The 57,671-nt window shown below is 37.7% G+C and carries 56 protein-coding genes, 2 pseudogenes, 1 riboswitch and 1 other annotated feature (1 of these 60 running past the window's edge); of the genes and pseudogenes, 16 read left to right on the forward strand and 42 right to left on the reverse strand.

Annotation, left to right across the window (positions count from 1 at the left end):
• Positions 1–261: 261 nt before the first annotated feature.
• From nrdH to nrdF, 3 genes are all read left to right on the forward strand, one after another.
• Positions 262–486 carry a glutaredoxin-like protein NrdH gene (nrdH, locus tag AC1F25_RS08225; protein WP_002287795.1) on the forward strand — a complete coding sequence of 75 codons (225 nt, stop codon included), beginning with the start codon at positions 262–264 and terminating at the stop codon, positions 484–486.
• Between the two features lie 158 nt (positions 487–644).
• Entirely contained in the window at positions 645–2,804 is a 2,160-nt protein-coding gene (gene nrdE / locus AC1F25_RS08230) for a class 1b ribonucleoside-diphosphate reductase subunit alpha (protein ID WP_002310024.1), read from the forward strand.
• A gap of 49 nt (positions 2,805–2,853) precedes the next feature.
• Positions 2,854–3,819, forward strand: a complete 966-nt coding sequence (gene nrdF, locus AC1F25_RS08235; protein ID WP_002287792.1) for a class 1b ribonucleoside-diphosphate reductase subunit beta — start codon at positions 2,854–2,856, stop codon at positions 3,817–3,819.
• A gap of 46 nt (positions 3,820–3,865) precedes the next feature.
• Here the strand turns inward: nrdF and AC1F25_RS08240 are convergent, their stop codons facing one another.
• Positions 3,866–4,903 (reverse strand): polysaccharide lyase family 8 super-sandwich domain-containing protein, encoded by a 1,038-nt coding sequence (locus AC1F25_RS08240; protein ID WP_479994347.1) that lies wholly within the window; start codon positions 4,901–4,903, stop codon positions 3,866–3,868.
• 60 nt (positions 4,904–4,963) lie between these two features.
• On the opposite strand from AC1F25_RS08240, the gene AC1F25_RS08245 reads away from it, so the two are divergent.
• A protein-coding gene (locus AC1F25_RS08245) for an IS3 family transposase (RefSeq protein ID WP_143350020.1) occupies positions 4,964–6,063 on the forward strand; the annotation gives its coding sequence in 2 pieces (ribosomal slippage) (positions 4,964–5,240 and positions 5,240–6,063; 1,101 coding nt in all).
• 125 nt (positions 6,064–6,188) lie between these two features.
• Here the strand turns inward: AC1F25_RS08245 and AC1F25_RS08250 are convergent.
• The 11 genes and pseudogenes from AC1F25_RS08250 to AC1F25_RS08300 all read right to left on the reverse strand — a co-directional run.
• Positions 6,189–7,658: pseudogene (locus AC1F25_RS08250) on the reverse strand (polysaccharide lyase family 8 super-sandwich domain-containing protein); the annotation flags it as partial.
• A 135-nt stretch (positions 7,659–7,793) separates the two neighbouring features.
• A complete protein-coding gene (locus AC1F25_RS08255; RefSeq protein WP_479994348.1) occupies positions 7,794–8,600 on the reverse strand; it encodes a PTS system mannose/fructose/sorbose family transporter subunit IID in 807 nt (268 codons plus the stop codon).
• Positions 8,587–9,384, reverse strand: a complete 798-nt coding sequence (locus tag AC1F25_RS08260; RefSeq protein ID WP_002348299.1) for a PTS mannose/fructose/sorbose/N-acetylgalactosamine transporter subunit IIC — start codon at positions 9,382–9,384, stop codon at positions 8,587–8,589. Before AC1F25_RS08260 ends, AC1F25_RS08255 begins: the two co-directional genes overlap by 14 nt.
• Positions 9,385–9,407: 23 nt before the next feature.
• Complete coding sequence (locus AC1F25_RS08265; protein ID WP_479994036.1) at positions 9,408–10,334, reverse strand: PTS sugar transporter subunit IIAB; 927 nt, start codon at positions 10,332–10,334, stop codon at positions 9,408–9,410.
• A gap of 211 nt (positions 10,335–10,545) precedes the next feature.
• Positions 10,546–11,235 carry a D-allulose 6-phosphate 3-epimerase gene (gene alsE / locus AC1F25_RS08270; protein WP_002314126.1) on the reverse strand — a complete coding sequence of 230 codons (690 nt, stop codon included), beginning with the start codon at positions 11,233–11,235 and terminating at the stop codon, positions 10,546–10,548.
• A 56-nt stretch (positions 11,236–11,291) separates the two neighbouring features.
• Positions 11,292–12,389 (reverse strand): PTS fructose transporter subunit IIC, encoded by a 1,098-nt coding sequence (locus AC1F25_RS08275; protein WP_479994037.1) that lies wholly within the window; start codon positions 12,387–12,389, stop codon positions 11,292–11,294.
• Between the two features lie 19 nt (positions 12,390–12,408).
• Positions 12,409–12,729 carry a PTS fructose transporter subunit IIB gene (locus tag AC1F25_RS08280; RefSeq protein ID WP_002310016.1) on the reverse strand — a complete coding sequence of 107 codons (321 nt, stop codon included), beginning with the start codon at positions 12,727–12,729 and terminating at the stop codon, positions 12,409–12,411.
• 16 nt (positions 12,730–12,745) lie between these two features.
• Positions 12,746–13,198 carry a PTS sugar transporter subunit IIA gene (locus tag AC1F25_RS08285; protein WP_002310015.1) on the reverse strand — a complete coding sequence of 151 codons (453 nt, stop codon included), beginning with the start codon at positions 13,196–13,198 and terminating at the stop codon, positions 12,746–12,748.
• Between the two features lie 15 nt (positions 13,199–13,213).
• The gene (locus tag AC1F25_RS08290) at positions 13,214–13,528 is read right to left on the reverse strand and encodes a PTS fructose transporter subunit IIB (RefSeq protein WP_002316825.1); all 315 of its coding nucleotides are present in this window, start codon (positions 13,526–13,528) and stop codon (positions 13,214–13,216) included.
• 13 nt (positions 13,529–13,541) lie between these two features.
• Positions 13,542–13,937 carry a PTS sugar transporter subunit IIA gene (locus AC1F25_RS08295; RefSeq protein ID WP_002316826.1) on the reverse strand — a complete coding sequence of 132 codons (396 nt, stop codon included), beginning with the start codon at positions 13,935–13,937 and terminating at the stop codon, positions 13,542–13,544.
• A pseudogene (locus AC1F25_RS08300) lies at positions 13,927–15,410 on the reverse strand (BglG family transcription antiterminator). Before AC1F25_RS08300 ends, AC1F25_RS08295 begins: the two are co-directional and overlap by 11 nt.
• Positions 15,411–15,687: 277 nt before the next feature.
• On the opposite strand from AC1F25_RS08300, the gene AC1F25_RS08305 reads away from it, so the two are divergent.
• The 3 genes from AC1F25_RS08305 to AC1F25_RS08315 all read left to right on the forward strand — a co-directional run bounded on the left by AC1F25_RS08305 (position 15,688) and on the right by AC1F25_RS08315 (position 19,488).
• Entirely contained in the window at positions 15,688–16,395 is a 708-nt protein-coding gene (locus AC1F25_RS08305; protein ID WP_002290565.1) for a GntR family transcriptional regulator, read from the forward strand.
• Positions 16,396–16,521: 126 nt separating this feature from the next.
• A complete protein-coding gene (locus AC1F25_RS08310; protein WP_002310009.1) occupies positions 16,522–17,685 on the forward strand; it encodes a glycoside hydrolase family 88 protein in 1,164 nt (387 codons plus the stop codon).
• Positions 17,686–17,700: 15 nt separating this feature from the next.
• Positions 17,701–19,488 (forward strand): glycoside hydrolase family 35 protein, encoded by a 1,788-nt coding sequence (locus AC1F25_RS08315; RefSeq protein ID WP_479994038.1) that lies wholly within the window; start codon positions 17,701–17,703, stop codon positions 19,486–19,488.
• Positions 19,489–19,614: 126 nt separating this feature from the next.
• Here the strand turns inward: AC1F25_RS08315 and AC1F25_RS08320 are convergent, their stop codons facing one another.
• The 5 genes from AC1F25_RS08320 to nagB all read right to left on the reverse strand — a co-directional run bounded on the left by AC1F25_RS08320 (position 19,615) and on the right by nagB (position 25,489).
• On the reverse strand, positions 19,615–20,448 hold the full coding sequence (locus AC1F25_RS08320; protein ID WP_002290562.1) for a hypothetical protein: 834 nt from the start codon (positions 20,446–20,448) through the stop codon (positions 19,615–19,617).
• The gene (locus AC1F25_RS08325; RefSeq protein ID WP_479994039.1) at positions 20,435–22,171 is read right to left on the reverse strand and encodes a DUF2264 domain-containing protein; all 1,737 of its coding nucleotides are present in this window, start codon (positions 22,169–22,171) and stop codon (positions 20,435–20,437) included. Before AC1F25_RS08325 ends, AC1F25_RS08320 begins: the two co-directional genes overlap by 14 nt.
• Positions 22,172–22,551: 380 nt before the next feature.
• Positions 22,552–23,691 carry an AI-2E family transporter gene (locus tag AC1F25_RS08330; RefSeq protein WP_002310004.1) on the reverse strand — a complete coding sequence of 380 codons (1,140 nt, stop codon included), beginning with the start codon at positions 23,689–23,691 and terminating at the stop codon, positions 22,552–22,554.
• A gap of 178 nt (positions 23,692–23,869) precedes the next feature.
• Positions 23,870–24,583, reverse strand: a complete 714-nt coding sequence (locus tag AC1F25_RS08335) for an MgtC/SapB family protein (protein WP_002290559.1) — start codon at positions 24,581–24,583, stop codon at positions 23,870–23,872.
• Positions 24,584–24,787: 204 nt separating this feature from the next.
• Positions 24,788–25,489 (reverse strand): glucosamine-6-phosphate deaminase, encoded by a 702-nt coding sequence (gene nagB, locus AC1F25_RS08340; RefSeq protein WP_151668636.1) that lies wholly within the window; start codon positions 25,487–25,489, stop codon positions 24,788–24,790.
• 233 nt (positions 25,490–25,722) lie between these two features.
• Between nagB and AC1F25_RS08345 the strand changes: the two genes are divergently transcribed.
• Positions 25,723–27,255 (forward strand): ABC-F family ATP-binding cassette domain-containing protein, encoded by a 1,533-nt coding sequence (locus AC1F25_RS08345; RefSeq protein ID WP_002320501.1) that lies wholly within the window; start codon positions 25,723–25,725, stop codon positions 27,253–27,255.
• 55 nt (positions 27,256–27,310) lie between these two features.
• Here AC1F25_RS08345 and AC1F25_RS08350 read toward each other — a convergent pair whose 3' ends face one another.
• The 6 genes from AC1F25_RS08350 to rplK form a co-directional block, all read right to left on the reverse strand.
• On the reverse strand, positions 27,311–28,501 hold the full coding sequence (locus AC1F25_RS08350) for an MFS transporter (protein WP_479994040.1): 1,191 nt from the start codon (positions 28,499–28,501) through the stop codon (positions 27,311–27,313).
• 81 nt (positions 28,502–28,582) lie between these two features.
• On the reverse strand, positions 28,583–29,272 hold the full coding sequence (locus AC1F25_RS08355; protein WP_002345548.1) for a TVP38/TMEM64 family protein: 690 nt from the start codon (positions 29,270–29,272) through the stop codon (positions 28,583–28,585).
• Between the two features lie 106 nt (positions 29,273–29,378).
• Positions 29,379–29,747, reverse strand: a complete 369-nt coding sequence (rplL, locus tag AC1F25_RS08360) for a 50S ribosomal protein L7/L12 (RefSeq protein WP_002291633.1) — start codon at positions 29,745–29,747, stop codon at positions 29,379–29,381.
• A gap of 52 nt (positions 29,748–29,799) precedes the next feature.
• A complete protein-coding gene (gene rplJ, locus AC1F25_RS08365) occupies positions 29,800–30,303 on the reverse strand; it encodes a 50S ribosomal protein L10 (protein ID WP_002291634.1) in 504 nt (167 codons plus the stop codon).
• A gap of 119 nt (positions 30,304–30,422) precedes the next feature.
• Positions 30,423–30,550: a sequence feature (ribosomal protein L10 leader region), on the reverse strand.
• A gap of 78 nt (positions 30,551–30,628) precedes the next feature.
• Positions 30,629–31,318: a 50S ribosomal protein L1 gene (gene rplA / locus AC1F25_RS08370; RefSeq protein ID WP_002291636.1), complete on the reverse strand. Its 690-nt coding sequence runs from the start codon at positions 31,316–31,318 to the stop codon at positions 30,629–30,631.
• Between the two features lie 103 nt (positions 31,319–31,421).
• Positions 31,422–31,844 carry a 50S ribosomal protein L11 gene (rplK, locus tag AC1F25_RS08375; protein ID WP_002291638.1) on the reverse strand — a complete coding sequence of 141 codons (423 nt, stop codon included), beginning with the start codon at positions 31,842–31,844 and terminating at the stop codon, positions 31,422–31,424.
• Between the two features lie 342 nt (positions 31,845–32,186).
• On the opposite strand from rplK, the gene sdaAB reads away from it, so the two are divergent.
• A complete protein-coding gene (gene sdaAB, locus AC1F25_RS08380; protein WP_002309998.1) occupies positions 32,187–32,855 on the forward strand; it encodes an L-serine ammonia-lyase, iron-sulfur-dependent subunit beta in 669 nt (222 codons plus the stop codon).
• A 12-nt stretch (positions 32,856–32,867) separates the two neighbouring features.
• Positions 32,868–33,740, forward strand: coding sequence for an L-serine ammonia-lyase, iron-sulfur-dependent, subunit alpha (gene sdaAA / locus AC1F25_RS08385; RefSeq protein ID WP_002309997.1), 873 nt, complete (start codon positions 32,868–32,870; stop codon positions 33,738–33,740).
• Between the two features lie 93 nt (positions 33,741–33,833).
• Here the strand turns inward: sdaAA and AC1F25_RS08390 are convergent, their stop codons facing one another.
• The 5 genes from AC1F25_RS08390 to rpmG all read right to left on the reverse strand — a co-directional run bounded on the left by AC1F25_RS08390 (position 33,834) and on the right by rpmG (position 36,973).
• Positions 33,834–34,934, reverse strand: coding sequence for a lactate oxidase (locus AC1F25_RS08390; protein WP_479994041.1), 1,101 nt, complete (start codon positions 34,932–34,934; stop codon positions 33,834–33,836).
• Positions 34,935–35,025: 91 nt separating this feature from the next.
• Positions 35,026–35,925 carry an alpha/beta fold hydrolase gene (locus tag AC1F25_RS08395; protein WP_479994042.1) on the reverse strand — a complete coding sequence of 300 codons (900 nt, stop codon included), beginning with the start codon at positions 35,923–35,925 and terminating at the stop codon, positions 35,026–35,028.
• 58 nt (positions 35,926–35,983) lie between these two features.
• Positions 35,984–36,529, reverse strand: coding sequence for a transcription termination/antitermination protein NusG (nusG, locus tag AC1F25_RS08400; protein WP_002294580.1), 546 nt, complete (start codon positions 36,527–36,529; stop codon positions 35,984–35,986).
• Between the two features lie 100 nt (positions 36,530–36,629).
• Positions 36,630–36,800 (reverse strand): preprotein translocase subunit SecE, encoded by a 171-nt coding sequence (gene secE / locus AC1F25_RS08405; RefSeq protein ID WP_002309994.1) that lies wholly within the window; start codon positions 36,798–36,800, stop codon positions 36,630–36,632.
• Positions 36,801–36,820: 20 nt separating this feature from the next.
• Complete coding sequence (gene rpmG, locus AC1F25_RS08410) at positions 36,821–36,973, reverse strand: 50S ribosomal protein L33 (protein WP_002294578.1); 153 nt, start codon at positions 36,971–36,973, stop codon at positions 36,821–36,823.
• A 161-nt stretch (positions 36,974–37,134) separates the two neighbouring features.
• Here rpmG and cbpA point away from each other — a divergent pair, with 161 nt between their 5' ends.
• Positions 37,135–37,779: a cyclic di-AMP binding protein CbpA gene (cbpA, locus tag AC1F25_RS08415; RefSeq protein ID WP_479994043.1), complete on the forward strand. Its 645-nt coding sequence runs from the start codon at positions 37,135–37,137 to the stop codon at positions 37,777–37,779.
• A 55-nt stretch (positions 37,780–37,834) separates the two neighbouring features.
• On the opposite strand, the gene AC1F25_RS08420 is transcribed toward cbpA, so the two are convergent.
• The gene (locus tag AC1F25_RS08420) at positions 37,835–38,338 is read right to left on the reverse strand and encodes a QueT transporter family protein (protein ID WP_002309992.1); all 504 of its coding nucleotides are present in this window, start codon (positions 38,336–38,338) and stop codon (positions 37,835–37,837) included.
• A gap of 12 nt (positions 38,339–38,350) precedes the next feature.
• Positions 38,351–38,397: riboswitch (PreQ1 riboswitch) on the reverse strand.
• A gap of 539 nt (positions 38,398–38,936) precedes the next feature.
• Between AC1F25_RS08420 and AC1F25_RS08425 the strand changes: the two genes are divergently transcribed.
• Positions 38,937–39,899: a diacylglycerol/lipid kinase family protein gene (locus AC1F25_RS08425; protein WP_002314139.1), complete on the forward strand. Its 963-nt coding sequence runs from the start codon at positions 38,937–38,939 to the stop codon at positions 39,897–39,899.
• A gap of 236 nt (positions 39,900–40,135) precedes the next feature.
• Here the strand turns inward: AC1F25_RS08425 and recD2 are convergent, their stop codons facing one another.
• The 4 genes from recD2 to AC1F25_RS08445 all read right to left on the reverse strand — a co-directional run bounded on the left by recD2 (position 40,136) and on the right by AC1F25_RS08445 (position 45,024).
• Positions 40,136–42,706 (reverse strand): SF1B family DNA helicase RecD2, encoded by a 2,571-nt coding sequence (gene recD2, locus AC1F25_RS08430; protein ID WP_479994044.1) that lies wholly within the window; start codon positions 42,704–42,706, stop codon positions 40,136–40,138.
• A gap of 19 nt (positions 42,707–42,725) precedes the next feature.
• Positions 42,726–43,385, reverse strand: a complete 660-nt coding sequence (locus AC1F25_RS08435; RefSeq protein ID WP_002309989.1) for a histidine phosphatase family protein — start codon at positions 43,383–43,385, stop codon at positions 42,726–42,728.
• A 48-nt stretch (positions 43,386–43,433) separates the two neighbouring features.
• The gene (gene trmL / locus AC1F25_RS08440) at positions 43,434–43,937 is read right to left on the reverse strand and encodes a tRNA (uridine(34)/cytosine(34)/5-carboxymethylaminomethyluridine(34)-2'-O)-methyltransferase TrmL (RefSeq protein WP_002320545.1); all 504 of its coding nucleotides are present in this window, start codon (positions 43,935–43,937) and stop codon (positions 43,434–43,436) included.
• Between the two features lie 220 nt (positions 43,938–44,157).
• Positions 44,158–45,024 carry a methyltransferase domain-containing protein gene (locus tag AC1F25_RS08445; RefSeq protein WP_002309987.1) on the reverse strand — a complete coding sequence of 289 codons (867 nt, stop codon included), beginning with the start codon at positions 45,022–45,024 and terminating at the stop codon, positions 44,158–44,160.
• A gap of 108 nt (positions 45,025–45,132) precedes the next feature.
• Here AC1F25_RS08445 and AC1F25_RS08450 point away from each other — a divergent pair, with 108 nt between their 5' ends.
• Positions 45,133–45,774 carry a copper homeostasis protein CutC gene (locus tag AC1F25_RS08450; protein ID WP_002309986.1) on the forward strand — a complete coding sequence of 214 codons (642 nt, stop codon included), beginning with the start codon at positions 45,133–45,135 and terminating at the stop codon, positions 45,772–45,774.
• Between the two features lie 59 nt (positions 45,775–45,833).
• On the opposite strand, the gene mgtE is transcribed toward AC1F25_RS08450, so the two are convergent.
• From mgtE to yjbM, 4 genes are read right to left on the reverse strand one after another with little or no spacing between them, the layout of a single operon-like run.
• Positions 45,834–47,195, reverse strand: coding sequence for a magnesium transporter (mgtE, locus tag AC1F25_RS08455; RefSeq protein ID WP_002309985.1), 1,362 nt, complete (start codon positions 47,193–47,195; stop codon positions 45,834–45,836).
• 17 nt (positions 47,196–47,212) lie between these two features.
• A complete protein-coding gene (locus AC1F25_RS08460) occupies positions 47,213–48,112 on the reverse strand; it encodes an RluA family pseudouridine synthase (RefSeq protein ID WP_002335218.1) in 900 nt (299 codons plus the stop codon).
• A 1-nt stretch (position 48,113) separates the two neighbouring features.
• Positions 48,114–48,911 carry an NAD kinase gene (locus AC1F25_RS08465; protein ID WP_002315658.1) on the reverse strand — a complete coding sequence of 266 codons (798 nt, stop codon included), beginning with the start codon at positions 48,909–48,911 and terminating at the stop codon, positions 48,114–48,116.
• Entirely contained in the window at positions 48,886–49,593 is a 708-nt protein-coding gene (yjbM, locus tag AC1F25_RS08470; RefSeq protein ID WP_002309982.1) for a GTP diphosphokinase, read from the reverse strand. The genes AC1F25_RS08465 and yjbM overlap by 26 nt, the downstream gene beginning before the upstream one ends.
• 130 nt (positions 49,594–49,723) lie before the next feature.
• Between yjbM and AC1F25_RS08475 the strand changes: the two genes are divergently transcribed.
• Together AC1F25_RS08475 and AC1F25_RS08480 are read left to right on the forward strand one after the other, a co-directional pair.
• The gene (locus tag AC1F25_RS08475; RefSeq protein WP_002314142.1) at positions 49,724–50,299 is read left to right on the forward strand and encodes a CYTH domain-containing protein; all 576 of its coding nucleotides are present in this window, start codon (positions 49,724–49,726) and stop codon (positions 50,297–50,299) included.
• 117 nt (positions 50,300–50,416) lie between these two features.
• Positions 50,417–51,094, forward strand: a complete 678-nt coding sequence (locus tag AC1F25_RS08480) for a ClpXP adapter SpxH family protein (protein ID WP_002309978.1) — start codon at positions 50,417–50,419, stop codon at positions 51,092–51,094.
• Between the two features lie 71 nt (positions 51,095–51,165).
• On the opposite strand, the gene pepF is transcribed toward AC1F25_RS08480, so the two are convergent.
• The 4 genes from pepF to spxA all read right to left on the reverse strand — a co-directional run bounded on the left by pepF (position 51,166) and on the right by spxA (position 55,631).
• On the reverse strand, positions 51,166–52,974 hold the full coding sequence (gene pepF / locus AC1F25_RS08485) for an oligoendopeptidase F (protein WP_002309974.1): 1,809 nt from the start codon (positions 52,972–52,974) through the stop codon (positions 51,166–51,168).
• Between the two features lie 178 nt (positions 52,975–53,152).
• Positions 53,153–54,151, reverse strand: a complete 999-nt coding sequence (locus tag AC1F25_RS08490; protein WP_479994045.1) for a competence protein CoiA — start codon at positions 54,149–54,151, stop codon at positions 53,153–53,155.
• A gap of 97 nt (positions 54,152–54,248) precedes the next feature.
• The gene (locus AC1F25_RS08495) at positions 54,249–54,902 is read right to left on the reverse strand and encodes an adaptor protein MecA (RefSeq protein ID WP_002335220.1); all 654 of its coding nucleotides are present in this window, start codon (positions 54,900–54,902) and stop codon (positions 54,249–54,251) included.
• Positions 54,903–55,232: 330 nt separating this feature from the next.
• A complete protein-coding gene (gene spxA, locus AC1F25_RS08500) occupies positions 55,233–55,631 on the reverse strand; it encodes a transcriptional regulator SpxA (RefSeq protein WP_002296384.1) in 399 nt (132 codons plus the stop codon).
• Positions 55,632–56,395: 764 nt separating this feature from the next.
• On the opposite strand from spxA, the gene AC1F25_RS08505 reads away from it, so the two are divergent.
• Entirely contained in the window at positions 56,396–57,103 is a 708-nt protein-coding gene (locus AC1F25_RS08505; RefSeq protein ID WP_002309968.1) for an HAD family hydrolase, read from the forward strand.
• Between the two features lie 145 nt (positions 57,104–57,248).
• Here the strand turns inward: AC1F25_RS08505 and AC1F25_RS08510 are convergent, their stop codons facing one another.
• Positions 57,249–57,671: the end of a DEAD/DEAH box helicase gene (locus tag AC1F25_RS08510; protein WP_002335221.1), read on the reverse strand. The gene runs 2,772 nt beyond the window's last position; the window shows 423 of its 3,195 coding nt (coding positions 2,773–3,195); its start codon lies off the right edge, out of view; its stop codon occupies positions 57,249–57,251.

The following is a 57,671-nucleotide window of genomic DNA, read 5'->3' on the forward strand; positions in this document are numbered from 1 at the left end:
ATATTATGAGCGATTCTTTATTATTGATAGATAAAAATGAGAAAAAAATATTTCTTCATAGTTTTCCACAATTTTTTCTCTATTAGATTTGCTATTTTCCCACACGATACTTGTTTTCAGCTCTTTTTTTCAAAAACACAAAACTTAGTATTCCACAGTTTCCACAACACAATATGTAGTGTTTGTTGTTTGACTTTTTTACTAAGAGTTTTATACTATCTATTATAGATAATAAGAATGTGTTTAGAGGAGGCACTCATCATGAACGTAAAAATCTTTTCTAAAAATAATTGCATGCAATGCAAGATGGTCAAACGTTTTTTAACAGAAAATCAAATTGCTTTTGAAGAAGTCAATATCGATGAACAACCGGAAGCAGTAGACTGGTTGAAAGCACAAGGATTCCAAAGTGTTCCTGTCATTACTTCCGATGCAGAAACAGTTATCGGATTCCGTCCTGATCAGTTGCGTAAACTTGCCAGCTAACATGACTAAAAGAATCAAAACAAGATACATGGATTTGAAGGGCTTGAGACAGCACCAGTTTTTGTCGCAAACTTCCAAATCCTTTTTTAAAGCTTGAAAACAATGCAATGATTTGCAATCAAGCATCATCAAATACGAAATGAAGGTTGGGCGTACGTATGAGTCTTAAAAATTTACAAGATGTCAGTTATTTCAAGCTGAATAATGAAATCAATCGACCAGTCAATGGTCAAATCCCTTTGAATAAGGATAAAGAAGCTTTGGCTGCCTTTTTTGAAGAAAATGTCAAACCAAATACGATGACTTTTCCATCTATTATGGAAAAAATCAATTACTTGATCGAACAAGAATATATAGAAGCAGAATTCATCCAATTATATTCACCATCATTTATTGAAAAGCTATATCAATTTTTGGACGAACAACATTTTTCTTTCAAATCTTTTATGGCTGCTTACAAATTTTATTCTCAATATGCGTTGAAAACCAACGACGGTTCCGCTTATCTGGAAACTTATGAAGATCGAGTAGCCTTCAATGCACTTTACTTTGCGAACGGGGATGAAGAATTAGCACTTGCTCTTGCAGATGAAATGATCCATCAACGTTATCAGCCAGCTACGCCTTCTTTCTTGAATGCTGGACGTAAACGTCGGGGCGAATTGGTGTCTTGTTTCTTGACTCAAGTCACTGACGATATGAACTCTATCGGGCGCTCAATCAACTCTGCTTTGCAATTGTCCCGTATTGGTGGCGGCGTAGGGATTACTTTATCAAATCTTCGTGAAGCCGGCGCTCCTATCAAAGGATACGAGGGTGCTGCGAGTGGTGTCGTTCCAGTCATGAAATTATTCGAAGATAGTTTCAGCTATTCTAATCAATTAGGTCAGCGTCAAGGAGCTGGTGTGGTTTATTTGAATGTGTTCCATCCAGACATTATTGCTTTCCTTTCAGCAAAAAAAGAAAATGCAGATGAAAAGATTCGCGTAAAAACTCTTTCTCTTGGTGTGATCGTACCTGATAAATTTTATGAATTGACACGTAAAAACGAAGATATGTATTTATTTAGTCCATATAGTGTCGAAAAAGAATATGGTGTTCCATTCTCTTATGTAGATATTACAGCTGAGTATGATCGTCTAGTTGCAAATCCAAACATTCGCAAACAAAAAATCAAAGCGCGTGATCTTGAAAATGAAATCTCAAAATTACAACAAGAATCTGGCTATCCTTACGTAATCAATATTGATACAGCGAACCGCGAGAATCCAATCGACGGCAAGATTATCATGAGTAATTTATGTTCAGAGATTTTACAAGTTCAAACGCCTTCTGTGATCAACGGCAAACAGGAGTATGAAGTATTAGGAACAGATATCTCATGTAACTTAGGTTCGACAAATATCGTGAATTTGATGCAAAGCCCTAACTTTGGTCAATCTGTGCGTACGATGACTCGTGCATTGACATTTATTACAGATGCATCTGATATCGATGTCGTACCACCGATCCAAAACGGAAATAAGCTGAATCATACGATTGGATTAGGTGCCATGGGCTTACACACTTATCTTGCAAAAGAACAAATGGAATATGGCTCAGAGGATTCATTAGACTTTACAAATATTTATTTCATGCTGTTGAATTATTGGACACTTGTTGAAAGCAACAATATCGCTCGTGAAAGAAAACAAGTTTTCCATAATTTTGAAAAATCAGCTTATGCTGATGGCACTTATTTCGAAAAATACGTAACTGGAGAATTCCAGCCAAAATCAGAAAAAGTCAAAGCATTGTTTGAAGGGATTTTTATTCCAACTGCTGAAGATTGGAATACCTTGAAACAAGCAGTAATGAAAGATGGGCTATATCACCAAAATCGCTTGGCAGTAGCACCAAATGGCTCAATTTCATATATCAATGATACGAGTGCAAGCATTCATCCTATCACTCGCATGATCGAAGAACGCCAAGAGAAGAAAATCGGTAAAATTTATTACCCAGCGCCTTATTTATCCAATGAGACGATTCCATATTACACTTCTGCTTATGATATGGACATGCGTAAAGTAATCGATGTTTATGCAACGGCACAACAACACGTCGATCAAGGCATGAGTTTGACTTTATTCATGCGTTCTGAAATCCCAGAAGGTATTTATGAATGGAAGACAACAACGAAGCAAACGACACGTGATTTGAATATTTTAAGACATTACGCTTTCCATAAAGGAATCAAATCCATTTATTATGTACGTACCTTTACTGATGATGCAGAAGAAATCGGAAGCAATCAATGTGAAAGCTGCGTGATCTAATATCATAGATAGATTCGCTTATTCATATTTTAATTAAAGGAGCATTCTCATGTCAGAAACATATTATGAAGCAATAAACTGGAATGAAATTGAAGATATCATTGATAAATCCACTTGGGAGAAGCTGACAGAGCAATTTTGGCTAGATACACGTATCCCACTTTCAAATGACCTAGATGATTGGCGCACATTGTCTCAATTGGAAAAAGATACAGTAGGACATGTATTCGGCGGTTTGACATTGTTGGATACTGTCCAATCTGAAAGCGGTATGGATCAGTTGCGTAAAGATGTCCGTACTCCCCATGAAGAAGCCGTTTTGAACAATATCCAATTCATGGAATCCGTCCATGCCAAAAGTTATTCTTCTATTTTTAGTACACTGAACACGAAAAAAGAAATCGAAGAAATTTTTGACTGGACGAATACGAATCCTTATCTGCAAAAAAAAGCTGAGCGTATTAATGAAATCTACAAACACGGTACACCGCTAGAAAAGAAAATTGCCAGCGTCTTTTTAGAAACATTCTTGTTCTATTCAGGTTTTTATACTCCTCTTTATTATTTAGGAAACAACAAATTGGCAAACGTAGCAGAGATCATCAAACTGATCATCCGAGATGAATCGGTACATGGAACCTATATCGGTTACAAATTCCAATTAGGTTTCAACGAATTACCTGAAGCAGAACAAGAAACGTTGAAAGACTGGATGTACAATCTTCTTTATGAGCTTTATGAAAACGAAGAACGTTATACAGAAGAATTATACGATCCAATCGGTTGGACAGAAGAAGTCAAAACATTCCTACGCTATAATGCCAACAAAGCATTGATGAACCTAGGGATGGACCCACTCTTCCCAGATACTGCCAATGATGTCAACCCAATCGTAATGAACGGGATTTCAACAGGCACAAGCAACCATGACTTCTTCTCACAAGTCGGAAACGGCTATTTGTTAGGTCATGTAGAAGCGATGAAAGATGACGATTATTTGATTGGATTGGAATAAGGATAAAAAATTACGCACAAGAATATTCTATTCTTGTGCGCTTTTTTTATTCCACGACAATTTGTTTTTGTGTATCCGATGTTTGCGAAAAATCAATAGTAAAGCGACCCATCTGCTCATCATAGGTAATTCCTTCACTCATGCTTTGAATAGCTTCAAAATCATTTGGTAATTCAATCGTTATTTTCGTCTTTGTATGAGCAAGATCAGCAAACGTATAACTTTTTTCTTGTTCGTTTATTTTCTTTAATACAGAAAGTGGTTTATCTGTTTTTAATCCATCTAATTCTCCACCAGTATTATCCCAAAAATTGATACCCAAATAACCGGATTCTTTTACTTTTACTGCTTGAATTTTTGGAGTATTTTGAAGAATAGTAACTGGTTCTTTTTCTGCATATTCTTTTAAACCTTTTTCGTTCACTCCGGGTAATATCACATATGCATAAGCTTCATTGATTGGATGTTTTCCATGATTGATCAAAAACTTCCGATAACTTCCATGATAAACTTCATCACTAGGAAATGATTCGTTGATTTCCCTATAATTACCTTGCCGTGCTTCACTTATCACTTTTACTGTTTCTTTCTCAGGAAAATAATAACCGATCGATGTTTCTGGTTGACTTGATTGTAACAATAACCATTCTTTTTCACTTTGTTCGGTTGGCTGGGTAATTTCTCCTGTTTCTGTTACAACTTTATAAGTAAACTGATCGTTTAATAAACGATTATCTATAATCGTTTCAATAGACGCATTTGTGTTACCGGTAATTCCCGAACCAAGCGCAATCAATTGATCGTCAAGCACAAACCACGATTTTTTCCCTTTGACATCCATTGGCAAAACTGTCCCATTATTCTTTGTTCCAGTTTTATTTAGAGCCATACTTACCACTGCCTGACCTTCATTTGATACACCGCCAATGGCTTTCTCATTTGATCGCACAGTCGTAAAAGAAGAGATTTCATCTTTTAAAGGGACTGTATCGACCGTTGTTCCTGGCAATCGATAAGGATCGACAGTCGGCCAATAGCTCTTACCGAATTGTACATCATCCTCATTATATGGATAGGCTACAATTAACTAGACAGAAAAATTAAGGTGTGTAGACTAGAAGAAAACATACCAGGAGGAATTTTTATGTCTAAGAGAACACGAAGAACTTTTTCACAAGAATTCAAGCAACAAATCGTCAATCTTTACTTAGCTGGAAAGCCACGTGTAGAAATCATTCGAGAATATGAACTAACGGCTTCAGCATTTGACAAATGGGTAAAGCAATCTAAAACGAGTGGTTCATTCAAAGAAAAAGATAATCTTACGCCTGAACAAAAAGAATTGTTAGAACTACGTAAAAGAAACCAGCAATTAGAAATGGAAAATGATATTTTAAAGCAAGCAGCGCTGATATTCGGACGAAGAGACAAGTAATCGATGCGAATAAGCATCTTTACCCTATATCAGCGATGTGCAGAATATTAGGTCTATCACGTCAGTCCTATTATTATCAATCAAAACCAAAGAAAGACGAATCAGAACTTGAAGAAGTAGTAGCTGAAGAATTTATCCGCAGCCGAAAGGCCTATGGCTCAAGAAAAATAAAAAAAGCCTTATCAAAACGAGGCATTCAGATCAGCCGACGAAAAATTAGTAGAATCATGAAAAATAGAGGATTAAAATCGAGCTATACTGTTGCTTATTTTAAAGTACATCATTCTACTTGCAATGAAGCCAAAACGACAAACGTATTGAATCGTAAATTCTTAAGAGACAACCCATTAGAAGCGATCGTAACAGACTTGACTTATGTACGAGTCGGGAAAAAATGGAATTATGTCTGTTTCATTTTGGATCTGTTCAATCGAGAAATTCTCGGCTATTCTTGTGGAGAACATAAAGATGCCGTTCTAGTAAAAAAAGCATTTAGCCGTATCAAACAACCTCTGACAGAGGTTGAGATTTTTCATACTGATCGTGGAAAAGAGTTTGATAACCAAGCTATTGATGAATTATTAACAACTTTTGACATCAATCGATCATTAAGTCATAAAGGCTGTCCTTTTGATAATGCCGTAGCTGAATCAACTTATAAGTCGTTGAAAGTAGAATTTGTCTATCAATACACATTTGAAACCTTACAACAATTGGATTTGGAGTTATTTGACTATGTCAATTGGTGGAACCACCTTCGGTTGCACGGTACACTTGGCTACGAGACACCGGTTGGTTACCGTAACTAGAGATTGGCGCAGCGAATCCTTGATAATGAGCTCGGATGTGCTAACGCTAGCGAGGCAGTCTAACTTTAATTGTTAGCTCCTGCCGAAGATCGTCACATCCGAGGAGGCTCATTGTCAAGGACAATCGGAATAGCATACGGAAAGAAGTTCTGCACCTTATAAAATTTGTCAAAAAAACTGTTGCCATTCCAATATAAGTAGACCATCCCATCCGATGTATGCCAACCACGTTTGTTTTCTTTATTTCCTGCTTCAAAAGAAGAGATACGGTTCGAATACATACTGATTCCTACCATATACTTACTGGTACGCTGAACAAAACGATCCATTTTATGATACATTTTTGTCCCTATGAATGGTAAATCCTTCCCTAAAATCGTCTGGTCTTCTAATAAGGATAGTGTCATGACCAGATCATTATAATCTCTTACATTCGTTATATAATACGAAGGGTTCAATTGCATCCAATATTTAACTGCTTCTTTTAGTTCCTTTTGCTTATCTTCTGGTGCAAATTTTGAAACAATCAATAAATTATACATCGTTGAAGACCCGTATCCTACCTTCGTCTTTGAAGGCGCACGCGAAATAGCGCGTCCATTCACCATGGGAAGCATTTCACCTTGGTAAATCAAAGGAATAAAGGCCTTCTCTACATTTTCTACGAAAGCGTGAATGTCATCAGAAGCTGCTGCATAAGAAGTCCCATCCACAATCGTAAAAATCTGTCCGACTCCTTTGATTAGTACATTCCCGTAAGAACCTGTATAAGGAATATCATTATGCTGGATAAAGGAACCATCTGCGTAAAACCCATCTCCACTTGTCACGAGTTGAAAAACATCTTTGATCCCATTCACTGCTTGATGGATTTTTGTGGCATCTTTTTGTAAAATACCTACTCCTAAAACAGTCAATGATAAGTCTGTTCGATTGGCACCAGTCGTTGAAAAGTTAGGGATAAATGCAAGGTCTACAAATGAATCTTGTGGTTTAGTATATAATTGCTGGAATGGATCAGGTACATATTGATTTAAAATAGCTGTATATTGTTGGATTTTTTCACTGGATAGCTCTTAGTGCAACAGTAGAAGGATATTCACAAATTTTTGTGGGATACCAATTTGCCAATCCCACCAATTTCCATAGTACTTTTTCCCATCATATCCTTTTTTGGTAATCATAAAATCGATTCCCTCTTTAATTGCTGCAGCAACCTCTGGCTGTTGATAAAGTGTTGTCCCTTTTGTCTTATAGGCATAAGTAAGTTTCTGGAGTTTCGTAAATTGTGTCGTCAAATCTGCTGAAGAAGTATTTCCCGATTCAAGTGGCCATAGATAGGTCCGGTCAGGTGATTGATCCAATGTTTGATATAAATTTTCCGCTTCTTTTGATAACGCTTCTATATATGCTCTTAATGACTCATTTTCCGGACTTTCTTTTTCAAAGACAAGTTGACTTTTCCATCGTTCTTCCATCTTTTGAAATTCATCTTCCTCGGCAAAGGTTGATATACTCATTCCAAATAAACTAATTAAACTAAGCATACTCATCAAAAGAATCCTTCTACCCAAACCTTTTTTCTCCTTCTCCATCTTTGCTCCCTCTTTCTCATCAGATTGTATGAATATACAGAGGCTAAAATCACATTTATCTTAGTGAATGAGAAAACCGCTTAACCTCTACTTTTTGGACAAATATGTGAACGGACGTATCTCACTTTTCCTTTTTTAAGCTAAAATACCAAACGCACTTAATGCAATGGAAAGAATCAAAATGATCCAGATTACTCGTGTGGAATTCAATTTCTTTTGTCCCAACATCCAATAAGTTAATAAAACAAGTAACACCGGAACAAGAGAGGGTAAAATAGCGTCTAATGTATCTTGAATAACTAATTCCACACCATCTTTTTTATAAACAAATGGGACCTTTGCCTTTACCACGGAAGGAATCAAAGCACCAATTACCGTGACACCTAAAACTGTTGCGGCATTAGTGAATGCAGATAATTTGTTTTTCAAAGTTGTGACAAGTTTGACTCCTTGTTTGTATCCTAATGGTAATAACGCAGCCCGTCCAAATAACAAAACGATATTCGCGATGACCCAAATCACACATCCAACAATTGAGCCACTTTGAGCTAATGTTCCTGCAATCGATCCAAAAATCGTTCCCCAAATCACATGGAACAATGAATCACCTACGCCAGCAAGAGAACCCATTAAAGCTGTTTTTAAGGCAATGATTGTGTCTTTTGCTTTGTAACCATCTTCTTCTTCGATTGCCACATCAATCCCCATGATCAAATTTCCGAAAATCGCGTTGGTATTGAAGAATTGATTATGTGTACGCATCATATCTTGTAAGTGTGATTCGTCATTACCATAGAATTTTTTCAATACTGGTAATATCCCATATAAATAGCCAGAACTCATCATTCGTTCATAGTTCCAGTTCAGCTGACTTCCTAAAATATAGCGCCAACGAATCGCATTCAGCTCTTGTTTTGTTAATTTCTGGTTATTCATCCCCATCATATCCTCCTTCAAATGTTCCATTATTTGTGGCTGTCACTGTCGGATGTTCTGCTTTTTCACTATCTTTTTTAAATACAATAATTGCAGCAATCACACCGACGATTGAGACACCAAGCATTGGCACTTGTAAATAAGCGGCTAAAAAGAAACCCAATAGTAAATAAGGAATATATTGTTTTGTTGGAAGGTAATGCAACAAGATTCCCACACCCACGACTGGTAACACCCCACCAGCAGTTTTTAGTCCATTCATCAACCATTCTGGTGTATTTTCTGTGATCGTTGAAACAGCAGCATCACCGACTAAAAGCATCAATAAAATCGGAATGGCTCGTGATAATCCCCAAAGAAAAGAGCCAGATAAGACTAATCGCGGTATACGATTGATTTTCATATCATCAATTGCTCTATCTACACGATGCAAGAGATAAACATTACAAAAGCGAGCGACTACATCAAGTTGCAACATCAATAAAGATACTGGAACAGCCAATCCTATACCATACTCTGCACCTTTCCCAGAGATAACCGCAAATACTGTTCCCAAGACGGCTCCTGTGAAATAATCAGGAACTGATGCCCCACCGAAAGCCGCAATCCCTAGTCTCATTAGTTGCAATGTACCTCCAACCATCAATCCTGTTTTTAAGTCTCCCATAATCATTCCTGAAATCATACCTGCGATGGCTGGTTGTGTTAATGTATTTGAAATAAGCGAATCATTGATTGCAATAAAAGCATAAACCGTAATAAGAATAATTTGATACGCTGCTAAGTGCATACTTTCTTCCTCCTCATTTTTATTTAATTTCTCAGTTTATCCATGAAGTCAACAACTGGATCATTTGGTACCAATTGAGCGGTTACATTTATATCCATTGCTGCAATTGATTCGAACACATCAGTTTCTTCTTCTAATACTTTGATACTTTTTGTTATGTCTTTTGATCCCTCTTTATAACTCATATTTCCAACATTTACGTGTGTTAGCTTTCCTCCGGCTTTCAAATAACGTAAGACATCTGTTGGATTTTTGAATACTAGGAATAGACGCTGTTTTCCATACTTTCCTGAACGTATATTTTTCGCAGCAGATTCAACCGGCAAAACTGAAAGTCCCATCGATGTAGGCGCTGCCATTCTTAAGGAAGATTTTTGTAACGAATCTGCTGCTGCTTCATCGTTGATTACAATGATACGCTGTGTGTGCAAACTGGGCGCCCAGATGCCCGCAACTTGTCCATGGATCAAACGCTCGTCTATCCTGACATTCACGATATTTTCTTTTCCTTTATATGCCTCATACAATTGGCTATTATCCTTTGGTAGGCTTGGTTCTTTTTCGATTTCTGTTTGTTTCATTTTTTGCTTCACATCAACAATGCCAGTTGTTGCTGCTTGGATCAATTCTTTTACCGTAGCAGTTGAATTCAACGTTGCTTCTATGACTAATGGTAAAGACATCCCTGCAATAATTTCCACATTTTCTGATTCTAGATAGTTACTTAATGCTACATTACATGGCGTACCACCTAAAAGATCTGCAATAATCAAGGATGAGCCGTTAAGGGCTTTCATTTTTTTTAATAATTCTTCTTCGAATTGCCGATTGTCCCCATCAGGCGTCAACGCAACGACATGAACATGATCTTGCTTTCCGACGATCATTTCTAAACTTGCCTTGACGCCTTCAGCCATACTGCCATGACTAATCAATATAATATTCTGCATCACTTTTCCTCCCCAAAAATAAAATCCTACTTAACATATTATCTTTTGTACAAGCACACTATAACATAGTTTATCTCATTCGTAAACCTAACATCTTAACATATTATGTTTTTTTATTTCTGTACAATTATCTAAAAAGTATCAGCATACAAAAAGGTGAGAGGCAAAAGTAACTCTTAAACTTTTGCCTCTCACCTTTTTAACTATTTCCTTATTCTATACTTTTTCCAGTTGTTTCCTCATAGTCTCTTTTCATGATGGCCCATGATTTCTCAATGTCTTCGTCTAAACCAAATAATCCACTACGGCCGATGATATAGATATCTGGTCCGGCATGATCAATTCGCTTAAATGATTTTCGATTCGAAGATCCGTCCATTTCAATCAAATAATGATATCCCTTTTCTTGACGAAGTTTTCTTAAATCAACGATTTTATCTAATGTGCTTTCGATGAAGCGCTGTCCAGCAAAACCGGGATCGACTGTCATGATAGTGATTTTATCCACTAAATCAATATAAGGGAAAATAGTTTCAATAGGTGTTTCAGGATTTAATACGACTCCTGCTTTTAGTCCTGCAGCATGGATCTGATCAATCAATCGAAAGGCTAGCCCATCTAAACATTCGACATGCATACAAATCCATTCGCATTTTTGTGAAATCAATTGATTCACCCAAAAACTTTGGTCTGTGACCATTAAATGGGCAGACATTGGTAAATGACTGATTTTTCGCACTTCCTCAATGAACCATGGAGACAATGTCAGATTAGGTACATAATGGCCATCCATGATATCGATATGATAAGAATCGACATGCTGATTCAAAAACTCAATTTGTTCCTTAAATTTATCCAGATCCATCGTCATTAAAGATGGTGAGAACAAAACTTTACTCATATATAAGACTCCTTTATTTAAAAATCAATGATTGAATCCCCGACTAAATGAAGGACTTAGAAAATCTGAATGTCTCCCAAGTCAATATCTTCTTCTTCCTTTTCCACTACGGATTCGACTTCTTTTCCCACATCTTTTTTAATAATTGCCAAAACAACGGCTGTCACAAGAACATTCACTAAGATTGCTATCACGCCTGCCCAAGGTCTGGACATCGTCGGAATCATCAATACACCGCCAAAGGGTACTGTTGCATCGGCGCCTAGGATCATTGTCGTTGCACCACCAGCAAATCCGCCAATAGCCGTAGCAACCACACCTCGGACGATATCATTCATCACTAGTGGGATCACACCTTCGACAATATTGATCACACCCATTGGAACAGCTGATTTCAATGTTTCGACTTCCACTTTTGTATAGATGTTTTTCCGAAATATTTTTGCGACAAAGTAAGCTAATCCAAACCCGATAGGCGTCGCCGTATTCACCAATTGGAGGGCTGTAATTGGCCCATTGATTCCTTCTGCTTGCATTGTGAGAACAAAAGCAAAAACCGTTTTGTTAATTGGTCCACCATAATCAACGCCACTTAGTAAGCCGATCACACCGCCAAAAATCAACAAGGACGAATTACCTAATCCTTCTAAGAAATTCGTAAGAATAGACGTAAACAAGGCAACAGGAGTTCCAATGATATAGACCATGATTAACCCACCTAGGATAGAAGCAACAAAGGGAATAATCAATGTTGGCATCAGTCCTTTTGCCCAATTTGGGACTTTCACATGGTTTAAAATAGCTAACACGAGAAATCCAGAAAAATAGCCACCTAATATCCCTCCAATAAAACCAGCCCCAATAGCATTCGCTGTCAATCCGATGATGAACCCTGGAGCAATCCCTGGTTTTGCTGCAATAGAATAAGAAATCCCCGTTGCAATGACTACAGGAAGTAACCCTAAACCAGCGCCTCCCATTGTTGCTAAAGCATCAAAAAAAGAAAATTCACCTTGTACCAGTGTTCCTTGACTTGTCCCACCGAACGCCATCCCGATAGCAATCAAGAATCCTGCTCCACAAACGATTGGAATCAAATAAGAAATCGCTGTCAATAAATGTCCCTTTAAATTTAACTTTTTTATCTTTTCCATCTTTTTTCCCTCCTTATGATCAAGCAAGTTGTTTTTCAATTATTTCTTGTGCTTTTTCGATCAGTTTATTGGGTGACTTTACGGCGATTTCAGTGGGGACTTGAATGATACGTTTTCCTTCAAATCGTTCTCTGCCGCTTATTTTCACATCAATTGCCAGAATCACGAGATCTGCTTCTTTTATTTGCTCTGGGGTTAATTCATTCTCGATTCCAATCGTTCCTTGCGTTTCGATGTGCATCTCGTGTCCTGCTTTTTTGGCTGCATTTTCTAATTTTTCTTGTGCAATATACGTATGGGCAATCCCAACTGTACATGCGGCTACTCCTATGATCTTCATGTTTTCTTCCTCCTTTTTATGATGCAAATGCTGCGATGACCTCTTTTGTCTCTTTTGCTTTAATCAATTGTTCAACAACTTCATCGTTTCCTAATTTCCTTGCAAATAAAGATAACAACTTCAAGTGAGTTTTAGCCCCATCATTATCATTACCCACAGCAAACAAAATAATTCCTTTTACCCCTTTACCATCTAATGTTTCCCAAGGGATTTCTCGAGCTGTCACTCCAATTGCTACCCCGATCTTTTTGACAGATGCACTTTTTCCATGAGGAATTGCAATGTAGTTCCCAATACCTGTCTGCCCTTCTTTCTCACGAGCATATATATCTTTCATAAATTCTTTTATATCGGTGATATACGCATTTTCCAACAATATAGTTGCTAATTCTTCAAGTACTTCTTCTTTTGTCGTTCCTGCTAAGTTTGTTTTGATCGTATTCGGATCGATGATGTTTGTTACTTCCATGGCATTTCCACTCCTTCACGCTTGTTTTACGACTTCAACGCCTTTTTCGATTAGTTTATTGGGTGATTTGATGGCGATTTCCGTCGGTACTTGAATGATACGTTTTCCTTCAAATCGTTCTCTGCCACTTATTTTCACATCAATTGCCAGAATCACGAGATCTGCTTCTTTTATTTGCTCTGGGGTTAATTCATTCTCGATTCCAATCGTTCCTTGCGTTTCGATGTGCATCTCGTGTCCTGCTTTTTTGGCTGCATTTTCTAATTTTTCTTGTGCAATATACGTATGGGCAATCCCAACTGTACATGCGGCTACTCCTACGATTTTCATCTTTTGTCTCTCCTTATTTTCTTTTCTTTAATGTTTGAATAAATCTTTCGTCAGCTAAACATCTCATGAAATTCGCTATTTTCTTCTTTTTTTCCGTAGTTTCGTTTGGCGAAAGCAATACAAAAAGAATCAAATCGACTTGTTCGATTGCTTCGTTCCATTGAATAATGGTTTTTTGGGGATACAAAATGATGATTTTTGATTCAGTGATCAACTCATGTTCAATATGAGGAAGAATGATCCCCTCTTCGATTTGAATATTTCCATTTTGTTCACGCATAAGAAAAGCTTCCATCAATATGCTTATTTTCTCTTCTTCTCCAGGGTAAAGTGAACTTGCTAACCAATGATATGCCTCTCGTTGAGAAGTAACGGATACTTCGATTCTTTCGATGAACTCATCTTTCATTATAGATTTCCCCAATCTTTTTTGGATTCGTGATTGATCATCTGCTGTTAGCATCGCACTAACAAGTAATGTATGGACTCCTAATCGTGAGCGGATTCCAACTGTTGTCAAAATCAATTCGATGTTCGGATTTTTTTCTAAAGCCGTACGATAGTTTTTTGTCGCAATGACATCTACTATATTTAAGTCTGGAAATTTTTTGATGATTTTTGCTTTCAACAATTCAGAAGTTCCAATACCTGTCGTACACATAATCAATGTCTGAATCGGTAATTGTTGTGTTTCTAACATCCGTGCGAAATACAACGTTATGAAGCCAATCTCATCTGCATTGATTAGAGGTAATTTGAAGTGCTGACTGACTTCTTTAGATACTTCAGACACACTGTTATAGATTTTTTCATAGGTCAGCTGAATTTGGTCCAACAAGCCATTTTTTACGTGGATACGGTTTTTTAAGCGATTGATCATTGGTTTGATATGATTGGCTAGATCAATAAAAATACTTTCATTTGTCACTTTCATATTGATTCGTTTGCCTACTTCTTCTAAATAGTAAGTAGTGATTTTTTCTACCTCTTCTGGAAATTTTTTTATTTCTTTTGTTGTTTTTTCCATTCTTGAGGAAACTAGATACTGATAGAGATAGTAAGATTCATTCACAGATAACGAAGTTGCCAGATATTTTTCAACATTTTGTATAACGATTTCGGCTGTTTTTTTAATTTGGTTATCTTTTTCAAAGAATTCAATTTGTTCCGTGGTTAGTTCCTCTTCTCTGGCGGGAGCACTCCTTTTCCTTGAGCGACTGATCAAGATATACAGATGTGAAAAAATATTGACATTGTAAGGATAAGGAAGTCCACCTTCTAATATTTTTTCGATTAGCTTTAATTGATCTGAAACGAACAAGACATCGTAACGATTGAAATTGAACGTTTTCGAAGCATTTATTTCATCTATATCAAGGATATTCATGCGCCAAATAACTTCTGCAAGCCCTCTACGTATATCTTCTTCTAAACCTTTGATGGCTAATGTCCGATTTTTTCGAATCAATTGAAGATCAAACTTCCTCAACTTTTGGGCGATACTTTTCTCATCATTGGAAATTGCCGAATCACCCACCTCGTAGGCATTAAAAAGCTCAGATATCCTGATTGCTCTTGGTGAAGACAGTAAAAGTTCCTCCATTACACGATTCTGACGTTCATTTGGCGATAGACTAATTGATAGATTATTTGTTTCTTTGTTTCGTTCAATAAATTTTTCGTAGTCTAATTTATACCCTTTCCCCTTTTCTGATAAAATCAAGTGACCATTTTGAAATTCTGTATTTATTTTTTTTACTAAGCGGTAGACCGTTTTAGTCGAGGTATCTAATAAATCAGCTAATTCTTCTGAAGTCATGTAATGATTTTGTTTTGACAATAGTAGCACTAATTTATTTTCTCGATTCATTTGACTAGTCATGATCCTTCCCCCTTTGTATCTTTATCATAACCATTTTTACCCCATCTGTTTCACTGAAATTTGTCCATTGCATCAGACATTTTTGTATCCGCTTTCTAAAATGTGATGTTTTATCCCAATTTACTTCTATTATTTTTATAAAGTTCCACTAAATTCATCTACCGTCATAATTTTATTTACTTCTGCAATAGCAGACTTTATGGGTTTTAATTGATTTGGATATGTTAACATGTTATCCTATTAGATAATGATGATGAAAGAAAGGAAGACTTCTAGTATGATTCCTAAATACGAGCAAATCAAGCAAGACTTACTTGAAGAAATCAAAAACCACCACTTTATTCCTGGTGATAAATTTTACTCAGAAGCAGATATCAAACGGAAATATTCTGTTAGTTCAATTACTGCAGTCAAGGCTCTCAATGAACTAACTGCTGCAGGCTATCTCTATCGTATCCAAGGAAAAGGAACATTCGTTTCAAAATCAAAAGTTTCTCAAAGTGTGAAATTCTCTGATATCGAACTACATTCTTTAGATAAAGAAAAAGTTAAAGTACTCTCGATTGAGGAAGAAAATGAAATGGATATTTTAAAGGAATTAGGCTTACCAGCAAATGCTTCTTACTATAAAATTAAACGTGTTCGTTTCTTTGAAGACACACCCTTTTTGGTCCACATCACTCACTTACCAAAAAAATTAGTGAAAGAACCAATAGCAAAAGATATTTCTGTCTATTCAAGTATATACGAAAAAGTTCGTAAAGATTTTGGGATTGATCTTTTTTCCCTTGCTTCTGTGGAAACAAATGAAATTGTTTTCCCAGAGCATGCAGAACTACTTAATCTATTGAATCTAAGTTTCCGAGAACCTGTTGTACAACAAATCAAACACTCTTACTTAGCAGATCAAAGTGTAGCAGAATATATCATCAGTTATAAACATTGGAAATACTTTAAAACAAAAATTGAAGTGGAAGCGGAATAGCTTTCACTTTTTTGTTTGCTCTCTTCTAAGAAACTTTTTTAAATCCTCTTGAATACTCGCTTTTTTTTTCTAAATACGTTATACTATTTTTAAGTTAATATGTTAACATTTTAAGAGGAGGTAGCTATGAATCTTCAACAAAAAAAGGAAATGTTGATTGAATTAGGAACATTTGTAGATAAAAATTGGTTGGATGAACAATTTGAATGGTGCATGATGCGTATCAAAAAAAATATGGTTCGTTTCGGGTTAGATTTCCCTTCAGCTTGTGCAACAAACGGAAAATATCGAATCAAAAAAAATGATGATTGGACAAATGGTTTTTGGACGGGAATGCTTTGGTTATCTTATGAATGGACAAAAGAAGAGAAATTTCTAGTACGTGCAATGGAAAATATCCATAGCTTTCAAAAACGCTTAGACCAACACTTCATCCTTGATCATCATGATATCGGTTTTCTTTATAGTTTATCTGCTGGAGCCGGGTATAAAGTCGTGGATAGTCAGTTGTGTAAAGAATCGCTTTTACAAGCTGCGAATATTTTAGTGGCAAGATTTCAGAACAAAGGGAATTTTATCCAAGCTTGGGGAGCATACGGTGATCCTCTCGAATACCGCTTGATTATTGATTCTTTGATCAATCTTCCTTTGTTGTTCCAAGCATGTACGCTTTCTAATGACCCACATTATAAAGAAGTGGCTTTCAAGCATTACCAGACATTGTTGCATACCGTGATTCGTGAAGATGCCACGACTTTCCATACCTATTATTTTGACTCAAACACAGGAGTTCCAACACATGGTGCAACACATCAAGGTCATAGTGATGAGTCGATCTGGGCTAGAGGGCAAAGTTGGGCGATTTTAGGGATTCCACTAAACGAGCGATACTTGCATTCTGCTCCTTTTCCGTTGAACTACAAAGCGATCGTCGATGTTTTCTTAGAACATTTACCTCAAGATCTTGTACCTTACTGGGATTTTGATTTCAATGATGATTTTCCATCAGATAAAGACAGTTCTTCTCTAGCGATTGCTGCATGTGGATTATTAGAAGCAGAAAAAATGGAAGCGTATCCTGAAGCAAAAGAAATAGCAAAAGGAATGATTTATCAATTAGGAACACACTATACTGCTAAAAATGATCCAGAAAATGAAGGAATTCTTTTACATGGCGTTTATGCTCATGCGGAAGGAAAAGGAGTCGATGAGCCAAATCTATGGGGCGACTACTTTTATTTAGAAGCGCTTATGCGTTTAGCAAAACCTGAATGGAACACTTACTGGTAAGGAGAATGAATAGACATGCAAACATTTAAAATAAAAGACGAATTTTTAGTCGACGGTATTCCTACAAAAATCATTAGTGGGGCAATCCATTATTTCAGAATACCCCCTTCTCAATGGGAGCACAGTTTATATAATTTAAAAGCACTAGGAGCAAATACGGTTGAAACTTATATTCCGTGGAATCTTCACGAACCACAAGAAGGTTCCTTTGATTTTTCCGGATTTAAAAATGTCGTTCGATTTGTAAAAATTGCACAAGAATTAGACTTGATGGTAATTTTACGTCCTTGCGCCTACATTTGCGCTGAATGGGAATTTGGTGGATTACCTGCTTGGTTATTGAAAGAACCTAATATAAGAGTACGTTCTACCGATCCTCGATTTATGGAAAAGTTGAAAAATTATTATCAAGTACTTCTACCAAAACTTGCACCTCTTCAGATCACACAAGGTGGTCCAGTCATCATGATGCAGCTCGAAAATGAATACGGTTCTTACGGAATGGAAGAATCTTATTTACGCCAAACAAAAGAATTGATGCTTGCACATTCGATTGATGTTCCTTTATTTACCTCCGATGGTGCTTGGCTAGAGGTGTTAGATGCTGGTACATTAATTGATGAAGACATTTTTGTGACTGGTAATTTTGGAAGCCACTCAAAAGAAAATGCGCAGGTCTTAAAAGAATTTATGCAGAATCATCAAAAAAATTGGCCGATCATGTGTATGGAGTATTGGGATGGATGGTTTAATCGATGGGGAGAACCTATCATTACGCGTGATCCCGAAGAATTAGCAACTGAAGTAAAAGAGATGTTAGAAATTGGTTCCTTGAATCTATATATGTTCCACGGGGGAACAAATTTTGGTTTTTATAATGGATGTTCTGCTCGAGGCAATACAGATCTTCCGCAAATCACAAGCTATGATTACGATGCACTATTAAACGAAGCTGGACAACCTACTGAGAAATATTATGCAGTTCAAAGGGTCATCAAAGAAGTTTGTCCATCTGTTTGGCAAGCAGAGCCCCGAACAAAAACGTTAAAAAATCTAGGGACTTATCCGGTAAATAGAAGCGTTTCTCTATTTCATATAAAAGAACAGATCTGTGAAGAAATCAAAACAGATTACCCTTTGACAATGGAACAAGCAAGCAATGGCTACGGCTATTTATTATATTCACTTACCTTAAAAAATTACGGACATAAAAATAAATTACGTTTAATCGAAACAAACGATCGTGCACAAATATATATTGACGGCAAATACGACCAAACGCAAACACAAGAAACACTGGGTGATGAAATGATGATTGAAGGACAAAAAAATCAGCCCACTATCGCATTAGATGTTCTAGTTGAGAATTTAGGAAGAGTTAATTACGGTGCAAAATTGAATAGTCCCTCCCAATCAAAAGGGATTCGCAATGGTGTCATGCAAGATATCCATTTCCATCTTGGATACCGCCATTACCCATTGACTTTCGAACAAGCTCAACTAGATAAAATCGACTATTCCGCTGGCAAAGACCCGTCACAGCCTTCTTTTTATCAATTTGAGTTTGATCTTGCTGAAGAAGCAGATGCTTATATCGATTGTTCTTTATATGGTAAGGGGATCGTCATCGTCAATGGATTCAATCTCGGGAGGTACTGGAATCATGGGCCTGTTTTATCACTATATTGTCCAAAAGATGTACTCAAAAAAGGCAGAAATGAAGTGGTTATTTTTGAAACAGAAGGTATATCAATTGATACATTGATTTTTTCAGATCAACCAATAAAAAAAGATTTGTCATGAACGATCCAAAATAATCATCCTGTAAATTAGCTTATACAAAAAGGGAGTCCTACGAAAATCATTGTTCGATTTTCAAAGCGGATTCCCTTATATAGTGAATAGCTTTTCTATTATTATTTCTCTTAATCAAGTACAAGTGATTACTTCTCGTCCGAAAATCTCAATTTGTGTTAATGCTGGGAATGGTGACGTATCTTCTGCTTTTTTCAAATTTTTCAAAGTAACTGAACTCGTCATTTTTTCAGGAAAGTAAAACGATTGAAATTCAAGCGTATCTGTTGTTGCTACTTTTATTGTTTCTCCATCAGAAAAACAAATAGAAACTTCTGTCCAATAGCTATCATGTGGATAATCTCCTCGAAACAAAAGATTTACTCGATCGGTTTGGATTGAGCGTCCAAAGTCGATCGTCAAAGTTGCATCTTTTTGCTGATTGATTCCCCAAGAAGTAAATGGATAGGACCCATGTGAGCGGTTACCAAACTTTCCGTCAATCGCATTTTTAGCAAAAAAAGTCACATCATTTCTCGTCTCTACATTAGCATATGCATGTGGATATGCTCCACTGAACAATTTTTGATCATGAGGGTTTGTAGATACATTCCGATAGCTTTCCACTTCAAAATCATAGGCTTTACGAACATATATGTGATGTCTTTTTGAACGAAATCCCGTCTCTACTGAAGCTTTCGTTTCTTCTAGCGGAATCACATATTCCCATTTCTTCTCTGGAATATAAAGAAGTGTCGGTGCCAATGTTTCATCTAATTGCACAACAAAATAGTGATCATTTTTCTCTTTCGTTATGACCAGTTTGTCTCCTACTTCATATGTGTGATTTTTGATTGCTAAAACTGCTATTTCTTCTCCATTTGCAGAAAATGCGGTTTCTTTTTTCTCGTGATCGATTTTGCCAATAACTACTTGATTATTTTTATTTTTTAGATCAATTTGGATCATTTTTTTCTCCTCCATTTATTATTCCGCCAACTAAACAAATAAAGCGATGGGTGCCAGGTTCGATTTTCTTTTTCAAATAGGGAAGATTGGTTCTTGGAAAGAATACAGAAGTATTTGGTTCTAGTACCTGAATACCTGCTTCTTCATACCCCTCGATTGCAATGATTTGAGACACATGCGTTTCTTTTATTTTTGCACAGTCTTTCGACAAAGTTATTTCTGGTTCTTTTACCAAAAGACTAAATCCGCCTTCTCTTATCTCTAAAGGAATCGTCGTATATATTTCATGGAATCGAACATGCCATTCACCAAATGGGTAAATTTCTGTTTGGATCAGCACTTCTTGGAATGGTTGCCATTCATACATAACAAAAGTCTCTGTTGCTTCACTACTTCGTACCTTTTTCTTTGTCCTGAAATATTCACCGTCTCTTGAAAGAGCTAATGTATTATCAAATGCCCCTTCTTCATATGTGATTCCCGCTTTTGGCACACTAAAGCCGAATTTAGTAGAGTAGACAAACTTACTATATTTCGCTGGGGCATGCGCTTGGCCATCGATCATCAAACCATGTGGATAACCAAGTACATGTTTTCCTTCTTTTGCCTGACACAAAAGCATATTTCCATTATCAATCAATCTTTTCTCTTTGGTATTGACTGGTTCAGGTTTGGCTTCCCAATACGGATGTTCTTTTTTAGTTGCTAGTAATAAAAATACTTTTAATGCCCAATAGGGAGACCCCGGTGCGTTATAACCTTCTGCCATCACAAGGTTCTCATAATGATACCCAATGGATAGCCGTCCGTCATAAGTAAAGATATCGTGTGTCATCCACTGCTTCATATGGTTGGAAAGAAGCGTCTTTATCTGACCCCAAGGGATTGCTTCCACTTCTGCAAAAATCAATGCAGAAAAAAAAGCACCTTGTGCAAATCGATAGATGAGACTTCGTCCATAAGGTAACGCTTCTCCATCGGAGTCGAAATAATAAATATAGTCCTTCGTAAACTCTTTTGCACGATAGATGAATTTTTCTGACCACTCAGGAAAGTCGTCTTTCATTAACTTGGCAAAAATCAATCCATAATAATGAAAAGCAAAAGGAACATAGTAATCTTTTTGCGAAGATTTACCGTCGATATACCAGCCTTTTCCTACATACATCGTATCAATAAAGCGTAATTCTGCTTCCATTTTTTCTTTATCTAATGATTCACCACAATGTTTTAAAGCGATTCGGATCAAAATTTTGAAAAATGTCCAATTATTTTTAGGTATTTTTTTATCTAAGGCTTGTTTTAGCCAATGAATCAACTGTTGTTTGGAAGTGCCTGACAGTTCATCAAAGAAATAGTTTCGATTCAATAACAGATTCAAAGATAACGCTGCCATTTCTACGATATATTGGTCATAATCGTTAATATCTCCCCAATAAAAAGAATCTTTTGGATTCATCCCTTTCAAGATTTTCTTTCGATAGACGTCTTTCAACTCATCTTTCGTCTCATGGTTCATCCAATAAGGTGCCAATCCCCATAATGGACGAATAAATGCCTCCATTTCTGCTCTCTCCTCGTCATAAACCGCGCCGCTACTCCCTAGACGTACTCCTGGTTTTTCACTATTGAATAGTTCCTGTTTTAAAGGCAGAATTATCTCCTCTAGTGCTTCTTCAAAATCGCGCCGCGTCAAAAATAGATTTTGTTTTAACTGATTCATGACAACCCTCCGAATTCTTTTTCTTTAGGATATCATGGTAGAAAATCGGTTTCAGGAGAGACTTCTGAGTGAGATGAAAATGAAATGAGTGAGAAAACAGGATAGTCAAAACTTAATATGTTAACACACTTAGTATTGTTTTCTCTTGGAAGCATTTCTTGTGGTTTCTTCGTTTTACTTACTCTATCTAAAATGAAAGAAATCTAATATACCTTTGAGCCATTTCCAGTAAACAATATTTACCCCATGATTTGCTCATTCGTCCACCCTAAACAGGACGGATCGATTAGATTATAAAAAAGCATCAACTGGATCATATAAATAAGAATCTCAACGTACATCTAAATAAAATGAACGCTAAGATCCCTTTTTAAATAGGCTTATTCACTTGTTTCTTCCAGCAATTTTGGACTATCTAACTTTTCAGAAACATGTTCCATTTTTCTCAATAAATAGATTTTCCGAATATTTAATATTATTGTCTTAATCACTGCATAGACAGGTATACAAATCAGCATGCCTAATATTCCTGCGACACTTCCTGCTCCAATCAATACCAAGATGATCGTCAGTGGATGGATATTCATTGATTTTCCAAACAACAACGGCTTGATCAAATTTCCATCTAATTGCTGAATCACTAAAATCGACAACGCCATGTACAAAGCTTGAAATGGAGAGATAAACAAACCGACAATGATTGCTGGTACTGCTCCAATAAAAGGACCGACATATGGGATAATATTCGTGATGCCGCAAATGACCGCAAGCAATAAGCTATAAGGCTGATTGAATATTCTCATTGCCAAAAAGCTCATCACACCAATAATCAAAGCATCTAAGATCGTACTGCTGATATAGGCAGATAATGTTTCATTTAATTCTTTCACTGTTTGTCGCAACTCTTTACGAATCGCTTTCGGAAAGAAATGAGACAACGCATCAATAAATTTGTGTCCATCCTTGAACATAAACAGCAAAATAAATGGAACCGTAAATAACAAAATAAAAAATTGCATCATGAATGAAATGATTTTAGTGACACTTGCAGATAAGCTGACCAATATGATATTGAACAAATTACTGAGAGATAAATTCGCTGATGCTAATTGTTCTTCCAAATTGAAATTTTTAAACTCTTCTCGCTGCGCCAATTCATTTAGCCATTTGCTTGTTTCATCTGCATAGATTGGCAGGCTCTGAGTCAATTGAATCGTCTGCTCCACTAACTGAGGTACTACATTCATGACAGCCAAAACAACTAAAATGATTACGACCAAAAATGTCAATAAAAAACCCAACACTCTCGGAATCCGATGTTTTTCGAGAAAAACAACGATTGGATCGAACATATAATAGATAAAACCAGCAACAAGCAACGGCAAAAAAATAGCCGAAAGCATTTTCAATATTGGACTAAAAATATTCGGCATTTGTAAAATGAAATACACACCGACGATCGTGAGTACTAGCTCCACTGTCCAGAAAAATAATTTTGATTGTTTAAAACGTGATTGCATACCTCTCCTCCAAGTTCCTTTGATACTTCTATTCTATCATTTAACAAAGAATTACGCGCTGAGATTTTCATTTGCTTAAAAAAAACAAAATAAAAAAGGAAAGGTATTTTACTGATCAGAAGAGTACTTCAACAAAAACACGATCCGCTCAAAATAAAAATCGTTTTGGGCAGATCGTTTATTGCGCAATACTGACTAAATGTAGCTTTGTGATATTTTTGTGCACGGACAATTCCTCGATTACATCGGCATAAGTGAGTCCTTTAGGAAGATCGATCGTATATATATTTTTATATACACGATAGTCATCAACGAATTTCACATCAAAATTCACATCTTCGATCACGATATTTTTCTCTTCAAAATAATCGGTAAGAAAATCTTTGGTTTCTTTTCTATGGATAAATTGGATTTCTAACTTTTTAGTCGTAGGTACATGGATCACGCGTTTCACTACTGTGAGTGCAATAGCAATCCCGATAAAACTGATGATCGCAATGGAATAGTAACCCATGCCGATGGCGATCCCTAATCCGGCAATAGCCCATAAAGAAGCGGCAGTCGTAAGTCCCGTCACTGATTGTTTCGTGACGATGATCGTTCCTGCACCTAAGAAACCGACGCCACTCACTACTTGAGCAATCAGCCTTGCTTCATCTGAACGGATCGTTCCAGCAAGCTGTGGATACGCTAAAGCATCTCTTAATGCTCCACTAGCGATCTCGACTTGGATCAATGCAATGATACATGCTCCCATACAAACTAAAATATGCGTACGCATCCCTGCTGGACGATTTTTATATTGTCGCTCAAAGCCAATTGCTCCGCCAAATAGCATAGCGATCCCTAAACGTAAAATAATCTCTGGAATTGTCAATACCATATCATTCATCTAAACACCCTCCAGTCCAATATATCATGTCTGAAAGGAGCAGACAAAAAAAGTGCAATTTTTACCTCTTACGAAAAAGAGCGTGGGACAAAAGTAAAGAAAAACTTTTGTCACACACTCTAAACATGTGTAAACGGCGGAAGCAGAAGCAACTCCTTCTTATTTCTTGGAGTTAAACGCTTCTGTCCCAGCCTCTTTGGTAAATTACAATTTACTTGCTGCTTCTTCATCGATGATCACAACGACATTGTCGTGGTTTTGCAATACACTTGCTGGTAAATGATTCGTTACAGGTCCTTCAATCATCCCTTTGATTGCATCAGCTTTGCTTTCGCCAAACGCCATCAAGACGATTTCTTTACTTTTCATGATTGAGCCAATTCCCATTGAAACAGCTTTTGTTGGTACATCTTCTGCTTTATCAAAGAATCGTTTGTTTGCATTGATCGTTGATTCTGTCAAATCAACTACTGAAGTTGTTCCGTCAAATGAAGCACCAGGTTCATTGAACCCGATATGTCCATTTTGCCCGATTCCTAAAATTTGGATATCGATTGGATGAGCATCGATGATTTGATCATACTTTTTGCATGCTGCTTCCAGATCTTCTGCTTTCCCATCTGGTACAAATGTTTCCTTGAATGGTTTTTTATCAAATAATTGGACATCCATGAAATGGCGGTAGCTTTGTTCATCTGAACCACCTAGTCCAACGTACTCATCTAAGTTTACAGAAGTCATTTCACTGAAATCCAAATCGCTTGAAGTTATTTCTTTATATAAAGTAACTGGTGTGCTTCCTGTTGCCAATCCTAATACTTTTGCACCTTTGTTCATACCTTCTTTGATGATTTCAAATGCTTTTTTTCCGCCTTCTTCAGCGTTTTTTACACGAATGATTTCCATAGTGATTGCTCCTTTGTGTTTTGGTATAGCCCAATTATAGCATTCTTTTTTTCTTTTTACAATAATCAGTATAGACCAAATTCTATTTTTTTCATTTTCTTGACAACAAAAGGGCATCCGTGTTAGGTTTCATAAGATGGTTCAATCAAACAATCCATGTTGCATGAAAACCAAGCAATTGATTCACTGTGGACACTTTATGTCTGCAGTTTTTTTATGAAAAAGGAGTTATTATGAGTATACTGACATTAAACAACATCACCCAGCAGTTCGGCGATAAAATCCTCTACGAAGGGGTCGATCTGCAATTAAACGCTGGCGAGCATCTTGGGCTGATCGGACAAAACGGAGCCGGCAAAAGTACATTGATTAAAATCATCACTGGTGAGATCCTGCCAGATGATGGACAGATCCATTGGCAAAAAAATATTCATAAAGGTTACCTTGATCAATATGTAGAAGTCGATGAAACATTATCGATCGAAGAATTTCTAAAAACTGCGTACGCAAAAGAATACGAAAAAGAAGAAAAAATTGCTTTTCTTTACCAAACATATAGCGAGACCTTCGATGATTCCTTGCTAGAAAAAGCTGGGAAACTCCAAACGGAATTAGACCAAGGAGTGTTTTATCAAATCGACACCTTAGTTGCTGAGATGAGCAGCGGGTTGGGGATCGATGTCTTAGGTTTAGATTCACTGTTGAAAAATCTAAGTGGTGGACAACGTTCAAAGGTGATTTTAGCAAAACTACTTTTAGAAAACCCAGATGTTCTAATCTTAGATGAACCAACCAATCACTTAGATGATCAGCATATCCAATGGCTGACGCAGTTTCTTCAGGATTTTGACGGTGCGTATATCGTGATTTCCCATGACCAAGAATTTCTTGATCAGATCACCACCCATATCGCAGACATCGAGTTTGGAAAGATTACTAAGTATACTGGCCATCTAAAACAAGCATTGAAACAAAAGGAACAAAATCGTGAAAGCTATTTGCGCCAATATCATGCTCAACAAAAACAAATCGAAAAGACTGAAGCTTATATTCGGAAATACAAAGCCGGTTCCCGATCAACGATGGCAAAAAGCCGACAAAAACAATTAGATAAAATCGAACGGTTGACGCCTCCCGCTTCAGCAAGTAAAGCTGTCTTTGATTTTCCATTCTCGCCTATTGTCACGACGTTGGCAGTGGAAACAACTGATTTAGTCATCGGCTATGATCGACCGCTACTTGCGCCCATTAATTTGACCATCCGTTTTGGTGAAAATATTGCCATTCGAGGCTTCAACGGGATTGGGAAATCTACTTTGTTAAAAACATTGATTGGTGAGATCGAAAAAATAAGTGGCGATTTCCACTTCCCAGATAACACAAAAATCAATTACTTTTCACAAGATCTATACTGGGAAAATCCATTAGAAACACCACTGCAATACTTAAGCAGTCAATTTCCAAAAGCGACTATCAAAGAATTACGTCGCCAATTAGCTAAAGCTGGACTAGTCAATCAATTAGCAAGCGAACCTCTCACTACACTAAGTGGTGGAGAACAAACCAAGGTGAAACTTGCACAGTTGACAATGAACCAAGGTAATTTACTGATTCTCGATGAACCGACGAACCATATTGATCAAGAAACAAAAGAAAGCTTACAAGATGGCATTCGGAAATTTCCAGGAACGGTGATCATCGTCTCTCATGAACAAGAATTTTATCAAGATCTTGTTCAACGAGTCATTGAGATTGAACCAAAGTAATGAGACAAAAAGACAAAAAAACTGATGATAGCATGATCATCAGTTTTTTTGTTGTTCAGTTTTCTTTTTTCTCTCGAAAAACAACGAATTGAAAGAAAAACGCACATCCCTGAAAAACGAGTCCGCTAACCGTTACACCTAACCAACCATACTGTTGCCACATGGTCGTCCCTAGCAATGAACCAGCCGCACCTCCAATAAAGTACATAAACATAAATACAGTATTATTTCGGTTGCTTGCTGCTTCACCTAGTCCTTGTACTCGTGTTTGGTTGGCGACTTGACCAAATTGATTCCCGACGTCTAATAAAATAATAGCTAAAAGCAAAATGGCCAAATGGCTTCCGCCAACCAATAAAGCAATAAAACTTATTGTTTGCATAACAAGTCCCATATATACAATTTTTCTTTCAGAATAAGAATCTGCCAGTCGTCCCACGATAGGCGCAGCGACTGCTCCAGACAACCCAAAAATCGCTAATATCCCTGCTTCAAAAGTCCCCCAATTGTAAGCGGGACTGCTGATATAAAAAATCAACGTAGACCAAAAGATTGAAAATGTGCCAAACATAAAAAATCCGCTGACTGCCGCTTCTCTTAATAAACGTTGAGAGGCAACTAAATGCGGCAAACTTTTGAGTGAATCAAGGTATGAAACAGATGTACTACTTTGCTGGACAGAACGCGGCATCTTCCAGTAAAGCAGAAGTGTAAGAATCCCGACGGCACATAAAGCAAATAAATAGATTATCCGCCAAGAAAAAAGACTGGCAACAATACCAGATACAGTCCGAGAAAGCAAAATCCCCACGAGTAAACCGCTAAGCAATGTTCCCATGACTTTTCCTCTTGCTTTTGGTCCTGCTAGTACCGCACCGTAAGGAATGATAATTTGCGGCACGATCGAAAGTAATCCTATTAAAAAAGAAGCGCATGCAAATAACGCAAACGAAGGCGCAAAAAAAGCGGCCAACAGCGAGATAGCAGATAACGCTGCCATTCGTATAATTAATTTTGGACGATCCACCACGTCTCCTAAAGGAACTAAAAACAGTAGCCCTAGTGCATAGCCCAACTGGGTCAACATTGTCAATATCCCGACTGCACTTGTGCTAACAGATAAACTAGCTGCTACTTTTGTTCCAATCGGCTGGATATAATACATATTGGCAACAACGACGCCGCAAGTGATTGATAATAATAAAATAAGCGATGTTGTTAAAGGTGTTTTTTCTTTACTCTCCATTGATTTCCCCCATTTCCTATCTTAGTTTACAACTTATGGAAAAGATTGGAAATAGAAAAATACAACTATTCGCCATACTTATTATTTTTGTCTTTGTTTTCCTTGTTTTTTCTTGCGATCTTTATAAATGAAGACAACTAACCCTACTAACACAGTAACACTTGCAACCAACGTGACTGCAGTTTTATTATATCCGTGAAACAGAGCTTCTCCCCCACACGCATACAACACAGATGAAGGGATGACTCCAATCACGATCGACATTACGATTTGCTGAAGAGGCAATTTCATCGCATCTGCAGCAAAATTGACCATAGAAGATGGGATCACCGGTATCATGTAACCTAACATGACGCCTATTTTGGGATGTCTCATTTGCCGAATGGATTGCACCCAATGATTTTTTTCAGTTTTCTTGTCTAAAAACTTCAATCGGTGCATCAAAAACACAGCGGAAATATTGCCCAGAGCATTCCCTAAAACATTGATACCTGCCCCAATAAACGGACCAAAGCTCAATCCGGCAATGACACCAATAACCGAAGTAGGGATACCCGGAACAGCACACATCACCGCTGTCAACACAATCAAGAGTAGCGATGCAGAAAAACCATGAGAACGAATATGTGCAAGCAGCTCTTCCTTACTTGCTCTAGGGTTTAAAAATAATTGTATATCTGTCTGATATTCCAAATACAACCGATAGCCCACCATAAGTATCAGAACGATTCCCAACGTGATCAAAATCAATCGGATTTTTTTCTTTTTCATATTACCTCCTGAAAAAAACTATATTCATTAAATAATAGTTTAACATAAAAACAAAAAAGCACCGAAATCCAAGATAGGATCTCAGTGCTTTTAAATAGTTAAAAAATTATTTAACAGTTACAGATGCGCCAACTTCTTCAAGTTTAGCTTTCAATTCGTCAGCTTCTTCTTTAGATACGCCTTCTTTAACTGGTGCAGGAGCGCCATCAACTACAGCTTTAGCTTCTTTCAAGCCTAAGCCAGTTGCTTCACGAACTGCTTTGATAACTTTAACTTTTTGGTCTCCAGCTGCAGTTAATTCTACAGTGAATTCTGTTTGTTCTTCAGCAGCAGCAGCGCCACCAGCAGCAGCTACAGCTACAGGAGCAGCAGCAGATACGCCAAATTCTTCTTCAATAGCTTTAACTAGGTCGTTAAGTTCTAGGATAGTTGCTTCTTTTAACTCAGCAACGATGTTTTCAATGTTCAATGCCATTATAATTTCCTCCGTTTAAATGTTCTTTATTATTTAATACTTTATGCGGCAATTAAGCTGCATCTCCATCTTCTTTGTCTGCCACTGCTTTGACAGCGTAAGCCACGTTGCGGACTGGCGCTTGTAGTACAGATAGCAACATAGATAGAAGTCCTTCGCGATTTGGCAATTTTGCCAATGCTGTGATTTCTTCCAATGAAGATACTTTACCTTCGATGATACCGCCTTTGATTTCTAATGCTTTTGCTTCTTTAGCAAATTCGTCCATGATTTTCGCTGGTGCAACTACATCTTCGTTACTGAATGCAACGGCTGTAGGTCCAGTGAATACTTCGTCCATGCCTTCAAGGCCAGCTTTTTTAGCTGCACGTGAAAGAATTGAGTTTTTGATAACTTTCATTTCTACGTTAGCATCACGAAGTTGTTTACGTAAACGTGTTACTTCATCAACTGTTAATCCGCGGTAGTCAACGACTACTACTGATGCAGCTGCTGTAAATTTTTCGCTTACTTCATCAACGATTGCTGCTTTTTTTGCGATAATTGCTTCACTCATTTTTGAGTTTCACCTCCTGAATTTTGATGGAAGAGTTTTTTGAACTGAAAAGGCAAATCACTTGTATAGTTTCTTTGCTCAACCAGTATTGTTCATCATCTATTCTCTTCGTTCATAGTGATTCACAATAAAAAACTCTATGCCACCGCAGACATAGAGGGACTATTGAATATATTCAATAAACGTCCTCGGTAGGAAATTAAGGCTTGGCGCCACCTACTGTCTTCGGTACAAGTTAATTATTAACCTCAACTAGCTTAGCATGCTAAACTAGTTGAGTCAAGAATTATTTTTCAGTTGGATCAATCAACGTTCTAATATTTGATTAGAAAGAAGCTTGGTCAACATGGATACCAGGTCCAAATGTTGTTGTGATCGTTACATTTTTCATGTATTGACCTTTAGCTGCTGATGGTTTAGCTTTTAGCAATACATCATGGATTGTTGCAAAGTTTTCAACTAATTTTTCATCATCAAATGAAACTTTTCCGATTGGTACATGGATGTTTCCAGCTTTGTCTACACGGTAAGTTACTTTACCAGCTTTCACTTCGTTTACTGCTTTTGTTACATCCATTGTAACTGTACCAGTTTTAGGGTTTGGCATTAAGCCTTTTGGTCCTAATACACGTCCTAGACGACCTACAGTAGCCATCATATCAGGTGTTGCAACAACTACGTCAAAGTCAAACCATCCGTTTTGGATTTTTTGAACCATGTCGTCGTCACCTACGAAATCTGCACCAGCTGCTTCAGCTTCTTTTGCTTTGTCTCCTTTAGCAAAAACTAAAACAGTTTGTGTTTTACCAGTTCCGTTTGGTAATACAACAGCACCACGGATTTGTTGGTCTGCTTTTTTAGGGTCTACGTTCAAACGGTATGCAACTTCAACTGTTGCATCAAATTTTGCAATGTTTGTTTCTTTTGCTAAAGCTACTGCTTCGGCAACAGGATAAACTTTACTTGAATCAACTTTTTTTAATGCATCTTGCATTTTTTTGCTCTTTTTAGCCATTTTGGTTCCTCCTTGATTGTGGTTATAACGGTTGTACCTCCCACGTGTTCTATATCTTTCAATATAGAGCCAACTGAGAAGCTGCTGTCTTAGGGTATAGAGATTATTCTACAGTGATCCCCATGCTTCGTGCAGTTCCTTCAACCATGCGCATTGCTGCTTCAACGTTAGCTGCGTTTAGGTCTTCCATTTTTAATTCAGCGATTTCTCTTACTTGATCGCTAGAAACTTTCGCAACTTTATTTTTGTTTGGTTCACCTGAACCTTTTTCGATTTTAGCTGCTTTTTTCAATAGAACAGCAGCTGGTGGTGTTTTTGTAACGAATGTGAATGAACGGTCTTCGTATACAGAAATAACAACCGGAATGATCAAACCTGCTTGATCAGCTGTACGAGCGTTGAATTCTTTTGTGAATCCCATGATATTGATACCCGCTTGACCTAGTGCAGGACCTACTGGTGGAGCTGGAGTTGCTTTCCCTGCAGGAATTTGCAATTTAACGATTTTTTCTACTTTCTTTGCCACGAGACATACCTCCTTAAGTCCGTGATGTGGTTAATTGGAGATGCATATTTCTCCTCCCACGTTTTATCTGATCTGAAAAAATCCAGACAAATAATGTGCAAAACAATGCACACTGGTACAGTATAGCAAATTTATTTGTTTTTTCAAGATTTTTTTCTGCTATTTTTACATTTTGCTTGAATAAACGCTAAATTTATTCTAAAAAAACAACAATTTTTCGTTCCCATTTCTTCTTTTATGTTACACTTGCGCTAGCATGGTTCAACAGATGAAAGCAAACAATAACACGGTTTTTTAGACCCTTGTACAAAGATTCCTACATAACAAAATGAGGTGGAGAAAATGAAAGATTTAAGGTATAGAAGTGTCTTTGATATTATTGGACCTGTGATGATTGGTCCAAGTAGCTCCCACACAGCCGGAGCAGCTAGAATTGGGAAGATCATACGCAGTATATTTGGCGAGCAACCTGATTCTGTAGATATTTATCTATATGAATCATTTGCAAAAACCTATCGAGGTCACGGAACAGACATTGCATTAGTTGGTGGTCTATTAGGAATGGAACCTGATGATGAACGTTTAGCTGATTCTTTGAAATTGGCATATGAGGCTGGCATGGAAGTCTTGTTTGTTCCTAAGAGTGAAAAAGCCGAACATCCGAATTCTGTAAAGATGCTTCTAAAAAAAGGAACACGAAAGCTTTCAGTTACTGGCATTTCGATTGGCGGTGGCAATATCCAGATTTCTGAATTGAATGGATTCAAAATTTCTTTAAGCATGGGAACACCTACCTTGATCGTTGTTCACCAAGATGTTCCAGGGATGATCGCTAAAGTGACTGGTATACTTTCTGAAACCAATACGAATATCGGTACTATGACAGTGACACGGGAATCAAAAGGCGAAAGCGCCATCATGATCATTGAAGTAGATAATCCTCAAGTTGAAGAAACAGTAAGAAGACTCAAACATCTGCCAAATATCGACAGCGTAAACTATTTCGATTAAGGAGCTGAAAAAATGTTTTTATCGATTGAAGAATTAGTAGACCAAGCGAAAGCTTATTCAAGTGTAGCAGAATTGATGATTGCAGTTGAAATGGAAATGAGCGGCCGTTCCCGTAGTCAGATCATTGCGATTATGGAAAAAAATCTTTCAGTAATGGAACAATCGATCAACGAGGGAAAAGAAGGTGTCACCTCCGTCACAGGGATTACCGGTGGCGATGCAAAAAAATTAGATGATTATTTGAACGAAGCAGATTTTTTGAGCGGAGAAACGATCTTAAAGGCTGTACGCAATGCTGTAGCTGTTAACGAAGTCAATGCAAAAATGGGATTGATTTGTGCTACGCCGACTGCTGGAAGTGCGGGGGTTGTTCCTGGTGTGTTAATGGCTGTCCGAGATCGGCTTGGTTTGTCACATGAACAGCAATTGGAATTCTTGTTTACTGCTGGCGCTTTCGGGTTAGTAATCGCGAACAACGCTTCTATTAGTGGCGCAGAAGGGGGTTGTCAAGCAGAAGTTGGTTCTGCAAGTGCAATGGCGGCGGCGGCTTTGGTTTGTGCAAAAAACGGGACTCCTCATCAAGCAGCTCAAGCAGTAGCCATCACATTGAAAAATATGATGGGACTGATTTGCGATCCTGTTGCAGGTTTAGTTGAAGTACCTTGTGTCAAACGTAATGCTTTAGGGTCCTCTCAAGCTTTCATCTCTGCTGACATGGCATTAGCGGGTATCGAAAGTGTCATTCCACCGGATGAAGTCGTTGCTGCGATGTATCAAGTCGGACGACAAATGCCATCGATTTTCAAAGAGACAGCAGAAGGCGGCTTAGCTGTTACGCCAACTGCTAAGCGACTTACAGAAGAGATTTTAAATAAGAGGTCGTAAAAAAGCTGCCTAGTTTCGAGTATTAAGAGATTAGTTATTTCTATCACAAAAAAACGAAGAGACGCACAGTTAGGCCTCTCTTCGTTTTTTTTATTAATCCATCAATTTCGTATTTTTTACTTCATCAATCGATTTTGTTCCTGCAAGTTGCATCGTGATCGACAATTCTTTGTTCAGGTGTTCAAAAACAGAGGTTACTCCTTCTGCCCCACCTAGATTCAATCCATAGATTACTGGTCGGCCAATCGCAACTAAGTCAGCACCACTTGCCAAAGCTTTAAAGACATGTTCTCCTCGACGGACGCCAGAGTCGAAAATCACTGGTACACGTTTATTGACTACTTCGGCAATTTTTGGCAATACTTCAAAGGAAGCAGGACCTCCATCTAATTGTCGTCCCCCATGATTAGATACCCAGATACCATCTGCCCCTGCAGAGATAGCGATGACTGCATCTTCTGGCGATTGTATTCCTTTTACGATGACTGGAAGATTGGTGATTTCTTTGATTGTTTTGATGTCATCTGGTGTCAAGCCTTGTTTTGCAGCTGCATAGATTTCTGCAATTCCTTTTCCTTCGCCATTCCCACTTGCACTTTGTTCGCTATAAGCAGCTAAATTAGGCATTGGTAATGGAAATTGGAATTGATTGATCACATCTTCTTCGCGGTAACCACCGAGCGTTGAATCTGCCGTTAAAATGATGGCTTTAGCCCCTGCTTCTACTGCTTTGTTCAAAATGAACTCATTGAACCCATCGTCTTTACTCATATATAATTGGAAAAACTGCGGTGCACCTGGCGCTGCATCTGCTGCATCTTTGATTGTCGTATTCGCATAAGTGCTGATGGAAAAGATTGATCCAGCAGCAGCTACCCCTTTAGCTGTATCAGCTTCCCCTTTTTCATGCGCCAATCCTTGGGCCGCTGATGGCGCTTGGATAATCGGTGTGTCTAATTCAATTCCAAAAACTGATGTATGCAAATCTGCTGAGTCGATTCCGCGTAATATCCGTGCCATGATTTTTTTTGCATTAAAAGAAGTCGTATTTTCTTTCATCGTCCACTCATCTTCAGAACCACCGCGAATATAGCCAAAAGCTCCTGCTTCCATTCGCTCTTTTACACGACCTTCTAGTGAAGCAATGTTTACAATATCGATTGGATGTTCTTCATTACTTGTATGATAAGTCATAGTAGATCCTTCTTTCATCTTCTTGATTACATGTAAATCATACTATTCTTACAAAAAGTAAGCAAACATTTACTCTCGGATCCTTTTCTTGCTATTCATTCCAAACAAATCGACTAACAAGCTGATCTACTTCTTGGTTTTCATGAAGCATACTATGAGCGGCATTTTCGCCTTTTACTATTTTTTCTTCTACTTCATTTCCGTGTTGTTTCAACAACACATAGACAGCTAATGCACTGTTTAACGGTACTGTCCCATCACTCAAGTCTGCTTCGTCCAATTGTCCGGCAATCAGGAAAAATCGAGTAGTTGTAGGCATATTTCCGATTATTTGCTGATAATCTTGATAGCGGCTAGAAACAACAGCAGGACCCATTGCTAACTCCTCTGTCAGAGATTGCCCACTGTCATCGACAAAATCATTAAAAGGTGCACCAATTGCCGTAAATGTCTGAACTTGCGGCAATGACGTATCCTGTCCATATGTTCCTAAATAGCGTAACGCGCTAACTCCTCCCATTGAATGTCCCACGATGTTGACTTTGTCTATGCTATAGTTTTCTTTCAGATACAAAAGACAAGATTTGATCCATTCTGCTTGATTCCACTCGTTGTTTTTATTATCTGCAAACAATACTTGGACCATCGGATTGTCTGCTTTTCCAGATAAGTCTCCTTCTGCTTGTATTTGTCCATCGGCTTCTACTATTAGAACCAATTCTTTTACTGCTTTTTGATTTTTTTCCAAACGTTGCAACATCCCTTTAAAGGAATTTTCTGTCCCGCTGTAGCCATGGAAAAAAAGTGTTGGAATAGTGGTTTTTTCTATCACTTTACTGGATTCTACCGTTTTTTCTTTATCAGAAACTGCAGTAGTCTTCGTCGTCTGGCAACCACTTATCGCAAACAAGCTGATAAGCACTAAAGCTGCTGTAGCCGCATGTTTGCATACATTTTTGATTCGATTTGTCATTCGCCTCTTCCTTTCCATATAGAAAAAAGAAAGACTTGAAAGGTCAATCGTATGATCGACATTTCAAGTCTCTTTATTAATCGATTTTATCTACTTGATCGAAATCAAGTTCTGTACTTGTTTCACGACCAAACATATCGATGTTGACTTTCAATTTTTCTTTTTCTCCGTCAACTTCTGTTACTTGTCCTTCTAATCCCGCAAATGCGCCTTCGATGATTTTCACAACTTCGCCAACTTCTACTTCTAAATCATTTTGTCGTAGACTCATGCCGATAGAACGCAAGATATGATTGACTTCTTCTGGAAGTAGTGGTGCTGGTTTGCTTCCAGCTCCGTGTGAACCAACGAATCCTGTCACGCCTGGTGTGTTACGGACAACATACCAGGAAGCGTCTGTCATGATCATTTCAACAAGAACATATCCTGGAAATGTTTTATGAACGATTTCTTTCTCTTTCCCATTTTTGACTTCTGTTTCTTTTTCTTCAGGAACAACGACACGGAAAATAAAGTCGGCCATTTTCATACTTTGCGCACGAGATTCGATATTTGCTTTTACTTTGTTTTCATATCCTGAATATGTATGCAAGACATACCAGTTTTTTTCAAAAGATTCCATTGAAGGCTCCTCATTTCATTGTAAAATAAAAAAACCTCAGTACACCCGAAGTTTTTCTTTCGCTTCATTATAGCACTAAAAGCACGTTGTGGCTAGCGAGTTATTTTAAGATCCAGCCAAATAAACTTTGGATTGCTGTATCCATTACGTAAAACATCAACCCGAAAAGAATAGAAGTTTCGATAACTACCAACGTATCTTTACGAAGTTGTTTTCTGTTTGGCCAAGTTACTTGTTTGATTTCATCTTTTACGCTTTTTAGAAATTTCATGAGACACCCTCCTTTGCTGTTTATTTCGTTTCTTTATGTAATGTATATTGATTACAATATTTACAAAATTTGTTGATTTCTAAACGTTCACCGCTTTTTCCTTCACTGACTGATTTTGTGTAGTTACGAGACCCACAAACGGAACAAGCGAGTGCTGCTTTTTTCTTTGCCATTTACTTCTGCCCCCTTGCTGAGAATCAGACTTATACTTAATAACAGTATCACGTAACTTTTTACTTGTCAATTTGTGAAATAAACTATCTATTGTTTTAGATAAAATTATGATATGATTAATTTGAAATTAAGCTAAAATGAGACAATTGGAGGTATAGCGATGCTATTAAAAACACTTGTATATAAGAAAAAAGATCTGACAACCGTTACAGAGACTAGTACATTAGAAGAAGCATTAAAAATTTTAGAAACTTCCGGATACCGTTGTGTACCGATCTTAGATTCTTCAGGGAATATTTTCCGTGGAAATATTTACAAAATGCACATCTATCGTCATAAAGCAAACGGCGGTGATATGAAGCTTCCTGTCACTCATCTTTTGAAAAATGCCACAAAGTTCATTTATCTGGATACTTCTTTCTTCAAAGTATTCTTTACGATCAAAGAGCTTCCTTATATTGCTGTCCTTGACAGTGAAAATCATTTTTATGGTATTTTGACACATAGCACATTACTTAATATGCTCTCTCAATCTTGGAGCGTAGAACAAGGAAGCTATGTGCTGACAATTGCTTCTACAGGAAAGCAAGGAGATCTGGCTGCTATCGCAAAAATCATTTCAAAATACAGTAGCATTGCCAGCTGCATTACTCTTGATATTGAAAAAGACGAATACATCCGACGTACATTGATTACGCTGCCGGCGAACACTGAACCGAAAGTATGTGAAACGATCATCAACCACTTAGAGAAAAAGAATTATAAAGTGGTAGAAATCGAAAATTTGCAAAACCAAGAAGCATAATAAAAATGACAAAAGAAATACAGCTCAGCTGCTTTCTTTTGTCGTTTTTTTACAATTAGACACGCTTTTCAAAATCAAGCGAACGATCTAAATAATACATCAGTGGTGCTGAAACAGCCATGATGATGAACTCGCTTAATGCAAGTGTACCATAGGTTGTCCAAAATGCTTGGCCACCTGTCGGAACTAGCATGTAAGCAATCAATCCCATGCTGATAGTAAAGAAGATCGTGTTCAATACTAAACGCATCTTTACATTTTTCACTTTGTTTTGCAGCAAAGCTGTCAGACCTAAAGAAAGCAATGTTTGGCCACCACCAAAAACCACATCCATGATACCAAATCCAAAGAAGGCATTATAGACGATGACCCCGCCCAAAACTCCCCAAAGTAATTTACGGTTAAAGACAACTAAATGATTCAAACTTTCTGAAATACGAAACTGGATTGGCCCTGAGGATACAGGCGCAACTAAAATAGTTAGCGCTAGATAAAGAGCCATGATGATACCATTGACAACGATTACGGACAACCGTTGTCTGCTTTTCGTTTTTTGCATTTTCTCTCCTCATTTCTCCTAGTTTTTTTAACGCGGGATGGTTGATGAACCGCGATTATGTGAAACAAACAATAATTATAACAGACTTTTCATCTATTTCAATCTGTCTTATCTACTTTTGAAAAAAGTAAACAAGCAAAAATGTAAACGTTTGCTAAAAGTCTCAAAATATGGTATAAGATAAATGTAAGGGGTCATAAGAATTCCCAGTAAAGCAGACGAAGTAGGTTCTGCACAAACAGAATTGTTGTGAAACTTAAATAAATAAAAAAGGATGTGGGAATTTGAGCAACCTCTTACTAGAGAATAGTCTAGCAGGCAGCTGAAGGTCTAAGTGGACATACCGAACCTTGGAACTTCTCCTTACGTAAGTAATGGATGATGCGCTTGCTAGGCTTTTTTGTGTGTTTCGGTCTCCAGACCTTTTTCATTCTCCTAGTCTTCTGCTATAATAACCAAGAATTAATTTTGTAACAGGTGTTTTTTTGTAAAAACAAGTTTCTTTCATTCCAAAAATAGAAAAAACTTGCTAATTATTGGTTAACCAGCAAACAGGATGATTAAAATATCTTGTTTTATTGAATAGCAGGAGGAAAATATGAAATTCCATTATCATTTATTGATCAATCCATCGGCAGGCAGTGGAAACGGCCATAAAGTAGCAGAAAAAATCTTGCCGATATTAAAAAACAAACATGTCAACTATACCCTTCATTACAGTGAATACAAAGGACATGATGCGGAGATTGCTGAAATTCTGGCAAAAGAAACATTAGTACCTTGGACAGAAGAACAGGAAACAATCGAAACTTTCCCTCTTTTGATCATCGTAGGAGGAGACGGAACCTTGCATCAGGTACTTGATACTTTCTATCAGATGGAAGTTGAATTTCCTGTCGCTTATATTCCAGCAGGCTCTGGAAATGATTTTGCTCGAGGAGCGGGACTTCCTAAGAATCCTAAAAAAGCACTTCAGCTGATTTTAGCAGCTCAATCACCAGATAAAGTCCATATAATGGCTTATGAAGAAAAAATAAGTGAAAAAAAAGGAATAGCTGTTAATAATTTTGGTATTGGATTAGACGCAGCTATCGTCCACGCGACAAATCATTCTTCTACAAAAGAACGATTGAACAAATACAACTTAGGTTCTTTTTCGTATTTGTTCTCTATTCTCCGGACTTTATTTACTCAAAAAGGATTTCCAATTCTAGTGGATGCAGGAGGAAAGCAGTTAAGTTTTTCAAATGCATTTTTATGTACAGCAACGAAGCATCCTTTTTTTGGAGGAGGAATCGCAATCGCTCCAACTGCAGATGCGACTAAACCAGTCATTGATTTTGTCATGGTCGAACGAATCAATATTTTTAAAATCATATGGCTTATCCTTTTACTTATGCAGAAAAAACAATTGAAATCGAAATATTTCCATCACTACACAACAAACAGATTACGAATCGTTTCACCAACGCCGCAATATGGTCAAGAAGATGGAGAAGATGTCGCTCCTCGTCCTTTTGATCTGCAATTTTCTACAAAAAACCAGTTATTTTTCAAGTAGTTTCGAGTTTGTAGAAAAATTTTGTGGAAATGCCTGTTCACATTTTTGCAAAAATTTGACTTCATACCAAGAAACTGTCTTTTGAACACCGTTTACCAAGACGGCATGAGCCTACAATTTCACTACAAGTCACCAAGAATAATTTCAAAAAGCGGATGAGGCACAAGTCGTGTCACATCCGCTTTTTAAGTGATCAATATTGCCGACAAATAGCGCATACGTATCGTCAGATTCTTTTATAATGTATACGGTGTAATGTTTTCCATACCAATCATTGGATCTACTAATTTCTGATTAATCGCTTCTGCAGTAAGAACGAACTCCTTGGGAACAGCAGGTTCTATCTCTTCTTTCTTTTCTTCTACAACCGATGAAGAAAATAGATCTGGTTCCACTGTTTCCATTACTTGGTTTTTCGATTCATTCGTTCCACTGTCGTCTTTTATAGGTAACTTTTCTTTTATGTCCTGCGACTCTTTTGTATAGGTCCCATCTTCAAATGGATCATTTCCAATCAAAGAATCTTCATAAGCTGCTAGTTTTGTCCGCAGAGTGATAGTCATTTTTCCATTATCGATGATTCTTGATTTCAACGTAGTCATTCGGCTTGCCGATTCATTCGCTACACAAGTGGCATACGCTTGCTCTTCCCCTAACAAAATCAACAGTTCCTTACTCCGAGTAACAGCCGTGTAGAGTAGATTACGCTGAAGCATTCGCTGATATTGATGAACCATGGGCAAAATGACCATTTTGAATTCACTGCCCTGTGATTTATGGATCGAACAACAATAAGAAAGAGTAATTTTATTCCACTCGTTTCTTTTATAAGTGACCTCATTTGCATCAAACTGGATAACTAATTCATCCACTTTATCTTCCGAATCTTTTGCCAAGATAATCCCCGTGATTTCTCCCATATCTCCATTGAATACATTCAATTCAGGAGTATTGACTAACTGGAGTACTTTGTCTCCTATCCGATAAACGGTGTCGTTCCAATGTACTTCCTTTTTCCCAGGTCTCCCTGGATTGAATATCTCTTGCATCATTTTATTTAACGCGTCGATCCCTGCTGGTCCCCGATACATTGGTGCTAATACTTGGATATCTTGTGCACGGAATCCCTTATTTTTCGCTTTTTCCACAATTTTAGAAATCAAGGGTTCAATTTGATAAGCATCGCTTCGGAAATAGGAACGATCTTTTTGATTCTTTGTGAAATCTTTTGGTAGACGTCCTTCTTTGATTTCATGGGCAAGAGGAATAATACTAGAACCATCACCTTGTCGATAAATCTGATTGAGTTCCATTTTAGGAATTTGTTCGATTTCCAAAAGGTCATGTAGCACTTGTCCAGGACCGACAGAAGGAAGCTGATCTTTATCCCCTACTAGAATAACCTGCATATTCGTCGGAATCGCTTTGAATAATGTGTTAGCCAGCCATGTATCGACCATAGACATCTCATCAACGATCAAAAGTCCGCCTTCTAATTCTTTCGTGCTGACTGAAGGTGTTTTTTCCCGTCCATTCAGCCCAAGTAAACGATGGATTGTACTGGCAGGCAGACCTGTTGTCTCGTTCATTCGTTTAGCTGCCCGGCCAGTAGGTGCTGCAAGCAGAATAGGAAAAATTTCTTGGGTATATTTTGACGGATCCAATTCCAGACCATTCAACTCTGCAAAAAGATTGACGATCCCATTGATCACAGTAGTTTTCCCCGTACCTGGTCCTCCTGTTAAAATAAATAGAGGAGAACGGATGGCTTCAGCGATTGCTTGTTCTTGCGAAGGTCCATACTGTATACCAAATATTTTTTCGATACGCCGAATATTTTTCTGCACTTCTTTTTCAGGATAATGGATTTCTTTTTTACGGCTGAGCAGACGTTGGATGGAATTGCCGATACCCCATTCAGAAAAATACAAACTGTTTTCGTAAAGATTCGTTTCTTCTTGCTGGATTTTTCCTTCTTCAACAAGCTGGATAATCACAGTAGCAACCTGATCAGGCAGAATTTCTATTGGACGACTTGTTTCTAAAATACGGATGGTTTGCTGAAGCAATGTTTCCGCCGGTACGTATGTATCTCCTGTTTGAACAGCATGCTGAAAAATCTGATGCAAGATGGCTGCTCGGATTCTTCTAGGTGAATCTGCTGCAATACCGATTTGTTCGGCTAGATTATCTGCGCGTTTGAACCCGATTCCTTCTATGTCTTCGACTAGCTGATACGGATTTTCTTCGATGATATCCAAAGACTCGTTCTTATAGGTCTGATAAATACTGAAAGCTAACTGACTACCGAATCCATAACGATTCAATCCCATGATTACTTGATCCATCCCGTGATTTAGACGAATCGTTTCAGCAAGCATTTCTCTTTTTGGCTTCGTTAAACCAGCGATTTGTTTTAATACCGAAGGATCAGCAATGATTTTTTCGATAGCATCTTCTCCCAGCAACTCGACGACTTTCTCTGCTGTTTTCTTACCGATCCCAGGGAATTTTTCGCTGGAAAGATAAGCTACGATCCCATTCGCAGTTGTTGGTTTTTCTTGCTCATATCTTTCGACTTTAAGCTGTCTTCCGTATTTAGGGTGATCCACTAGTTCTCCATAAAAACGATAGGTCTCATTTTCTTGAATATCGCCAAAGCTTCCGGTAACTACAATCTCTTTTTCACGGTAATCAGCTGTAGTTTTGCTGATGTGTACCAAAAGCACTTTGTAAAAATTACTAGGATTTTGAAAAAAAATCGCGGCAACTGTACCAACGAAATAAGGCATTTCTTCTGGCTGCATCGGAAGCCGCCTCCTTCTTCTATAGTAAAGGTTCTGGTGCTGTTTCAGTTCCTAAAAAATCTGTTTGGTTCCATACTTTCAGTTTATACGGCAATAATTTGCAAGGCTCTTCAGTCTCTAAAATCGTCAGGCTGCTATTGAACAAACCGCCCATTTCCCGCAACTCACTTAGCTCTTTCCCTGTCATCCATTGAATGGCAGCAGTTAATGAGGCCCCATGACCTACGAATAAAAGAGGTCCGTTTTTATGTTGAGCAACCGCATCCGCTACAACAGTTTCAATACGTGTGATTGCTGATTCAATCGTTTCTCCATGAAAAGGAGAAGGATCATATAGATCTAAGTGATTACGCAAATTCGGCAAATTCTCTGGGTATTTCTGATACATTTCATCGATTGATTGTCCTTCTAAAGTACCTAGCCCTAGTTCTCGCAGTTTATCTGTATAGAAAATCTCTACCGGACTAGCAAGCTCTTTGTTGATACCTTCTGCTGTATCGCATGCTCGTTTTGCTGTACTGGAATAAATTGCTTTAAAAGGAACATATTTTACTTTTTTCCCAAATGCTTTGATTTCTTCGTAACTTTGAGGCAAAAGCGGAGAATCGCCATTGCTCCCTTGAAAACGTCTTTCCTGATTCCATTGTGTCTTCCCATGTCGGGTAAAATATAGTTCCATACGCAGCAAACTCCTGTCTTTCTTTTATTTTACTCTATAATAAACTGTCTAATCCAGCTTGTCATTTTCATAATGGTGCGTTAATTCTAAATTAGGGAATCCTTGCTGACGAAGTGCTTCGTACACAATCATTGCAGCTGTATTCGATAAATTCAATGAACGAACATGCTCATCATTCATAGGGATGCGCAAACACTTTTCCTCGTTTTCGCGCATAAACGCTTCTGGCAAGCCAGTTGTTTCCTTTCCAAATAAAAAGAAGTGCTCTTCTCCATCAGCAAAATTTTCTTCACTGTATACCTTATGAGCAAATTTTGAGATCAAGTGTAGTTTACGATCACCTAAAAATGTTAAAAAAGCTTCTAAATCACTGTGATAAGTAATATTTACATCGTTCCAATAATCTAACCCTGCTCGTTTCAGGTGTTTGTCATCCGTTGAAAAACCTAGGGGCTCAATTAAATGAAGCGGCGTATTCGTGGCCGCACACGTACGGGCAATATTTCCGGTGTTTGCAGGTATTAACGGTTCGAATAAAACGATATGATTCATCAGGATCATTCCTCTCATATTTATGTTCGTTTCTATTTTCTGACAATTTGATTTTTGCATAAAAAAAAACGTATCAACTCGGTGTCAGTCACTGCGAGTCGTTACGTTAGTGAAGCTCTTCTCACTAACTTTTATCAGAACAGGAACCTGATAAAAACCAATGAAAAAACAACTTGTTTTTACTATAACACCCTCAACTTACTTTTGCAACCTCTACTCTTTAAAAACTACTAGAAAACCGTTTTCTCTTAGTTCCTTTTAATAATTCTATGTCAATTGTAATCTTTTTCAAAGGATTCTTGTACAAGTCTGCTTTGATTTCCTCCTCGACTTGCCACTCTAAGGGCGACATTGCTAAAAGATCTTTTCGATTTTCTTCTGGTATCTCAAATTCATAAGTCACACGCTGACGTTCAGTTAGTTTCATTGATTCAGTAAACTTTGCGACTACACGATCATTGGAATAACTTTGCTTTTCAGGTTGATTCGGATAAAAAGCCTGACGCAGTTCTTTTAAATAATTTTCTTGCGGCACTACCTTCAGCACCTCTCCATCTTCTGACAGTACACGTTGGAATTCTTGGTAATGAGAAGGCGAAAAGATATTTAAGATCGTGTTAAATGTCTGATCAGCAAATGGCAAATTGGTCAAATCCGCTACACACCAAAATGCCTCGACAGATTGTTCCGTAGCTGCATAGACCCCTTCTTTTGAAATATCAAATCCAACAGCAGTTTGAATCTTTTTCAATTTTGAAAGTTCATTCAAGAAGCTTCCTTCTCCACAGCCGACATCTAATAGCGAGATTTCATTAGGCAGATACTGTGCGATAGTCTCAATAACGGGCTGATACATGCCTGATTGGATCATTCTACGCCTTGGAACGAACATTTCTTGATCATATTCTGTTTTAACCGCGTGGGATAAAAAGTAAAGTGTTCCTTTTTTGGACAGATCAAAACGATGATTATTTTTGCATATCAAGCCATTATCAGACTTTTCTACCTCTTCTTGGCAAACTGGACAGCGGAACAGCTGATGTTTTTCTGCCAAAAACTGGCGTCCTCGGTCAATTTTTTTTAACATAGTTCCCCCTCATTTCTGTTTTATCTTACCGTTAGATGCTCACTTTGGCAACTGGTAAAAATATGATACAATGCCTAGAAGAAAGCGAAAGACAAAGGAGAAGATCAGATGATCAAAGAATTTTGTGCTGAAAACTACACATCTATTCCTCTGGCAATTGCCAGAGGAGCTAACCGAATCGAATTATGTGACAACTTAGCGGTCGGCGGAACGACCCCAAGTACTGGTGTGATCGAAGAAACATTAAGTTACGCAGGGGAAAAAAATATCCCTGTAATGACGATTATCCGTCCTAGAGGGGGCGATTTTGTCTATAACGATATCGAATTGAAAATTATGCATACTGATTTGATTGAAGCAAAGAAATTAGGGACGGATGGCGTAGTTTTTGGTTGTCTTACTCCCTCAGGATGGCTAGACGAAGAAGCATTGGAACTATTGATCGAAACCGCAGAAGGCGTACAGATCACCTTCCATATGGCTTTTGACAGTATTCCTGAAGAACGGCAATTTGAAGCAATCGATTGGCTAGCAGCGCACGGTGTTGACCGTATCTTAACGCATGGCGGCCCTGCTGATCAAACGATTGAAGAACATTTCCCACGGCTCAAAGAATTGATTGACTATGCAGATGGCCGTTTGATCATTTTGCCCGGTGGTGGCGTAACAGCAGCGAATGCAGCACATGTAGCTAAAGAATTAAACGTGAGTGAAGTCCACGGAACTAAAATCGTTGAACTTCAGCCATAATCTTATAAACAAAAAACATTGGCAACAAGCAGTATACTTGTTGCCAATGTTTTTGCTTTTTACATAAAATACCCCATAAATAAAGAGGCAATATTGAAATAAATCAGTACACTTGTCAAATCACTCAAGGTCGTGATAAATGGACCGCTTGCTACCGCTGGATCAAATCCTAGACGATCCATCAGCATCGGAATCAAACTACCTGCAAGATTCGCCACTGTTATCGCAAACAACATGGCCATCCCTATCACAAATCCTAAGATAAAATTATGTTTCCAAAAGCCCACGATCAGAAAAATCGTCATCCCTGTAACAGCTCCTGTTACGACGCCGGTCAAGACTTCAGCCAAAACAAGTCGGACAAACCCGTGATCTTTGTCATCAGAGATTGCAAGTCGACGGACAGCCACAGCCAGCGACTGGGTTCCAGCATTACCAGCTGTTCCTGTGATCAGCGAAATGAAGACCGCTAAAATGCTCGCTTCACTTACCAAGTCTTCATAATGACTGATCAAAGAAGCAGTAGACATACCTAAAAACAACAGAGTGATTAGCCAAGGCAAACGTCGAGATGCTGCCTTTACTGGATTTTCATTGATTTCTTCCACATTGACCCCGGCAAGTCCTGAATAATCGCTGGCAGCTTCATCATCAATAACGTCAATGATGTCATCAACTGTGACGATTCCCAACAAATGATCATCATAATCGGTAACAGGAAGAGCTAAGAAGTCATAATCCCTGAATGTTTGTGCCACATCTTCTTGGTCGTCGCCTACATGAACTGAAAGCACCCGCTCGCTCATCAGATCAGAAATCATAGCATCATCATCATTCACGATTAGGTCGCGTAGAGAAATAACCCCCACTAGTTGACCTTCTTGATTAACGACATAGATGTAATAGATTGTTTCAGCAACATCTGCTTCATTCTTCAGCACATACATCGCAGAGCGAACGGTTTGATTTGCTACGATCGAAACAAATTCAGTAGTCATGATTGCACCAGCTGTTTCGTCTTCGTAATGGAGCAATTCCTTGATTTCACTGGCATCGTCTGCAGACATCAAACTTAAATATTTAGCAATTTGCTTTTTATCTAACGTATTAAGCAAATCGACAGCATTATCTGTATACATCTCAGAAAGCATATCTGCTGCATAGCTAGGACGCATCTCATCCAGATATTCTTTCATATGTTCGTTGTCTTCTTCAATCACATCGAACATATCCGCTAATTCTTTAGGCGACAGATAGGAATAGATCAGCTGCCTGTTCTCTTCTGTAAGAGATTGGTAGAATTGCCCCTGCTCATAGATATGCATCTCTAAAAAACTGTTTCTGAATGCCTGAATATTATTTTCCCTTAAATCTTGAGTCAACTGGGCAAATCTTTCCTCTAATTCTTGATTTTCATCCAAACCAATCTCACCTCGCCTTATTCTTCAAACCGTCTCACAACTGCCTCCATGTCTGCGGCTAAAGGCTGCTTGAACTCTAGCAGCTCTTCTGTAAATGGGTGGTAAAAACGCAGATCATAACAATGAAGGGCTTGTCTTTTTATTCCCAGATCCATTCGTCCGCTATACATATCATCACCGAGCAGTGCACAGCCAATGGCGGAAAAATGAACTCTTATTTGATGTGTCCTTCCTGTATGCAGCTGGATATCAACTAACGCGATTTCTGTTAGTCGCTTCTCTATCCAGTACTCCGTCTGTGCAGAACGTCCTTCATCAGAGACCATTCGCTTCAGTAGCGAAGAATAATCTCGGGCAATCGGCAAATCGATATGACCATGTGCCGATAAATTTGAAAGCATTCCACTGACTAATGCCTGATATTTTTTTACAAACTTCTTTTCACGAAGTTGCGTGTCTAATTTTGCGTGCGCAAACCCATGCTTGGCAAAAAGCATCAAGCCAGACGTATCACGGTCTAGTCGTGTAACTACATGGATTACTTGGTTTTCGTACCCTTGTTTTTTGTAATAAGCCTTTACACGATTAGCCATTGTCCCATTTGGATGGTATTGGGCAGGAATGGACGAAACGCCTGCTGGTTTGTTTACTACCAGAACATGTTCATCTTCATACACGATATCGATCGGCGTTTCGTCCAAAAGTACGGTTTCATGTTCTCCTTCAGCAGGAATCACAATGGTTACCTTATCATCCTTGGCTAGAGAAAACAAGACATTTTCTACTTGATCATTGACTTTGATTTGACCGCCTTGAAATTTTATTTTCGCTAACAGACCTTTTGAGATCCCTTTTTCTTTTAAAAAATATTTTACCTGCTGAGAATGATCTTTCTCATAATCCCATGTAAACTGCATATTAATCCTCACCAATAAAGGCATCTTTCACGCGATGCCAAAAATGCATATGTCGATAAGAAGCAAAATGGATCCGTTCTTCTGCTATTCGATAATAAATAGAACGGATATCGGCTTTTGCGACATTCAATTGATCAACCGTTACAAGATAATCTTCTGTATTTTCCAATTTTATTTCTAACCACTCATCATGGGCAATCACGATTGGAGAACCCAAAGTACGAAACACTCGATTATTCAGCGAAGCAATCTCAGCCAATTGAAAGGCATTGATACTAGGATGGATCACTGCACCGCCGACACTTTTATTATAGGCAGTCGAACCAGTGGGTGTAGAAATCGTCAATCCATCTCCTCTGAAACTTTCAAACAATTCATTTTTAATGTATACATCGGCTACCATCGTACGATTGGCCCGTTTAATCGTTGATTCATTTAGTGCTAAAAAATGCTGATCAGGCGTTTCATCCAAATAACTGATCCGAACATCCAGCAAGGGATAGCTGACACTTTGTTCCCGATTTGTTCGCAAGCTGTCTACTAGTTCTTCCAGCTCGTAATCTCGCCAATCAGTATAAAACCCTAAATGACCTGTATGCACGCCTAAGAAACGCACATCATTCAGACAATGACTGTAGTGATGAAATGCCGATAATAATGTGCCATCTCCACCAATTGAGATGACCAACTCTGGTTCATGATCATCTCTCTGGATCCCAGCTTGTTCTAATAGTGTGTTCAAGCGCTCAGCCACTTCTATAGTCTTTGCTTCTTTATTGTGAACGATCGCTACTTTCATCCCCTGCCTCCTCTCTTTCGCTTTCTTTCTTCAAAAGCGTTCGATAGTAGACATCATCTGATTTTCCTCTTCCATGGGAGAACAATCGCTGTGCTTCTTGGATTTCTTCACGGATACTGGACATCTCTTCATCCAGTTGATACGCAGCTTCTGCCGCACGCTGAAGTCGTTCGCTCATTTCTTCTGGAAAAACGCCTTGATATTTATAATTCAGCGAATGCTCGATCGTTGCCCAGAAATTCATCGCAAGGGTCCGTATTTGGATTTCCGCCAAAATTTTCTTCTCACCACTGATCAGCTGTACAGGATACTCGATCACCAGATGATACGAACGGTAGCCGCTTGCTTTCTTATTAGTGATGTAATCCCGTTCTTGAAGAACTTTCATGTCTTTTCTTTTACGGATAATCTCAACAACTTGATGGATATCTTCTACAAACTGACACATGATCCTTAAGCCGGCAATATCAGACATTTCTTCTTCTAAGCGTCCCATTGGAATATGACGTAACTGTGACTTTGTTACGATACTGTCAACTGGTTTGACTCTCCCAGTGACAAATTCAATTGGAACATGACGATTTTGTTCACGAAACTGTTTACGGATTCCCCGCAGTTTCACTTTCAATTCTGATACAGTTTGTTCATATGGTGCTAAAAATGCTTCCCAATCTCGTTCCATAGCTGATACCTCTACTTCATTAACATTCATTGTTTATTCTACCATATATGCAAAGTTTTTTCGTACTCTTGAGTTATGCATTGACCAAAAAAAGAAAATTAGGCAAAATAGACAAAAAGGAGTCGATCAAATGACGCAAATGCTTGAAATCGAATATAAATCTATGCTGACAAAGCAAGAGTACGAGATATTCATCGCTCACTATCAATTAACAGATAATGATTTCCGTGTACAGACTAATATTTACTTCGATACCGTTGATGAACAGCTGAAGAAACAAAATTGTGGCCTACGAATCCGTTTCGTTGGTCATCAAGCTGAATATACATTAAAAACACCTGCTGAGGAAGGTCGTCTCGAAACGACGGATACCTTTGTAACAGAAGAAGCAGAAGCATTCATCTTTCAAAAACGTTTGCCTCGCTCAGGCGCAGTTTTTCAAAAACTTTCTGATTTGAATATCGATCCTGCTTCATTGATCCAAACAGGAAAGCTTACAACAAAACGGGCTGAGTTCCCCATTAAAGAAGGACTTTTAGCTATCGATGAAAGCTGGGGAGACAATCTTCACGATTTTGAACTAGAACTAGAGGTAGTGGATGCATCTGCGGGAAAAATTGCTTTTATAAATTTTTTAAAACGTTTTTCTTTGCCTTATCGTCCTGCTAAGAACAAGATTCAACGTATGCTTGAGGCTAAAAATTAGAAACCTTTCATTTTCACGAGGCACTTGAGTTCATTTTTTTACTTTTTTCTGTTAAGTTATAGGATGTGAAAGAATCTAGTCACTAGTTGTATAGAATCTATTTTGGGGGAGATTCATATGATCGAAATCTATTTATTTGTTAATCCTTTAGGGGAATATTGTTTCAAAATGGAGCAACAGTTATTACAATTTATTGAAGAAGAGTACGGAACACCATCAAAAGAAAAGATGCAATTTCGCTTTCTTCCTTTGGTCAATTTGCAGACAATTGGGGATGTCATGCAACAAAAAGGAATTTCTCAAAACAATCTTGAGAAACGCAACCACTTATTCTCAACGACTTATTCTGCCGCATTAGACTGCAAAGCGGCTCAATTCCAAGGAAAGAAAAAAGGCCGCCATTTTTTGATCAAACTGCAAGAAGCAGTCGGCTGCAATAACATACCATATTCTCATGCACTTGCTGAATCGATATTTGAAGAGATTGGCGGCGATTTGAATATGTTTAAAGAAGATCGGCAATCTGACTTTGTTAAAGAAGTATTCTTTTCCGATCAAAAAATTGCTCGAGAAATGGGCATCACGAAACATCCTTCCGCAGTCGTTTACAATTACGCTTGCGATCGTGATTTTGGTGTTTTAGTAGAAGTAGAAGGCACAAGCAGCCTTTGGAGAATCAAAGAGCTGTGTAAAACAACAGATAACTCGTATCAAGTTTTTAATGGTGAACATTTACATACAAATGATTCTCAGTTCCATTCACGAACTAGCCATTTACACTTGCTTTCTAATTAAAAAAATACGTCGACTCCCTTACAAGAGAGCCGACGTATTTTTTTCGTTTCTATTCGAAAAAATCAAAAATCTTATAAACGATCAATCAATTCTTCTAATTCGTTTAGTCGTTGTTCAAACATCGACATTGCATCTTCGATATACGCAGCCTGTGTCATATCTACTCCTGCTTTTTTCATCACTTCAACAGGATAATCACTGTTACCAGCTTTTAGATAAGCCAAATAGTTCTCTAGCGCATCTGGTTCCTGACTAAGTATTCTTTTCGCCAACGCTGAAGCAGCAGAAAAACCAGTCGAGTATTGGAAGACATAGTAATTATAGTAAAAATGCGGGATCCGTGACCATTCAAATTTGATTTCTGGGTCTTCTTCGACTGCCGGACCATAATATTTTGCATTCAATTTACCATAACTATCACTTAGATATTCACTAGTCAATGGCACACCTTTTTCATCTTCCGTATGCATGAAGTGCTCGAATTCAGCAAATTGTGTCTGGCGGAAAACTGTTCCTTTAAATCCATCCAAGTAATGGTTGAGCACATAAGCTCGGACGCGAGGGTCTTTTTCTGTTTCCAATAAATATTCTGTTAGGATATTTTCGTTCGTTGTCGAAGCTATTTCTGCTAAAAAGATGGAGTAGTCACCGTATACATAAGGTTGGCTCGATCGTGTGAAATAACTGTGGACACTATGTCCCATTTCGTGGACAAGCGTAAACAATTGATCCAATGTATCATGCCAATTCAATAAAATATATGGATTTGTGTCATAGCTTCCCGAAGAATAGGCACCACTTCGTTTTCCTTTATTTTCGACAACATCGATCCAACGTTCAGAGAATGCTTTTTCTACAATAGTCATGTACTCTTCGCCCATTGGCTTCAGTGCTTCCAAAGCTTTCTCTTTTGCTTCTTCATACGTAAAGGTGATTGGAGCTTCTCCTAAGACCGGTGTATAAAGATCGTACATGTGCAGTTTTTCCACTTCTAATAAACGTTTCCGTAATTCCATATATCGATGCAGCAAAGGCAAATGCTTGTTTACTACATCTACCAAAGTGTCGTATACACTTTCAGGAATGTGATTATTGCTCAAAGATGCTTCTCTGGCAGAGCTGTAATTACGAACTTTTGCTTTAAAATTATGTCCTTTTATATGCGTACTTAAAGTAGAAGCAAACGTATTTCTAAATTGCTCATAAACACTGTACAACCCTTTAAATGCGGCTTCGCGAACACTTCGATCCGTGCTTTCTAGCAACTGACCGTACACACCATGAGATAATTGGACTTTTTCACCATTCTCTCCTTCGATCGTTGGGAAAACTAAATCTGCATTATTCAAAACAGCAAATGTATCACTTGAAGCCTCAAAGATTTCTCCTGCTCCTGCAAGAAGCGATTCCTGATCGGCAGATAAAACATGGGCACGATTATCTACTATTTGCTGGATATAGTGACGATAGACTTCTAACTTCGGTTCTTCTTTGAAATATTGCCAAATCCGTTCATCTGATAACTGCAATATTTCTGGTTCAAACCAGGAAACAGCTTCACTAACCTTTGAAAACAAACTACTTGCTCTTGCATAAAGCGCTTGATATTCTGTATTCCCAGTATCTTGATCGTTTTTAAGGTGTGCATAGACATAAATGATTTCGGTTTGGCGATAAACACTCAACACAAATTCAATCGCATCAAGAAATTGAGAAGCGCCTTGATTAAGTGTTCCTTTATATTTTTCAGATTTTTTTAACTTTTCTGATAATTCTAGATATTTCTCATCAAATTCTTTGTCGCTTGAAAAGATCTTGGTCAAGTCCCAAGTTAAATTTTCAGGCAATTCTTCGCGTTTTGGCAACTGCTTTACTTCCATGAAATCCACTCCTTTTTATATCCTTTTGTCTCGGTCTTTCAAAATAGATCCTCGTCTCACATCCACATGTTACAGCGTCTGATTTTTCTACTAATCTATGTGTCTGCTTCTATCAATTTTAGCACAACTGAAACTTGTTTTACATAGAAAACCGGTTCCTGTTCTATTTTTATACTTACTATATTTTCCAAGAGGATAAATGTGTGCATTCATCAAAAAATTGCCGATAGACCATCTCTTCCTCAATCATAGGGAAAAGCCACTCCCTTTTATATTCTTTTACTTGGCAAAACCATGAGCTAAAATCAGGTACTTTCTGTTGCTTTAAGGATTCTTCGTACAACATTCGATAAAGAAAAACCTGTTCTCGTAAATAAAAGAAAAACCGACTGTTTTGATAGATCCACGGTGATAGATACAAAAGGTGCTTGTGACGCAAGTAGCACTGTTCTTGTATGGATACTGTATTTTTTTGTTTGTAAATCAGCTGGCGCGCCAACCACTTCTTCCCATCCTCGCTTAACTTGTCTGTTTTCTTCATCTGATTTATTTTGATCTCATTATTAGTAAATATTTTTTTAAGATCATTACCAGAAAAAGTCCAGCAGCTACTGAAAAAAGAAATGTGGCCTGATACAGTCTCTGTAATATGATGATATAAATAAAGTTTTTGGTTCTTAAGGTCAGCTTTCCAGCAATGTACCCCCCTTTTTCTATTATAATAGCAGCAACTTTTTTCTATCAATGAAAATTGCCGTTGTCCAAGAAAATAATGACCAAGTATCCACCATACTTGGTAACCGTTGTTCAAATAATTTTTGGTTCTTTCAAAAAATCTCTGATGAGACAACCTAGAACATTGGATTTCTAATGCTAGATTAGCCAATAAAATATCTGGTCTCTGCCTCAATCTTGGCAAATAAGCTTCCAAAAATACAGGTTCTGCTGACTGTCCCAGCCAATCCATGAAACATTCCTTTAACTGCAAGTGTTCTTCTGATTCCCCCTCACTAAAAACCGAACAGTTTTCGGTTTTTCGATGGGCAAAATGAGCACATTTTTTCTTTCCCTTTTTCAAAACCACTCTTTTCCGACAACTACGACAATAATACATTTTCTCTTTTTCTGCATATTTAGCAGAACAGCATTCATGATATTCATTCATCGCAAGCAGCATTTTTCTCCCTCTGAACTTATTTACGTCTAGCCATTTATTTACACGAAAAAGAGCCATATCGATATATGATCGATATGGCTCTTACTATAATAGTGATTTATACAAAATAAAATTTCGTACGCTCGATAGCATTACGCGCCATCAGACACTTTCCATATTCATTCAATGTTTCTGGTGTACGATCGCTCTTTTCTGCAAACTCCAAAATTCGAGCAATCTGATTCTCTACATCCGCTTGGTTGAGATTCTCCATCCAGAAATGAACGACTAGGTAATAACGCTCTTCAAATAAGTACAAATCAGTCCAAGCAGACTCTAGTTCAACGTCTGTTGCCAGCTGGATCACTTGCTCAAAATCTTCAAAAGCAAAAATTGCTTGTCTTTCCTGTTCTTCTAGGGCGCTTCCAGATAATTCTTCTTCCGGATCGCTACCAATAATTTGCTGACGGAGAAATTCGCTCACGTCTTCTGAATCAACAGCAGAATCTTCTGATTGAGAAATTTCTTCATCTGGCAGGTTTTTACTGATAAACAGTTCTAATCCGTCTCCTTTTGGCAAAACTTGGAAAGTGACAGCTTCGCTTCCTCGGAACTCCTCTTCGATATCAACTTCTTCCAGAATACTATAAAAGAAATTTTCGATTTCTTTGTGATTGCCAAGTAAATCCAAAAATGAAACGCCCCGTTCTTCTAAATCTTCATGACCTATCAGTACACGGATCGTATTTTCATTAATGTGTTCCATTTCCATTTTGCTACACCTCACTTTGCCGCAATGTTCAATATAGATTCATTGTAGCGAAATCAGCTTAAATGTAAAGAAAAAAAATCCCGCTGTTAAGTGAATTTAATAAAACCAGCAGATTTTTTCAATCGTTCAAGCTATCTTATTTAACTATAACATTTTTGGGAGATGAATACTATATAGCCGACTTTTTAGCTAATCAATCACTTCTGTTTTTCATACCATGACCACTCTCACACCCTTTTTTGTGCCCACAATAAAGAACGCTATTTATAAAAACAAAAAAACTTGGAAAAACTATCATCGTAATAGTTTTTCCAAGTTTCATTTTATCTTCTATAATCCAGCCATCAATTGTGCTTGACGCAATTCTAATTGTCGTACATCGCGCGGCAGGAATCGACGAATCTCATCTTCATTAAAACCAACTTGTAGACGTTTATCATCAATCATGATTGGACGGCGAAGCAATCCAGGATTGTTTTGCACAAGTTCCAATAGTTCTTGTAACGGCAGATCATCTAAATCCATGTTCAGTTTTTGGAATACTTTGGAACGTGTCGAGATGATTTCTTCTGTTCCGTCTTCTGTCATTTGTAAAATCGCTTTTAATTCAGAACTGTTCAATGGTTCTGAAAAAATATTACGTTCAACAAATGGAATCTGATGTTCTTGCAACCACGCACGAGCCTTTCTGCAGGAAGTACAACTTGGGGAAGTATATAATGTTAACAACGTGCACCACTCCTTTTCGTGATAAGAATCACTTTTTTGTAACAGAAGATCATAATAATCTCCCATCTGTTTCTATTATACATAATCAACTTTTAAATAGCTACCTTTTTTTCATAATTTTTTAAAAAAAATGAAAGTTATCTAAGGTTAATATACAGTAAAACCAGCGTTCTTGCTTTTTCTATCATTTAAAAATTAGAGTTTTCAAATCTAATTCAAATTTTACAAGACGATGAAACAGCCAATAAAACTGTACTATTATTTTATCTGGAAGCACAAATGAAACCGATTTCTTAAGATTTTTTATGTTTTTTATTTCTTTGATAGTAATGTTTCTTGTCATTTTAGATAATATTGTTCTTTATTATAACGCTTATTTTCTCTGTTGTATAAGCACAATATTTTAAAGCAATGATTACTAGATAAAATTTACTATAAACAAATAAACTAAATAACGTTATTTTATGTTTGAATAGTTATATTGAGACTGTATTAAAAAAATAAACCTTTCGAAAATTCCTCAGAGATTGCATTAAAATAAACCAACCGAGTTACACAATAATGATTAATTTGTTCATCAAACCTATTGACGTGTTTCATGATTTTTAGTGAAAAAAACTGAAATCTAAAAACCTTATTCTGTCAAGGAAACAGAAATATAGTAAGAAAAACCTTTATTTATCAGCTTTTTTAGATAATTTTTTCTGTTACAATAGTCAAGGATTTGTGAAAAAATCAATGAAAACCGAAAGGCGTGTAAAATTTTGATTAAATCAGTTGTGTTTGATGTTGATGATACAATGTATGATCAGCAGCAGCCATTTCGAAACGCGGTAAAAAGAGTCGTGCCGCTTGTTTCAGATGAAGATATGCATCCACTATATATCCGCTTCCGTCATCATAGTGATGAAAACTTTCCAAAAGTAATGGCAGGAGAGTGGACGCTAGAATATATGCGAGCACATCGAATCAGCCAATCACTAAAAGATTTAGACTACCCTCACATCACAGAAGAAGAAGGTCTCCTATTTCAAAAAATTTACGAGGAAGAACTTGATAATATCTGTTTGCATGAGGAGGTCAAAAAAACACTTGACTTCTTGAAGGAAAAAAATGTCCCATTAGGAATTATCACAAATGGACCGACTGACCATCAGACAAAAAAATTAAAACAACTTCAATTGAACAATTGGATTCCTTCCCACAACATGCTGGTTTCTCAAGCAACAGGGTTCCAAAAACCAGAAAAAGAGATTTTTCAGCTTGCTGAGAAAGAATTTCATATGCTTCCAGGAGAAACTCTATATGTTGGCGACAATTATGACAATGATGTTCTAGGTGCAAAAAGTGCCGACTGGCAAGCACTTTGGTTCAACCATCGAGAACGCAAAATCGACCAGACTCCTATTTGCGATATCGAAATTTCTTCTTTTGATCAGCTGTTAGAAACAATGAAGACAATCTTTGCTTAACTCCTATAAATAAAAACAAAAAATAATAGCAAGGAAATCGGGTTAAAACGGAAACCCAACTTCCTTGCTATTTCTTAAATCAACTAAACACCTGCTTTTTTCGAAAGATCTTCTTATCCATTACTGAACGATTGTTTCGAATCTCTTACTTCTCAATCTCTCCTACACTTAAGATCATGCGGATATCTTCTTCAGTCAGTTTTGTCAGCTGTTCTTCATTTCCTTGGATCACTTTTTGGAACAGTTCGCGTTTTTCTTGTTGGAGCGAATCCATTCGTTCTTCAATCGTTCCTTCAGAAATCATACGCCACACTTCTACCACATTTTTCTGACCGATTCGATGCGCACGACCAGCAGCTTGTTCTTCAATTGCAGGGTTCCACCAAAGGTCATACAAGATGACCGTATCTGCTCCTGTCAAATTCAGTCCCGTTCCCCCGGCTTTTAAAGAAATCAGGAAAACATCTTTTTCGCCTGCATTAAATGCATCTACCATACTTAATCGATCTTGCGGTTTTGTACTGCCTCTTAAATAAAATGTTGAGATCCCCAGCTCGGCTAACTCTTC

Source organism: Enterococcus sp. M-BR2, from assembly GCF_056612775.1.

Excerpts from the sequence above, each read along its gene's own strand:
- nrdF (WP_002287792.1), top strand. The coding sequence starts at position 2,854 with ATGTCAGAAACATATTATGAAGCAATAAACTGGAATGAAATTGAAGAT.
- AC1F25_RS08460 (WP_002335218.1), bottom strand. The coding sequence starts at position 48,112 with ATGCAGTTTACATGGGATTATGAGAAAGATCATTCTCAGCAGGTAAAA.
- AC1F25_RS08390 (WP_479994041.1), bottom strand. The coding sequence starts at position 34,934 with ATGACTTATCATACAAGTAATGAAGAACATCCAATCGATATTGTAAAC.
- recD2 (WP_479994044.1), bottom strand. The coding sequence starts at position 42,706 with ATGCAGCCAGAAGAAATGCCTTATTTCGTTGGTACAGTTGCCGCGATT.
- AC1F25_RS08305 (WP_002290565.1), top strand. The coding sequence starts at position 15,688 with ATGATTCCTAAATACGAGCAAATCAAGCAAGACTTACTTGAAGAAATC.
- rpmG (WP_002294578.1), bottom strand. The coding sequence starts at position 36,973 with ATGGCAAAGAAAAAAGCAGCACTCGCTTGTTCCGTTTGTGGGTCTCGT.
- AC1F25_RS08280 (WP_002310016.1), bottom strand. The coding sequence starts at position 12,729 with ATGAAGATCATAGGAGTAGCCGCATGTACAGTTGGGATTGCCCATACG.
- nagB (WP_151668636.1), bottom strand. The coding sequence starts at position 25,489 with ATGGAAATCATTCGTGTAAAAAACGCTGAAGAAGGCGGAAAAAAAGCA.
- AC1F25_RS08420 (WP_002309992.1), bottom strand. The coding sequence starts at position 38,338 with ATGCAAAAAACGAAAAGCAGACAACGGTTGTCCGTAATCGTTGTCAAT.
- AC1F25_RS08275 (WP_479994037.1), bottom strand. The coding sequence starts at position 12,389 with ATGGAAAAGATAAAAAAGTTAAATTTAAAGGGACATTTATTGACAGCG.
- nusG (WP_002294580.1), bottom strand. The coding sequence starts at position 36,529 with ATGGAATCTTTTGAAAAAAACTGGTATGTCTTGCATACATATTCAGGA.
- AC1F25_RS08395 (WP_479994042.1), bottom strand. The coding sequence starts at position 35,925 with ATGGAAAGGAAGAGGCGAATGACAAATCGAATCAAAAATGTATGCAAA.
- trmL (WP_002320545.1), bottom strand. The coding sequence starts at position 43,937 with ATGAATCATATCGTTTTATTCGAACCGTTAATACCTGCAAACACCGGA.
- AC1F25_RS08345 (WP_002320501.1), top strand. The coding sequence starts at position 25,723 with ATGAGTATACTGACATTAAACAACATCACCCAGCAGTTCGGCGATAAA.
- AC1F25_RS08335 (WP_002290559.1), bottom strand. The coding sequence starts at position 24,583 with ATGAATGATATGGTATTGACAATTCCAGAGATTATTTTACGTTTAGGG.
- AC1F25_RS08290 (WP_002316825.1), bottom strand. The coding sequence starts at position 13,528 with ATGAAAATCGTAGGAGTAGCCGCATGTACAGTTGGGATTGCCCATACG.
- AC1F25_RS08445 (WP_002309987.1), bottom strand. The coding sequence starts at position 45,024 with ATGTTAAAAAAAATTGACCGAGGACGCCAGTTTTTGGCAGAAAAACAT.
- AC1F25_RS08425 (WP_002314139.1), top strand. The coding sequence starts at position 38,937 with ATGAAATTCCATTATCATTTATTGATCAATCCATCGGCAGGCAGTGGA.
- rplL (WP_002291633.1), bottom strand. The coding sequence starts at position 29,747 with ATGGCATTGAACATTGAAAACATCGTTGCTGAGTTAAAAGAAGCAACT.
- AC1F25_RS08495 (WP_002335220.1), bottom strand. The coding sequence starts at position 54,902 with ATGGAAATGGAACACATTAATGAAAATACGATCCGTGTACTGATAGGT.
- AC1F25_RS08480 (WP_002309978.1), top strand. The coding sequence starts at position 50,417 with ATGATCGAAATCTATTTATTTGTTAATCCTTTAGGGGAATATTGTTTC.
- AC1F25_RS08465 (WP_002315658.1), bottom strand. The coding sequence starts at position 48,911 with ATGAAAGTAGCGATCGTTCACAATAAAGAAGCAAAGACTATAGAAGTG.
- rplA (WP_002291636.1), bottom strand. The coding sequence starts at position 31,318 with ATGGCTAAAAAGAGCAAAAAAATGCAAGATGCATTAAAAAAAGTTGAT.
- sdaAB (WP_002309998.1), top strand. The coding sequence starts at position 32,187 with ATGAAAGATTTAAGGTATAGAAGTGTCTTTGATATTATTGGACCTGTG.
- cbpA (WP_479994043.1), top strand. The coding sequence starts at position 37,135 with ATGCTATTAAAAACACTTGTATATAAGAAAAAAGATCTGACAACCGTT.
- AC1F25_RS08330 (WP_002310004.1), bottom strand. The coding sequence starts at position 23,691 with ATGCAATCACGTTTTAAACAATCAAAATTATTTTTCTGGACAGTGGAG.
- AC1F25_RS08475 (WP_002314142.1), top strand. The coding sequence starts at position 49,724 with ATGACGCAAATGCTTGAAATCGAATATAAATCTATGCTGACAAAGCAA.
- AC1F25_RS08450 (WP_002309986.1), top strand. The coding sequence starts at position 45,133 with ATGATCAAAGAATTTTGTGCTGAAAACTACACATCTATTCCTCTGGCA.
- AC1F25_RS08295 (WP_002316826.1), bottom strand. The coding sequence starts at position 13,937 with ATGAAAGATGAGTTCATCGAAAGAATCGAAGTATCCGTTACTTCTCAA.
- rplJ (WP_002291634.1), bottom strand. The coding sequence starts at position 30,303 with ATGAGTGAAGCAATTATCGCAAAAAAAGCAGCAATCGTTGATGAAGTA.
- yjbM (WP_002309982.1), bottom strand. The coding sequence starts at position 49,593 with ATGGAACGAGATTGGGAAGCATTTTTAGCACCATATGAACAAACTGTA.
- AC1F25_RS08265 (WP_479994036.1), bottom strand. The coding sequence starts at position 10,334 with ATGCAGAATATTATATTGATTAGTCATGGCAGTATGGCTGAAGGCGTC.
- AC1F25_RS08490 (WP_479994045.1), bottom strand. The coding sequence starts at position 54,151 with ATGCTGCTTGCGATGAATGAATATCATGAATGCTGTTCTGCTAAATAT.
- AC1F25_RS08350 (WP_479994040.1), bottom strand. The coding sequence starts at position 28,501 with ATGGAGAGTAAAGAAAAAACACCTTTAACAACATCGCTTATTTTATTA.
- AC1F25_RS08315 (WP_479994038.1), top strand. The coding sequence starts at position 17,701 with ATGCAAACATTTAAAATAAAAGACGAATTTTTAGTCGACGGTATTCCT.
- AC1F25_RS08435 (WP_002309989.1), bottom strand. The coding sequence starts at position 43,385 with ATGGAACTATATTTTACCCGACATGGGAAGACACAATGGAATCAGGAA.
- nrdH (WP_002287795.1), top strand. The coding sequence starts at position 262 with ATGAACGTAAAAATCTTTTCTAAAAATAATTGCATGCAATGCAAGATG.
- AC1F25_RS08310 (WP_002310009.1), top strand. The coding sequence starts at position 16,522 with ATGAATCTTCAACAAAAAAAGGAAATGTTGATTGAATTAGGAACATTT.
- AC1F25_RS08355 (WP_002345548.1), bottom strand. The coding sequence starts at position 29,272 with ATGAAAAAGAAAAAAATCCGATTGATTTTGATCACGTTGGGAATCGTT.
- AC1F25_RS08255 (WP_479994348.1), bottom strand. The coding sequence starts at position 8,600 with ATGGGGATGAATAACCAGAAATTAACAAAACAAGAGCTGAATGCGATT.
- nrdE (WP_002310024.1), top strand. The coding sequence starts at position 645 with ATGAGTCTTAAAAATTTACAAGATGTCAGTTATTTCAAGCTGAATAAT.
- AC1F25_RS08320 (WP_002290562.1), bottom strand. The coding sequence starts at position 20,448 with ATGATCCAAATTGATCTAAAAAATAAAAATAATCAAGTAGTTATTGGC.
- sdaAA (WP_002309997.1), top strand. The coding sequence starts at position 32,868 with ATGTTTTTATCGATTGAAGAATTAGTAGACCAAGCGAAAGCTTATTCA.
- AC1F25_RS08325 (WP_479994039.1), bottom strand. The coding sequence starts at position 22,171 with ATGAATCAGTTAAAACAAAATCTATTTTTGACGCGGCGCGATTTTGAA.
- AC1F25_RS08260 (WP_002348299.1), bottom strand. The coding sequence starts at position 9,384 with ATGCACTTAGCAGCGTATCAAATTATTCTTATTACGGTTTATGCTTTT.
- alsE (WP_002314126.1), bottom strand. The coding sequence starts at position 11,235 with ATGAGTAAAGTTTTGTTCTCACCATCTTTAATGACGATGGATCTGGAT.
- pepF (WP_002309974.1), bottom strand. The coding sequence starts at position 52,974 with ATGGAAGTAAAGCAGTTGCCAAAACGCGAAGAATTGCCTGAAAATTTA.
- secE (WP_002309994.1), bottom strand. The coding sequence starts at position 36,800 with ATGAAATTTCTAAAAAGCGTAAAAGATGAAATCAAACAAGTAACTTGG.
- AC1F25_RS08285 (WP_002310015.1), bottom strand. The coding sequence starts at position 13,198 with ATGGAAGTAACAAACATCATCGATCCGAATACGATCAAAACAAACTTA.